Raw genomic sequence first — 57671 nt, 5'->3', positions numbered from 1 at the left:
TATGTTTTCTGAGCAGCTTCATTATAAATCTCCCCCACAGCTTTTGTTGCCTTATCCGTTCTAATACGTAACTTTCCAGATTGATCAAAGCCAGAGCCTGATACTTTATCAGCAAGAACCTTTCCTACTCCTGCAGCAGCACCTCCAATGACAGCTCCAATTATTACTTTTCCTATATTCTTAGAATTAAATGGATTCTCTCCCTCTAAAGCGAGAGATGTACTTGTAGCACCTCCTCCAGCTAGAGCACCTGAAAGAATTGTTCCTACCAGCCCCTTTCCAAAAGCAAATGAACCCAAGGCTCCGAACGCAGCACCTGCAACACCAACAACACCACCAATAGCCATTCCTTTTAGAATTCCTATCGCATCCTCTCCCGAGAAAGCAGATACCAAACCACCAACAGCAGCACCGATAAGGAATGCTGAAACAACAAATTCCCCGGTCGGATCAACAAGGAAGCCAGGACGATTAGATGCGTACGTATACTTATTAATAACAGATACAGGTAGTAACTGATTACCACTTACAGGATCGACTTGAAGAAATCGTCCCGCCAATGGATCATATGTTCTTTTCCTAAAATGATATAAATTACTTTCCTCATCAAACTCACGTCCCGTAAATGTAAAATGAGCTTTTAAGGGTAGTGAATCTATATCGACAATATCACCTTTACCATTTTTCCCTGAAACAACACCAAATGAAGTGTAATCATAAGACTGAACAGAGGTTCCATTGTTATCGACAATATCAACAACAGATCCTATGTGATCTTTAAAAAAGAAGTAACTTCCAACCACTGTCGAAGTATTGTTTTCTTTTCCAGCCTGTGAAATATCTACAGCTAAAACATCATCTGTCCTCATCATAGAATGTGTATATTTTGCTAATATTTCATTGTTTTCATTAAATATATGTACAATCTCATCACCATCAAAAGAAAATCGCCTTATTTTTGACTTATTATCTTTAAAATCATTTATAACTTTTTCAACCCTACGTCCGATGGCGTCGAAAGTATAAAATGCTTCTATTTCCTTGCTTATTCCTTGTTTAAAATACTGATAACCAATCAATTGATTCTCAGAATTGTAAATATATTGATGAGTATCGTTATTTTGTTTATCAATTTTACTTGAAAGATTTCCAGCATCATCGAAGTAATACAAATACTTCCAGTCTTCAGTCAGACGTTGCCCTGTTTGATCATAAGAGTAAGAGCCATTGTCATCCGAAATTCTATTACCTAAATTATCATATTCGAAGATTTCGAGTGGAACTCCACCACTAGAGACACCCACTAATTGATCATTGTTGTCGTAGCTGTAGTCTTCGACTGATGCAGGTGTTCTTTTTTGTGTAATGTTTCCGACTCCATCGACTTGATAAGTAAAGCTATTAATTATTCCTTGATTATTTTCATGGATAATTGATTTAACAGCATTATTATCAAAGTATGTATATGATGATGTACTTCCAGGCCTTGTAATCCTTGCCAGTCTATTTTTAGAATCGAAGTCAAAGTCAAAGACCTCACCCTTATGATTAACTAAACGACGGAGCCTATTTATTGAATCATATTCGTAAGTATTTACCTGATCTCCATCTCGGAACTCAGTACGGTTACCGCGAGAGTCATAAGAATACTCAAAGTCAAGACTTGGAAGATCTGTTCTTTCTCCAACCCCAAATGACCCAGCAATATTTACAACATCGCCAATTTCTAGATGTTCGTACTCAAAGTTTACCTGAGTCACATTATTACGTGCCATTGTTAGATTTCCACGGCTATCGTATGCGTACTCGTATAGATTATCAGGTAGAATCTTTTTAGTTAGCTCATTTGCACTGTTATATTGATATTGCTTAATAACACCATTAGGTAAAACCTCTTTAGTTACGTTATTATTTAAATCATATTCAAGTGAAGTTACTCTTCCAAGAGGGTCTACTTTTTCAATTAAGCGATCAAGCGTATCATAAGTAAAACTTGTAACTTTTCCATTTGGATCGAGAATATTAGCAAGCTGACCAGTTGCTGAATATGTATATGATGTTTTATCTCCATTACCATCAGTAACTGAAAGCAACCTATTAAATTCGTCATATTCTCTTAAAACATTTTGACCTTTAGCATTTGTTATAGAAGTAATATTACCTGAAGCATCTCTTACAAAGTCAGTAACGTTACCAAGTTCATCCGAACTGGCGAGAACATTTCCTACATCACTATAAAGATATTCAACAAAAGTTCCATCGGGATTTGTCTTCTTACTTACCAATCCCATAGAGTTGTATTCATATGAAACTGTTTGACCGATTTGATTCTTTTTAGAAACAAGTTGTCCCAGTTCATTATAGAAGTTTTCTTCTACAACATCTCCATTTTCTGTCTTCAGAAGAAGTTGACCAAAGTCATTATATGTATATTTTACTCGTACACCTGTAGCTGTATCATACTTCTCAATTAAATCATTAGAGAAGCCGGCATATACAAAGGAAACTTCAGTTCCATCAGGTCGTTTAACAGAGACTGGACGTCCTATAGAGTCTCTTTCGATTTCAGTAGTTTGTCCTTTTACATCTGTAATAGTGTTTACAAATCCAGTGAAGTCCTTTTTCATTGCAACTTCATTGCCTTTTGCATCAACTATGTAGTCAGCGATTGCAGGATCATCAAAGTCTTTTAACTCCGTCTCATCACTTCCATTACCTACAGTATTAGAAGTTCCAACCTCAACAGAAGTTTGTGCACCATTAGCACTTTCACTACTTACTAACTGATCGTAATCATCGAAGTAATAATTTGTGGCAAAGTTATTCTTATTAAAGCTTTGAATAATTTTTCCAGCTTCATCGTATACAAACTTTTCTTTTGTTTGATCTGGATATATAATTTCTGTGAGCTTGGAATCCTCATATACAAACTGAGTTTCTCTTTGTGCTTTATCCACAACTCTGTCTAATAGCCCATCGTAATAGTAGAAGTCATAAAGTTTAATATTATCTTTAATAACCTCAGTTAATAGCTCATCTTGATATTTATATTCTAGTGTTGTCCCGATTAAGCTTTGTGATAAGTACTCACGACCATTATTATCAAAGAACGTTTGAGTTCCATCACGCATAGTTAGCTTAATTTCACCATTATCCAATCTTTCAAGAGTAGTTCCATCATTATCTTTTGTAAAGAAAGCTAGGTTATTTACACCAGTATTTAGAATTACACGTCTAATACTCCTGTGTCCTTTATCAAAAATAAGAAGATTATTATTTTCATCTAGTGCGACTCTTTCAGGAGAGCATAGAGATGCAGATGTAGCAGGGACATTTTCTTTAATCGTAGCACGACATTCACCATCTCCTGCAACAACATAACTGTCTAAAGTTGTTAAATTAATCGCAAGAACACGATTATTTCCAGAGTCTGCAACATATAAGATATTCTTAGAATTATCAATTGCCATTCCCTTTGGAAATGTCAGTGCCATCTCTAGAGCATGGCCACTTAATGCAATTTTTCCTCCATCTTGTGTATTAAGACCTGCAATTTTTGTAATATATCCGGCTGAATCAACCTTACGAATATAACCATTTTCAGTAGATATATAAACATTACCTTGCTTATCAGCAACGATTCCATTTGGATGATACATACTTGCAGCTCTAGCAAGGCCACCATCTCCATTATCTAGAGTTTGTCTATTTCCTGCAAATATCTCAACTTGATTAGTCTCCATATTTACAGAACGAACAACATTATTTCCAGAATCGACGATTAGCAGAGAATTAAACGGAGTAGAAATAAAGTCAGTTATATTATTAAACTTTGAACTTAAGCGATCACCAGCAACATAACCAGAATTAATTCTTTGCCCACTACTTGCAGGAGGGGTTCCACACGATACTCCATTATATTTACTTAAATAAACATCATTCGAACATTCAAATCCAGTCGTTGCACAGGTATTGTTCTTATAAGAATTAGATGAAGATCGACCACTACTTACACCTACCATATTAGTAACATTTCCAACTATAACTTCTTTTGAAGAGTTGTCTATTTGAAACAATGCACCATTAATATCTGCCCCAACAAACTTACCTTCCTCATTTTTAAATACTTTAGAAAAAACATGATTTTGTACATAATCTACTCTGCGATTATTACATCTATATCTATTACATTTTTTCAGACCAAAAGAACCACAGCTATACTTTCCTTCATATCTAACAAAATTATATCCTAAAGTTCCTTCAAACCTCGGTGTTTGTACATTATCAGTAATCTCACCACTATTTGAGTCCAGCTCAACTATTTCTCCATTTGTTCTCGATATATACGAAGAAGAACCGTAAAAACTTGCACTAAAAATATCCTCTTCAGATGTATAGACAGTTTGTATCTGATTATTCGCATAGTATGATTTAACTTCACCACTTGGCGATTCAAGAGCGAGAACAGCAGACTTTGGATCTAAAATCTGACTATTAATACCAAGCTTCCATCCTTTACCAAACTCTGACGTTGACCTATTTTGTACAATTACGTTTCCTGAATACGCATATGGATATAATTCTTCAATTAATTTTGAATCTGGACTACTCATGGCTTGTTTAATTTCCCCAGACAATAAATATAATGCAGAACTTGTTGGCATTAAGTAATATGTACCAAGAGTCATTGTTTTCAATTGGATTTCATATTCAGAGAGGTATGGATGATAACCAGACTTTTGATCTTTTAAGTCTAATGCATAAGAAATTACAGAATTATTTGGTACTCCAGTAAATGGATATCTTTCACTTGTGTAATCGCCTACAGATGCCCATGCCCATACATTTTCAGGCTCAACCCACTGTTTCCCTTCAAAAGAAACATTAAATCCTTTTCCTTCAATTCTCTGTTTCCCAAGGCTCGTTCTCTCGATTTTCCTTTCTTGCTTATCGACACTAATGATGTTTGAAACAACTAACTTAGGATTTGCCCATGTACTATTGTAAACGAAACTAGGTGCGAAGTCCTTACCTGCTATCTTCATTGAAGGTATGCTCGCTGATAAAGATAAACCGTTCTTTCCAACAGTTGCTTCATTTACTGCATCATCAGAGAAGCTAGATAGCTTAGGAGCAATAGGTGCTACAAAAACTTCAGAGAAATGCGTGATTCCTCCATTCTCAACAGATTCAACAGTTTGGCCATCATCCGAAACTTGAGAAAGTCCATCAATTTCCCATATTCCCGTATCACTATTTTTAGAATAAACGATTAGCTGAGTTTTTGGTGGAAATTCATTATCATTTGGTAAAACTAGATTTGCAGGCTCTCTAAACTTTAGTCCAGATGGTTCAAGAGCATAAACAAACTCAGGCTTTACATATTCTGGAGGTCTAACATTTAAATGTTCAGAAGCAAGCTTACTGACACTTATTGTTCCTGTTTCAGTTCCGTCAGGAAATACTGTGTTACCAGAATCTACACTTAGAGCAAAGCCTTCTACATTTGGGTTAGTTACAGTAGTTGAAGTTGTTTCATCAACGACTGTCTCATTTCCATCAATTACGAGAGGTACCAATGTTATTGGCTTACTTAATACATTTAATTGATTACTTCCGAGTGAAAAAGCAACACTAGTCTTATTATATCTCTCCTCATAAGTCTCATCTTCATTTGCTACGTTAATACCCGACGCATCAAAAGAAACCTTTTGGTCTCCTGTTGCTGGATTCGAAATTGAAAAAATACCTGATGCATCAGTAATGGCACTCTGATTTGAATTAATAATAGTAACTGTTACTCCGGCCATTGGTTCGCCATGAATATTCTGAACCTTTCCTGAGAAAGTAGTATCAATATTATATCTTAGAGTTACATACTCAGTTCTATCATAGACATCATCAACACCTTTAAGTGTAACTTCTGAAGCAATAGGAAGTTCAATTTGAAAACGGCCTCTCTCATCTGAATTAATTGAATTAAAGCCGAAAAACCCTGTTGAAATCTCAAGACCTGGTTGAGAAGCCCACTCTGCCCCAGTAACGACAATTGTATATGGGTCATTTTCTTTTGGCTTAATTGATATAAGCTCAGCTCTTAAAACCTCTAAAATAATAACAGCATCAATTTCAACAACAGTTTCATTAGATGCATAATCAATAGCTGTAATTTTTAAATGAAAGTCACCTTCTCTTTCTGCTGTAAAAATATGACTTATATTTAAACGATTTGATGAAATATCAATTTCTTCGTCATTTAGAAGAACTCTATCTAGTTTCTCACTACTTTTAAAACTTACTGGAAAAGTAATTAAATCAATGATTGAGTTATGAATTGGTGAAATATCACTCAGTTCAGGAGCTATTGTGTCTAACTCAATAGCTGGATAACTAACTTCATTTACGTTACCTGCTCTATCCATTACACGAACGATAATATTATTCATTCCTTCAGTTAATGTTATGAATCCACTAAAAAGGCTATCTTCTACCGAGCTAACAAGTTGATTATTATTAAAAATATCAATTTGTGTCGGAGACTTATCTGTCACCATAACGTCTGATTGAAATAATGTTTCGTTAGTGATTAGCCTTTCAACATTATTTAAGGCAATTTCTGGAATTACAGTATCCCAAAAGAAAGTATATTCTAATGTATCAGTAGCATTACCAGCATGATCAAATGCAGTAGCTTTAAATAGGTATTCACCATCCGCTAACGAATTAAAGTCGATATTAATATCTAATACTCTGTCTTCGCCTACATTTTGATTAATACTTGGTAGAGCATGCTCTGTTAAAGACCCATCTACAACCTTAAACAGCTCAAACTTGGACTTTGAAGTATCAAGATCACCAAAATCATCACCGGCCTGTAAATTTATAGAAAAGTCTGAATTAAAGTAATTATTCTGTCCTTCATATGAAATATGAGACCATTTTGGAGAAATTAAATCCTCAGCTACAGGAATTGTATAATCTAGAGACCCGTATACAAATTCTTTTTCAGACTTTTTACCTTTTCCTTTAAAATCAAGATTTAGTTTTTTAAGAAGATCAAGTCTTAAGCTATTGGCCTCAGAAATACTTAGAGATGATATTTCTCTGTTGATTTCCAACTCATTTCCAAAAGACACTTCAATATATCCCGTATTAGAAATTTCAACACTTTTATGAGATAGAGACAAAGCATACTGATTTAGCCCATCATCTTCAAATGACTTATCATGCTTATCATTTTTCTCATCTATCTCAGGAAACCAAAAACTTTTCTCTGATAGGTTCTTAGATTTCGCTTCAACATTTACACTTCTACCTTCAATTGGTGATCCTAGTGGTACTCTAAGAGACATTTTATGCCCTGAGTAAAAACTAGAATAATAGAATGGAAAAGATATTTGATTATCGACTTGAAGTGGTACTTTTATCTGAGCTAAAACAGAAGTATCCTCTTCTACTAAACTATCAATATTTTTAGATACTCTTTCTAGTCTAGATTTAAGCTGCTCTAACCACTCAACTAAACGGTCTGTTAATACACGCCCTTCTAGTTTTGCTATTCTTTTTTCCACTAAAAGAATTCTCTTATTTAGCTTGGCTTGGAGTTTTTCATACTTCTTTATTCTTTTATCTTCTTTAGCAACTAAGATATGAAGAGTATTTTCTGTACCAGTGCTAAGCTCTGGCGTAGAAAAAGTCCATTTATATTCATGGCCATGCTTCGTCACCTGAAGATGGTCAGTCACTTCTGTCATTGCATCTGGAAAGTAAGCTCTTATAGAAACATTACCATCTAACGTTGCTCTACACTTTTCTTTATTATGAATAGAAGAATATTTAGAGACACAAATTGAACCTGAAAGTTCAGTTGTTGAGCCAGAATTATGCTTAACTTCACTAGGAGCCGGTGTATCGTACTTAATGACAACACCCTTTCTATTATACTTTGAACCAACAAATGCCAAAGAACTTAGTGAGATTGAAAATAATAAAATAAGCTTAGTGAATAAGTTTCTATTCATGATCATACGTCCTGCTATTATTTTAATTAATTAGTTGCTGAAGAGTTTGAATTAGCTAAGGCCAATAGTTCTTGATAATCTTCATCCGAAATTGCCCCATCAGCTTTTAAGTCATCTAACTCTGATTTAGATAAGCTATATGGGGTTTCTTTTAACGCTTCTTTAAATTGAGCGATTTCTTCTGACTTAGACTGTGAGAATGATTTATTAGTGCTAGAGACCTTTAAGCCATCTCCTGTTCCAGAGTTACAGCTTAATAGTATTAAAGAACAAAAAACTAAAACTATGAATGAATTCTTCATTTATCCCTCATCAAATATTTATATTTAATTGAGTATCGGGCACAACAAATTTTTCTGAAAAAGAAAATCCATATTTCTTTAAACAGGCAATAAAATCGATAACTTATGTGACAAAACTCAAGAAATTGCACTACTCCTACACACAAAGAGTACTCTAACAAAGGCATCCGAAGTTGTTTCTAAAGATATTCTTAAGAAAAAGAGGAGTTATTCAAAATAGAATTGTAAACATTGGATGAAATACACGAAATATTGGCAATTTTCTTAAAAATAAGCGTACCTAGTTAAAGGCACGCTCCGTTGTAGCATAGCTAACTTTTAACAACCTTTTAACAAGGAGGTAAGTTATCTAAGTTGTTCGAGCTATAGTTATCTGGGGCAGTCGTTAAATACTCACTCCCTCCGTTTGACTTAACTAGAACATCTACCTTGTTCCCACCTACATTAACGAAGTAAGAGTGAAGTCCTAAATTGATATCTGAGATTACCTCAGATGATTTCCTTGGTGACCAATCAGAACCCAAGTTACAAACACCAAGAATGTTATCGTTTGAGTCCTTTTTCACCTTCTTAATCTCTCTCGTAGCCATTTCTGCCTCCCTATTTGTGAGATTTGTTTCTAAAGTCAACCTTTTACATTTAGTAGACATATTTATCAATTTTATTTTCTAACATTGAAAAAAATATAGACGATAAGTTATTTATAAAACTTTGAGTGGTAATTTATGAGCTATAAAAACTTTAATGAATTAAATTTTTGTAAGAATCTTAAAAAAATAAGAAAGTCATCTGGATATACACAGGCACAGGTGGAAGAGAAGCTAGACTTAAGGCCAATGGCAATCTTCGATTTTGAAAGAGGAAGAATAAAACTTAATATTGAAACAGCAATACAGCTAGCAAATCTATATGACTGTACACTAGAAGAAATATACTCAATTGAAATAGAAAAAAACAATACAGAAACAAAGGAAACATCAGATTTACGTTTTCTACCAGTACTTCAAACAGGAATCTCAAATAAGAACTACTACATAATACATCATCACCTTATAACTGATCCAATAATCATGGCCGACCTTGGCCTTAATGAAGTACCTCTTAGAAAATCACCATTTGATAGAATTACAGACAAGCTAACAGAGAACCAAAAAAGAAAAGTTACAATCGAAGTATTAAAATACATGAGTTCTCTAATAAATATAGACAATAAAATAACAACTGAAGAGAAGATTATATTTAATGAATTAATGAGCTCCCTAAGCTTTCCTCTAACAGAACAAGAGAAAGCATCAATAAACAGAGCGAATAAGAAAACATATCTAGGAAAGACATCTCCAAAGTATTTCAAAACTGATGCAATAAAGCGATTTTTAGTATGGCTCCTAATAATTACTGCAAAATCTGATAATGACTTCGCAGAAGAAGAGGAAAGCTACATTAAAAAGATAGTACAACATATAGGTCTTAGACTTGATGACTTCGACTATATAAAGAAGAAAGTCATTAACCTTTAATTAAATATAATCAAATTACTATACTCAACAAAACACTTTAAACCTTGAATTTGCACTTAATCAGTTCTTAAAACTCTTGATTGTTGATGATTCTGATGTATATGCCTTAATGTAGCAGATGAGTCGAATGAAGCGATTTTCTACTCTTCTAAGAATACGTGATAAATTGGGTTACCTGAACTCACCTCTGTTTTAATTTCCAATATATTCAGTTTTATTTATACCTACAGACTTCTCAACTCGTATCCTAATAAGACTATATAACCTTAGAAATTAATTACCTAACTATCTAGCCATTTAATAACCCCGAAAATAAGAATGTTGTATATGAATATAACTAAACAATAGAACAAGTGGGACTTTGTCTTTCTTACACGTAATATACAGTCCAATTTAAGCTTTATTACTTTATCTGAATCTTGAACTTTATTCACTTCGATTAATGATTTAAATACAGTTGGGTCAGTATACCAATTCTCGAACCATTTATTTGGTTGCTCACTTCTTAATAAACTTATTAGCTTTCTTATATGCTTTATTGATTTCAAACGATACAATGCCATATAAAGAAAACTCCCCATCATTAAAAAGAAGTTAAACAAAAGAACATATTTTAAAACTTCATTCGACATTATTGAGCTCTGCTGGACTATTCATATTATCTATTATGCCGCTTCTTCCGCATAACCACTTCCCATATGCAAAGATTAAAAATAATTGGAGCAATTTTCCTTAATTTTCTTTATTAGTCTTCCATGAAAATTGGAATTATTGAGCATACTTGGTGAAATCAATAGTTTAACTATATGAATTTTCTCATTAAAATTAGCCCCGCTACAAGCGTGACCAAACCTCTCAACGCAGTACTCTGTTAAGTTGTGATCACTATAAGAAAATGTAGAAAAAGCAATGTTTCCCAATTCATCATTACCTAACCTTATAATTAGAAAATATTTTATAATAGTATTTTCTAAATGGTTGAGTAACTTGCTACTTCTTACATTTTTTGTATTAAGTATTAGTTTTATGTAGTTATCCCCACACATTTCTATTTCTGAATTCATACATAGGCCACAACTTATTAGACTATCATTTAAAATAACGAGTTCATATTTTTTATTAGAAAAAAAAATCCCATTTTAACTTCATTTTTCTCAAGGCTTACTCCAGGAGTAATTGCTAACAATAATAAACCAATAAGAAAAGCTACAGTAATCCCAAATAATAGAAGCCTATTAACTCTGAAGGTCATTTAATTTCCTAATCATCATCTCCCCTTTATAACTCAAGTTGTTGAATATTAAAAAGTATAAATGCTACTCTAATTCTTCAACATAAGATTTGAAGCGAATAAAGGCAAACAAATAAGTAGAATCCCTAATACTAGAAAATATAATGCATGTTCTGCCTTCTTTTTATCACTTTCACTCCATTTTTTTGGATTGGAAAATTGAGTATAAAAGATTTTCCCATTCTGCTTATTACTATTACTATTCACTAAATATAACTTTACAATACCGATAACTACTAATAAGGATCCCAATAAAACTAAAGGATACACCAATATCAAGTTAACGCTTAAATAAATAAATGCTGAAGATATCACTGTTGAAAAAATTCCATTAAATTATTCCAAAGTCCATCATATAAAACTTTTGTATTATTATCATGTGTCTTTGTTTCAGAAACATGTCCTCCAGCGAAAACTTCTGTAGGAGTACCAACACCCAAAGAAACTGATGCAACAGGAGTTCCCTCTCCAGACCCTCCTAAGCTTACACCACCGTCTGCTTTTAAAAATGGTCCACTAACTGAAGCTCCACCAGAGATTCCATTTAATTCTTTTATATTATCATTTCCTATAGTTGCCGTAACTTTCATACTAACACTGGCGCCACCTCCAACACCAAAGCTACTAGTTTTTGTTTCAAAAGTACCGACTTCCGTTCTAAGAAAGTTTTTTGAAATAGGGTTAAAGTCTACTGTACCAACTACACCATACTCTTTCCCTGCCATCCTTATTAAACCACCTGATCCTGATCCACCTAAAGACAAACCAGCCAAGCCATTAGGATCAACATTATTGACTGGATCATTCCCAACATAAGAATAAACATTCATCTCAAGTGGTCTCATACCTCTCTCATTCATCTCTTCTAAGTATAACATATCAGCAGATGCAAAACGTCCTACATTTTGAAGATAGTAACGATTTTTATAATAATATACATCGGATTCGTTATCATAATATTGATCAGTATATAGACTATTTAAATCACCACCTAGAGCTGTGCCACTTCGACTTTCTCCAAATGGGAAGTACTTTTGGTTAAATACTACGTTTCCAGTTGAGTCAGTTCTTAAAACTGTCGATTGTTGGTGATTTTGATGAATATGGCTAAATGTACCAGATGAATCGAATGAAGCGATTCTCTGTTCGCCTAAGAATACGTGATAAACAGGATTACCTGAGTTCACCTCTGTATATTTACCAATGTATTCAGTTTTATTGGTACCTACAGATTTCTCAACTCGCATATTTTCATGATCATAAATATAATTTGAAGTAGTTGTTCCATCTGAAAAAGAATTTAGTCGATTACTTTCATCAAAATTAAATGTCTTAGTCCCTATATTTGATAAATTCCCAAAGCCATCAAAGGTGTAACTAGCTGAATCATAATTTGTTAAAACTTGAGGTCTTGCTTGCTCGTATGAATAAGACTTGACCACACCATCCACTTCTTTTTGAAGGATATTTCCAATTTCATCATAAGTTAGGTCTCGCTTCTTCACACTATTTAAGAAATACTCTTCTAATCTGTTTAATGAGTCATAAAAGAATTGTTCGGACTCAGAGTATACAGTTTCATCAATTCCAATAATTTTAGAACTGCTATCATAAGAATAAGTGTAATTTAAAAGATCATTTGTATTGTTAGCAATAATCAATGATAGTAATCGATAACTTTTGTCAGCCGAGTTATAAACATACTCATCACTAATACCGTTAGATCGATCAACTAAAGTTGGCATATTAAATTCATTGTAACTCACATTAGAAACTAATGAAGATTGTGCGCTGCCATTTTTGACGTAATCAACACCTACAACATGGTTATTATTTGCATAATTATAAAAAACTTCAAGGGAGTTCGAATTGATTTGAGGGTAGACAATAGAATTTAGTCTTCCATTCACCTCGTGATCAAATGTAGTAGTATAGCTGCCACTTGAAGTAGTCTGAGTTTCAGAAGCTAAAGAGTCATAGATATTATAATTATAAGACTTACTTCCCTGTCCATAATTAACACTTGTAAGCTTTCCTATTCCATAACTTGAAGAGACTTCATCATAATTTAAGACGATATTTGAAGCAGTAGAACCTGTACCATAATCAACCAGCTCCTTTCTCCCAAGCTTATCGTAATCATATTGTATTTCTCGAAATGATCCAATTAGGTTTGAACATGTTGCACCAGTGAAATAGTCATACTCTTTTCTACTGATAATAAGATTATCATTATTATGAGCATATTTAACAACTCCGACAGTAGGGTCTTCCTTACAAGCTCGTCTGTTTTGAAAATCAAAGTAAAAGTTTGTAGAAGACAAATGAGGATCTACAATAGATGTAACATTATCCATAATATCATGCAAATAAGAGTTCTTATGACCTTGATCATTTTCAACTTCACTCACACGAGAGAACTCATCAATGAAAGTAATTAATTTATGTCTGTTCTCATCATATATCGTTTTCTTTCCTACTTCGTACTTATTTTCAATAAAAGAAGGATCTAGTGTAGTATGCTGCGGATTGAAACGAAATTCTTCGCGCATTAAGGGGTCATATTGAACTACTGTCTGGCCATTAGAGTTCGTAATATTTTGATTAAAACCATTAACGAATATTGGGTTATATATTTTATATTCCTGTCCATCAATATTAAATTCTTTTCTAACTTGTGTATATGTTGAAGAACTAACTCCTTCTGATATTTTAAAGATTTCTTTTCCTTGAGTATCAAGAAACACTTTTTCATCAAAGGTATCTGCTTCGCCACTAACTTGTCTTGCTTTAGTAATTATCGTTGATAAAGTTGTATTTGAGCCAAAGCTATATTCATAAGAAATAGTCGGTAATAAAGAGGAATCAGCTGGCCCTATCATTTTAACAGGCCTTAAATAACTATCATATTCCAGGGCATGAACTCTTAAATTTTCATCTGTGAAACTTATCATAGTTCCGGTATCAATATCATAGTTTGCTGAAACGAGGTGTCCTAGTGGATTTTGAATTGAAGTTAAATTAATGAAATTAGCATCATAGAAGTAAGAGGTTTTATTATTACGGCCATCATATGACTCTTTAATATTACCAGAGTTATAATAGGTGTAATGAGTTTTTTCTACATATGATGATCCATCATATCTTTCGATTGAAGAAACATTACCATCACTCGTATAACATAATGAAAGATCGTCATACAATACTCTTTGAGATGCGACAAGAGTGTCATTAGAGTCATAGAGTGATTCTTCACAAACCTTATTTAAAGAGAATAAGCCAGACTGATCTAAAGCATACTGCTGAGTTAACTTTCGATATATGCTATCACTACTTGAGTACTCTGACTTTACAGACTCTGTTAAGAATCCATTTTGAAATGTATATGAATAGGTTGTTTTATTAGAGCGAGTGTTATTGCCATATTCATCCCCTTCGACTTTTAATGTTTCTGTTAGATTGGCCCTTTTACTCTCATTACTAAAAGATTCATCTAATAAAAAAGAATTATAAGTATGATGTTCGGACTTTAGAAGATCACCTAAAATGTTTTCGGTATCAAATGTAAAAATTGACTTCTCAGTTAATAGGCCCTTCAAGTAATAATCTAAATCACCTTGATTATATATTTTCTTTTGTACGTATGTTGGTCTAGAGTTATCTCCTAAATTAATCTCGACAATCTCATTAAAGCCCCTAAACTCGTTAGATATTCCGTTATAGTACGGTGACTTATATTGAATATCCTTTTCGATTAAACGAGAAGGGTATCCAAATATTGTTGTCTTAATTTTAGTAACTGCTGCAAATGAGACACCTGTACTATTCTCCTTATTCACCACTTCAAAAGCTGTACTTGGTGTATATTGTATTTCAACTTGTTTTCCTTGATTATTATCAATTAACCTTAAAAGGTTATCCCCAGTTTTATAAAAAGATAGGTATCTGAAATCTCTCTCATAATTTGTCCAAACAACATCTGACACACCATCACCATTAATATCAAATATATCAATATGAATATCTTTATCTGAATAATTTATTAATTTATCAAAATATTTAAAAATTGGAGAAAAACTACCATTTGATCGTCCATAAACAATAGCAACACCAGCTTTATTTGCGACTAAGTAATCAACTATTCCATCACCATTAAAGTCTGCTATAAACTTATTCAAAGCACTGTTTTTTGAAATTTGCCAAATTTCTTTATTTGATTCATCAAATCTTATCGATTGTACTTGTCCAAAATCACCATTACCAAGACTTGGGAAATAGTAGACCCCTGTTGAATCAATTTTTCCAAGATCAACAAGGCCATCACCGTTAAAGTCACTAATTAAAGTAGACTTACTTGCTAAACTTAATGCCTTAGATGACAGCGAAGGATAAATAATTTTCTTATATGAACTTTCACCATCACTTAAAATTGAAATAAGTTTTTCTGGTAAACGGATTAGGAAATCCAAGTGTCCGTCTCCATTTAGATCGATAGTTCGAACTTCACTTGAACTATAATTATAATGTGGAAGAAGCGATAACTTAGAAAATTCATTTGAAAATGAAAAGCTACCATTCTTATCAACTCCACCTTTAAATACCTTTGGCGCTAATCCTGAAACGACAAAATCAACAACTCTATCTCCATCAATATCCATTAATTTAGTTTGTTTAGAGTCTAAGATATTTATAAAACTACTATCAACATAGTGGCCTTCGAAGCCATTTCCATAGTTATTAGTCCATACCTTCAGACCATTTCTAGATGTTTCAATATAGTCAACAAGGCCATCTCTATTTAAGTCAATTGTCAAAGTATTGCTCGATTTAAAATTTGGTATTATAGAGTCATTAAAAGAAAATGATTGAACTTCAGGTGCTATGCTATTTCCGTACGAAAATTCAACAGGTGGATTTATATCCTCTCCTACTGAATCATCGACCCCCTTTACTGTGATACGCTCTAAATAAGGAATTTTTGCATTATTAGAATCACTATATTCTAAAATATAGTGTTTAATTATACGACCAGAATTAGACTTCACATATATATCACTACATAGCTTATCTAATTGTTCATATACACCTGAACGATATGAACTTTTAAAAGAATCGCTCTCCTGATACTCAAAAGTAATCTGATATTTATATGTAGCACCATTGTAGCCATATCTTATTTCATCAAGATACTTATAATTCTCGCCACTGTAGTGATAAGTTATCAGATTTCCAGATCGATCTTTTTCTTCACTAATAAGCCACTTTGTCGTACCACTTGATGATGAATGACGAGATGTAGAATTTACTCCAAAAACATCTTCACTCAGGTCAGAGTAATATATATTCCATATATTGTTTTCATGATGATAACGATTACCATTTTGATTTATTTTAGGTGCATACCAATTATCAGAATTACCATCAAAGTTTACTTTTATTAAATCCCCTTCAGATGAATAGAAGCTGTCACCTTCTTGAAATGAAGGAACACCATTTCTCAAGTTTCTTGAAATGTTTTTAAGATTTAAGTTCCAACCTAACCCAAATTCACTTATCCCATTTGAAGAATTATATATAATTCTAATTTTAGGCGCATGATCATTGACACCCTTTGGTAATGAGAGTGAATACTGATAATTAAAATTACCTGTATTTGATGAGTCAACAACTTCACCAGTAAAGCCAGAAATTGTTCCTGGCCCCGAAGGTAAAGAGAGTGCCTCAGGGACTATTCCTGTTGAATAGTCCTCTAAAGCAAGTAAGTTAGTATTAAAAATTAGTAAACCAAAGAGAATAATCTGATTGCGCACTTATACACCTTACAAAGTTAACTTAAGAGACTTTGAGTAAAATCCCGGATAATCGAGTAACTGACCTTCTTTTCTATATGAAGAACGAATCTTGAAGTTTACGGACTCAAGTCCTGTGTATCCTTCAGTGTCAATGGTCTTTTGACATTCAAAGTATTCACCCATATCAGTACAATTATCTAAACTATGAATATCAGATATTCTATAGCCGTTATTATTGTTCTTAGATGTATAAATTTGAAAAGATTCAATATTATCAAAAGCGACGCTGTCTTTAGAAATACTCCATTTAATATCAGCAGTTTGATTAACATCATCATAACTAACTAATTCTAAAGTATCAGGAGCTGAAGCACAGTAGTTCACAGGCTCACTTTTTAATAATTCTGTAGAGTTAAACCAGAAGACTAGTTTTACACCTTGTAGAATTGGCTCGCTATCTCCCTCTGTGTACATCTGAAGCATTGGGTCAGTTAAGTCCATACGCCAAGTTGTTGCAAAGCTAGTTTTTCGAAATGATTGCCTTTCAAAGAAACGACTATTTCTAAGTTCTGTATAATCAGAATTTACATCAGTAAGAATGCGACTACTCCAAGCATTGATTCTTCTTTGCTGTGCAGGCATCCAATAGTCGGTCTCCCTTCCATCTAAGTCATAAAATTGATTCTCTGAGCCATGGACAAGTAGTGATTTAGTACTTCTAACATACGGATTTTTAAAAAAGAGATGTTCTCTTGCTGGATCAAGATCAAGTAAAATCCCGACTTTTTCGATCATTACTCTAGTTTGATCATTTAGGCCAAAACCTGAGCACATAACATCTTCTAATCTAATTCTTAACTGTGTTTTTCTTTCTTTAGGATTTAATGAAATAAGTTCTTGCATTTCATCATAGCTTAAATCGTAAACAACAAATCCTCGATTAGGATTTAACAAATCATTCTCAGCAGTAATATCTAGAATCTGATCCTGCATTCTTTCCATATTTTCGTGGTAATAATCACCCTCAAAGTAGTTTGCTTTACTTCCTATCGACCTATAGTCACTGAAGTATAAATAATTAAAAGCGTTAACAACTAGAATATAATATCTATCCAAACGTTCTAAATTTTTAGAACGTACCCAATTTAAACCTTCAAGCTCTTGCTCATAAAACCTTCTTGAGGCATCAAGCAATAAAGACATTGATTGACGACTTTTATTCATTCGTGAATATGTTGCAATAAGTTCTCGAGTATTGTTTACTTTCTCTTCCGTATATTTAGCTTGTTCTTTACAATGCGTTACCTTAACATCTGTCAACTCGTGCCCGTGTTCTTTTAGCTTAATATCTCTTTTTATAATATTAAGTTCTATTAAATACCCTATCTCAGCTAATAAAATTTGCTTCACTTCAGAAGGATACTCTGGAAACTTTTTTTCAAATAAGTCTGATGCTAAAGAATAGGGATTAGGAATGTATGCAATATTCTCTAAGATATTTGATAGTCCACAGTTTTCGCCAAAGTCATCACATTCTTGGTCCATCCAAGAATAATACTGATCTAAATAATTACTAAATTTTGTAGCTTTACTAATTTCAACATTTAGTTCTCCATTATTCAACGCGAGAGCTAAATCGGAATCATTTGACCTTAACCAGAGTTTTCCACCTTCAATATAATTATCAATTTCAAAAACTCCATCAGCACCAACTTCAAAAACTTCACAGTTTGATCCATTTGGAACTTCAGAACAGTAAGACCCTATTAATGTGCCTAAAGGAATATTAGGAACAATACTCGTACTAAGCTTAAAACCATACGTTCCACCAACTCCAGCACTACTGTTTAGTGATTCTGAAGAACCTTGGCTTGCACTTCCTCCTACGCTAAAAAAGCCAGTACCAAAACCAGCACTCACTCCTTTTCCTGTTGAATTCGAGACTCCTTTAGAAGCAGAGTTACTAAATGAAAAGGAATATCCATCAGGACCAGACTTTAATGTACCAGTATTAATTCTATCAACAATATGATTATCACTTACCTCAATATTTTGTAACAAAAGCTTTTGTTGCTCGGGTAAAGTATCTCCTAGAAGACCAGTAAATGTTCCAACAACTTTTCTTACGGCATTTTTTAAAAATTTACCTACAGACTTAAAGAACATTACATCAATATTGCCATTCACACTTTCGTATATATGATCAGCCTTAAAAAAAGAGGTTGCACTTCGATTGGCCCAAGAGCCAGATGCATTTATTCTAACCTTTTCTCCTTGAGCAAACTCGATACCTGTATCTTGCCATCCTAAATTTGCTTTAACACTAAATGTTTCAGTTCCTGCTGAATTCGAGTATTTGTAATCATAAATTTTATCAAAATTGGAGTCAATATTCTTAACTAATAGATTATACTGTTCTATTGCTTTTTTATACTCCTCAGTTTCAAACTGATCTTGTGCTTCATAAGAGTTTACACATGATAAATACTCCTGATACTGACTTTGCTCACTTAAAAGATAATTTTCTTCACGGATCACACTCTGATCGACTCCGACTACGTTTAAGTCTTCATTGATGTAAGCTGTTTTAAGGTCAATAACGTTCTTATTTAAGCTTCTTGCTAACTCGTCATATTTCCTTTGTTGAGAAATTAAGCCGTTCAATCTATTTATCAAGTGCTCTTTAAAGTCTAAATTTGTTGCGTACACATCTGCAACATTAGAAATACGGCCAAGATTAGCAGCACCACTTAATAAAAGTTCAGCTTTTGAGTATGCTTCTCTTTTATAGAATAAAAAATCCTTTCCTAGATTTAGATTCCCTACCCCCTCTGGACATTCTACTCCAGAGCAATATACATTTCTATACTCCTCAAGAGCCAAATCTCTAAAGTTAAGGTAATCTTCTACAATACGATTATTTAGACTAAGGCTATTTGTGAAATCAATTTCTTGATTTTTTAATACTTTTACAACATCGTTTTCAAGTGCCTTAGCTTTTTCTAAATACGCATCTCCAAGAGCAATTGATGTCTTTGCAAGCAGTTCATCAGTTGTATATGCTTGAGTACATAATACAAAAAAAGAAGATATCAGTAATAATTTAATTTTCATTTTTAATCGCCTTTAACTTCAATAGTCGTTGCTTAATTATTTTTAATTCATCTAATCTGTCTGATGAATAAAAATCCACACTATTTATTCTCACCAATTCTTTTTCTAAAAGAGCTATCTTTTCAATATTCACCATTTTAGAATCTTTATTACTTGAAAAAGAATCGTAGGATACAATACTCAAAAGAAGCCCAAAAAATAGAAGAATAAAAAAGTATTTTTTATACATCACTCCCCCAACTTCTTAAAAACAACTGGATTTCTTTCGCTAGTTTTAATGAAATTACATCATTATTTTGTATTAATAACTCAGTTGTATAATTCAGTGAATTAACTACCTTATCCTTTAAAACATGATTTAAGTTGGAATCAAATACATCTAGTCCTACAATTTCTGATAGATAACTATATAGATTCACTTTCAATAATTTCTTACCTGCCTCATCGAGAGACAAATATAAATTCAATATTGTTTTGATCATTTTCTGATCGAAAATCAGATCAGTTATCTCTGATGAAATGTCGTTATTTTCTGAAATTAACAAATTTTTAAAATATGTAACCTTACAATCTTGATCACATGAACTTGGATCTAAATCAATTTCATACTGGCTTGAATTCAAAAGAATCCCACCTCTTTCAGTAAAAACTTGCGACAAGAGCGCTCTTGTTAATTCAATAAATCTAGATTTCTTCACAACATCATTTGTTCCAAGGTTATAAACTTTAGTGTCTAACAAAGTGACAATAGAGTCTGAATATTGATAAAATTGAAATAGATTGAAGAAGTGTTCACTTAAATCAATATTTAAACCTGACTTAAGTAGACCATTTGTTTCATCTATGACACCTTCATTTAAGACTCGTAATGAATTAGCCTGCGAACTAGACATATTAGAAAATACATAACTAACCTTAGATATACGACCACAATTTTCATTTATTAAAATATCGATCTCACAAGGGCCACTATCCCCCCAATCAATTTCGGTTAATGCTGAAAATAGAGAGGGCCATTTACTTTTAAGACTATAATATGAGTTATAAACGTTTATCTCTTGCGTATAATCTAAAACATCTGCATTTGAAGAAAACCTATTTTCACTAAAGTATTTATTGAATAAGGTATAACCGACAGATTCATTTAATAGACTTGTAATTGTATTCGAAATAAAAGATAAACCACTCTCCAAACGCTCTACATTAATTGATTTACCCGGCTCAAGATAATAGGCGGTCTCAAGATTTCTTTTCATACCGTTTAACCAATATCGATTTTTAAACTGCTCAGAAGCTTTGAGATGCAACTCACTCTGAGTACTTGCAATGGCAGAAATAGAGAGCAAGGCTAAAAATAGACCACGATTAATTAAAGACATCGTTAACTCCTTTTGGCCCATAACTTACATTGTAAGTTATTACTTTTGCCTTTACATTTAGTGCTTGATAGTCACTTCCGAAAGGATCTACAATATGCTGAAATGTAACTACATTATTTCCATTAGCCATATTTACTGTCCCACAAGTGCCTGCTTTAATCTTCTGTAAGTTTAAATATATATTTTCAGTACTATATAATCCCTCTAAGTTATCTGAGATTTCTCCTGTACACTTTGTCTCAACACACTCAGTAATTAAACAATTTCTAATTGATGTGCCATTAAGTAGTATGTCAACACTACCTTCTGCAATACTGTTATTTTTCTTGAATTCTAAGCTATTAACCCTATCTTTATTTAACAACGTTATAACTGTGTTATTCGGCTTCTTAACAGAATACGCAAGTTCTACTAGTTGTGTTTCAAAATTAAGATTAAAATTAAGATTTAAACTATTATATTGATCAATATTTCTACTTACCTGAACTATATTTCGTGAACGTAAAAGTGCTTCACGAAATTTTAAATTTGAATCTGTTGTCGAATTATCTTCAACACACGACATGAGACATAATAGACATGGTAAGATATATAAAATCCTGTTCATTTGTCTCTCCTCTTATTCTGTATCATTTTGCAGAATGATTGAATATTGAACCGTGCCGCCCTTACTTTCCAATCCTTCACTAAGGAAAAAATTATGCTTCATTCCTTCAAGATTATTTTCTAAGCAACTAGTAATATCAACTTTTTCATTTAAACTGAAAGATCCCGATAATTCAGATTGAAGTAAGCGATCAACAGTTGAATCAGTATTCCAACAATCTGTTTCATTGCATTTAGAAATAACTATATGCTTTAACTTACACTTCTTTCCAATACAACTTGTATCGGTAGGCCCAATACTTGTCCCCTCAGTTGTACATTCAATATTATTTCCAATGTATAGATCTAAATCCCCAAACTCTATGACAGGCGGTGCAGGCAATATTTTGGACTTTACTAAAGACTGTTGAGCATTATTAATGACAGTAACAGCAGTTGTATTTAATGCTTCTGTTTTAATCGTTAAATATACTTTTTGCGCATCTAAAAGTGTTTCAAAATTTAGTCTGTCGCTATTATTTACATCAATTTGTGAGTTCGATGTATATACAGAAGCTGTCTTCTTTACCAATTTTACAAAATCTTCGTTTAGACTATTTGCAAATGAAGAAGTAATTAAAAATAAACAATAAATATATCTCATAAATATTCTCCTTAATTTGACCTTAGTTGTCTTTCTATCCACTTATTAAACAGTAGTTCATATTGTGGACCAGTCGCTGCCTCAAAGTATATTTCATTGTTTGGTAGCAAATCATATCTTTCAGCAACACCAGGTTTCTTTTTACACCAGGGATCTGTAGCCTCATCACAATAAGCACATCTATTTTCTGTATTTAAAAGATAAGATGTTGTAGTTTGGCCTGTATAATCATCAATTACGACATATGGTCTTTGAAGTTTAAAATTCATTCCTTGTGCAGGACAATTTACTCCCTGAAAATAAATTGCTTTCATACTTGGTGCAATATATTCAGGAAAAGCGTTAGGAGATGAAACAGTATTACTATCAATTAATATCATTCGATATCCCCCTATATGAGTAGTCACATTCCCTTCAGTCTCTACAACACCTAAGATTGTTTGAGCCAATATCCAATTAGAGTCATAAGGTGATTCAGGACCATTTGAATTGTAGCTAAGAATACAATTAAAGTTGCTACCATCTTTAATTAAGTATAAGTACATAGTAAATGAGCCTTGACGAACAGAACCATCAAAAGCCCCTGGCCCATTACTAATTGTACCGGAAGAACTATATTTACAGACTATTTCTGTACTGTTAACTAAGAAGTCGTTACCAATATAAATAGCTCCTTTACCAATTTTACTATAGACCATAGATGCGTCATTAAAAAAATCAGAACTCGGAGCACTGCTTATATGAGGGAATCTTTCGACGTTTCTTACTGGTTCTTCAGGAGTTGGATTTAATTCTTCTGCTAGACCGTCAATCTTAACAATTACTTTTTTAGTTGAAGTGTCATACGCAAGTTCACCATTTGACATAGTCGATAAAGTAAAATCACCCGTAAGATACGGTAATACAAGTCTAATCGCTCCTGATGAGTAACCCTGTTGTATTATCAATAAAAATAAAAATGTCCCTACGACATATGAAATGCGTTTTTTCATTTTCGCTCTCTCCTTAAGCAGATTGTTATGAGTAAAAAATAATTTAAATAAAGATTTCAAAGGCATAACTTGAAGTCAATTTCCAGAAAGTTAACTCCTTAAACCTTTATTCTAGACATGACACACCTTATCCCTGGAGAACAAAAAACATTTACACGGGCCAAGCAATTATTCTGAATCTCAATCTAAAGAAATCCTTAAGAAAAAGTAAAAACAACAAAAGGTTTAAAGTCAGAAGATGTTTGAAAATAGTCTTGGGGAAAATAAAAATTTAAGCTGAAAAAAAATCTTTTACTTATGAAGCTACCTATATAGTTGCATATAAAATTTAATATAATCATATTTCGTATCTCTTATATAAAATTAAGGTCATTAGTTATCCCCTTAATATTAATCCCAGACTTGCGAATATAAATCTGCATCGTCTTCAAATCCTTCCAGCCTCCCATGGACATAACCTTAATGGGCTCAATCCCTTTAGAGAGCATGATCGTGGCCCAAGATGCCCGAAGATCATGGAAGCGAATAAGAGGTAGATTTAATTCTTTTAAGAAGTCTTTTAATGGCTTTGCCTGAGTGCCTGTTTCCCAATCCCTAATCCTTGGAAGTACAAACTCCCCTTCTTTATTTTCGTAAAGTTCTTTGATGACAGGCATAAGGCTTGGAGCAATTTCAACGACTCTGTCGTCTCCCGACTTAGTAGTCTTAAGGCCATTAATTTTATTCCAAGAATGGGTGATATAGATAAGTCGATTTTGAAAATCGACGTTCTCCCACTTAAGAGCATATAGTTCACCGTTACGAAGTCCTGTGTAGCAAGCCACAGCCCAGACAGGAAACCATTCATGGTTTCTTTCTTTTGCTTCTCGTAGAAGAATCTTTATTTCTTCTTCCTTAAGCATTTTTTTGATTTTCTCGTTCTTTTTAAATTTAAGTCTAGGGCAAGGATCGCGATAAATGATGTCGTGCTCAACTGCGTACCTAAAGACGGCTCGTAGATACTTAAGCATACTTTTTCGATGGGCCTCAGAAAACTTTGCACAGTCATCTAAGATGAAATCTCTAATTTCAGAAGTACTAAATTCGTTAATTCTTTTCTTTCCCCAAATATGAAAGGTATTGGCCTTTATACATTGCTCGTAATTTTTGAGCGTGTTCTTAGCGATTCCACAATTGGCGTAGTAGTCTAAAAACTTCTCGACTAGATCAGGCCAAAGAGGATGAAGGTTCTCGTTAAACTTCTCCCCCATTTTGATAATTAATTCTTTGTATACCCTTTCCGCTTCATACTTAGTCTTAATTCCCTGACGCCTTATGCTTTTAGATTGCTTCGTTACAGGATGTCTTCTGTGGTACGTGACCACGTAATGTTTCTTTTCTCTGTCGTATTTAATTCCCATTGCGACCTCCACTTAACCTATGAAGGTATTCAAAAAAGCTTTAACAGCTCTTAGTTTAGATGGCTCAAGCCTTTTAATTATTTCGATACACTCGCCACGCATATTCTCAGGAAGAATAATATCGCCGTGGAGCATCTTCTCGAATTCTTCATAGCTGTAACCGTAAACATCAAGGTAGCTTGCAATGATTGGTTTGGTGAGATCTCGCCTTCCATTTTCAGAATGACTAACCGTAGACTCTGAGATTCCCATGATTCTGCCTACGGCCCTGACTGATAAATTTCGTGACTCTCTAAGATACTTAAGAAGTTTCCCTTCTCTCGTTTCGACCTTGAGATCGCATCTTCTGTTCTTTTTCTTTGTCTGTTTTTTCTCGTTTTTCTTGGCCGTCATAACTACTCCTTTTGTGTAAAAACGCCGTTTAAGTAGCCCAAACCGATACACTGAGTAGTTGTTTAAAATCAGAAACTTAACTGCATTTTTTAGGCATTTTTTGGCATTTTGCTACACTGTATAGTTCATCAAAAATGCTATAGCCAAAATGTTAGCCACAAATAGCCACATCAAGACAATTTGAGACAAGTTAAGACAGGTCAAAGTGTCTGATAAAAACGCAAGTTACTGTAATTAAGTAGCTGATTTTAATAATGTTTAAGGAAAGAGGGCTTCCACCACCGGAATCCGATGGTGGAGGTGGTGGGAATCGAACCCACGTCCGAAATGACGTCTTGATAGCGGCCTACGTGCGTAGTCTTCATTTATCGTCAGAAGACAAGACTGTCCGTGATACGTGACCTCGGCAAACCCCGGTGAGTGATTAACGAGATGCCCCGGCAGGCTCGAAACCTAGTTAACCAGCAGATTCAACTGGATTGCTACATTCTGTTTCTTGGCAGTAGCGCCTCACAAGACTAATCCTAATTAATTAGGCAGCCATTGGCATTGCATAATCGTCTGCAATTAACGGTGGACTCCTTTTTACCAGGACCGTGGAGACCAACCTGGACACGCCCGGATACCTGTCAACCATCCCGTCGAAACCAGGGCACCCCCATTAGATTTTGACTTGCGGATATTTGGAACAAATATACGTAAGCGGCAGTATAGCACAGCATTTCATATCTGAAAAGAAATCCATCGACAATCAACGCTATGCACATATCTTTATTTTTCATCTTCATTTTTTAGATTAACTAAAGAAGCACCAAAGTAGATCAGGTTCTTAATTAGAACTAGGGCACATACTAATAAAATCGCAGCAAGTAGCGGTTGAATAATTCCATGAATATAACCGAGCTCTAAATCGATATTCTTATATAGGTATAGATTGAGTAGCAAAATATAACCAAGTATTTCCACATTGTGAGAATTTAAAACCACTTTTTTAAATAGTTGGCCAAGTTCATTACAATTTTTTATATCATTTCTAACTGTAGGCTTCATAATTCTTACAGTGTTATAAATTACTCCTAGAATAATGAGTTCTATTGCAAAAACAGAAAACAGAGAAAGCAAAGCCTCAAGTAAAATAAATATCCATATGAGAACTGAACTGTCATGGGTTGAATACTCACTATAACTTTTTATCATAGAATATGCTGCTGCAATAAGTGGAATGAAAACCATTAATCTGTTCATTGTTTTATTTTTCATAATTGATTCCAAGTTTCCAAGCTGTAGCCTACCAGAGTTTCCGTGATGCATCCCCTTCATCGTATTACTCCTTAGTTGTCTTTGATCTATAATTAAATAAATCCACAAGTAACTGGGAAACAAAGAGATAAAGAAACCCACTAAAAATTGAAGCACTTACCGCCAAGGCCATTCCTAATTCAAAACTTGTACCTTTCAGAGCAAGACAATAAAAAGTTATACCTGCAACAGTAATCGCACCAGCAATATGTGAAACGCCAGCATAATATTCTAGTAAATCCAATAATGAACGAACTTGATTAAATTGAGTTATTTTTCCTACATTAACCCCACTCTCATGTCCTAATATTGAATTGTAAATGAGGCCAAATATTGAAACGATAATCATAAATGCAATGAGAAAGAATAAGATTGAAATGCTTATGCTAAACTTCCCCTGTAAATAATTAATTGAATAGAAATATCCTAGTACTGGTGAAAGTAAAAGGCATGGCCATAAATATAAGCTCGTTTTATTTGAAAATTTCATTCTCTATTTCCTAGTCTCTAAATTGAGGTCTTCCAAAATTTACTTGTAAGTCGTTAAAATAATCATCAAATTCTTCATAGAGTCTCCCTCGTAAATATTGAATTTAACGAAAGCTACTCCAATCTCATTTCAAAAACGAAATATTTCCAAAATGAAATAAGAAATTTTTAAAGAGAAAAGGCTCTAGTGATTAAGCACCGCCAAAATCACTTCAAGCGCCTCAACCTGATCACTGAGCCCCATGGTCTCAAAGCTTGGAAGATGAACGAAGCCGGCCTTGGCGCGCATCTTTTTTTCTTCAATTATGTGGCGAATGCCATAGAAGACGTGATTGCACACGAAGCGTCCGCAGTCGCGAGAGATGGCCACGGGAATTTGCGCAGCAAGAAGGGCGTCTTCAATCTCCCCTATGGGAAGAGTGGAATCGAGAGTTGCAGCTGCTCCCTCAAAGATCACTTCGTTTACGGGGCAATTGCCTTCGTTGTCTGCGATGCTTGCATCGTTTAGATTGTGAGCGAGGACTTCGAGGTTTACTTCCTGGGCCTTTTCATTAAGGCCAAAGCAGATGATATAGTCGGGATTTAAAAAGAAGGCCTCCTTCTTTAAGATGGCCAAGCTCTTTTCAAAAACTGTAGGTAGAATTAATTTGTGAACCTCAAGGTGCGAGAAGTTGGCCGTGGTCGCCTCCACCACTTCGCCGCTTGGATTAATAAGATTATTTCCAAAGGCATCAAAGCCTGTGATTAAAACTTTCTTTGCTCTCATATCATAAATCTCAGTATGCCACGTATTCTAACTTAAATCCCCACGCCTCTTCGTCAATATTTGTGCGTGGATAGATTGAGTTATTCTTTTCACTATACGAAGTCTCACAACGTCCCTCACTCACCTCATCCATCGTCAGGAAGTTTGTGCGAATGACACTTCCATCCTTTGTCGATATAGCAAGTTCAGCTGCGCCGTAATGAAAGACAATCTCCGAATCTTTATAATCAACCTCAAGAAGGTTTTGCGTCACATACTTCTTTCCAAGTACCTTCACATCGGTGCGATAAATCATGTACTGATCCATCACAAAGAAATTATCACCTGATAAGATCATTTTACGAAATGAATCTTCCTCCGTTGTATAAGCGCCACTGCACTTATAAAGCGTGTTGATTTCAAATTTTCCGCCAAGGTTTTTTAGCACGACTTTGCCTTCTCGATTTCGAGTCATGGTATGCCCGAGAAAGAGATAGGCCATGCAATCACCATCAGTAGAGATCGCTCCAGTATAACTTGTCGTTAGACCTCCAGGGTGGCGTGACTTTAGAAGATCAGCAGAAAGACTGCAATTATAAACCTCATCCTTCATTTGATAGTCTTGATAACACACATCCACCTGATGCTTTAGGGCCTTTAGGTAGTTAAGCTTCTGGCCAACACTTGTGCGAAATTGCGCCTGGCCTTCGGCGTCTTCGGGATAGAACGTCTTTTGAAGTTCGGCCTTGAGATCACTTTTATAATTGTCTGCGATGGCCTCAAGACTTGAGCAGTTATTTGCATAAGAGCTAAGACTTAAAAATGCGATTAGGATTAGTTTTTTCATGGGAAAATTTTAGCAAAAAAAAAGCCCCCTTGCGGAGGCTTTTTTTCTATTTTGCTCTTACATCGAATACTTTACTTTGTAGTAATTCGCCTTTGTAAGAAACATCGACTTTAAACTTAAGTTTGTCGTCTTTTGTCTTTTTCTTAAACTTGTAAGTTAATGCACCAGTTGCTGTTACACCGCGACCAGGAGCTGCAACCTTAGTTGATCCTTTCTTAAGTTCAACAAACTTATCCCCTTCTAGTACACTGATTGCAACATCGTAGCTTCCAGGAACAAAGTCACGTAGACCAGTTAGTTTTACTTTTACATCGTGGCTTCTAAACTTACAGTTAAATAGACCTAGCGTACACTTGCGATCCTTAACCTTGTCATCAAAATCAAGGGCAACTTGAACTTCTGGGTTAACCACAACGTTTGCATTGAATGTTGCAATTTCAGTGTAGCTTCCACTTAGCTCATCACCTGGGTAAGTTAACTCGATCTTCATTTCGATATCTGATCCTGGGCGAGCGTTATTTGCAACCTTAGCTTGGATAACATCAGTTAGTTCAATTTGTGCTTGTGCAGGTAGAACTCTTAGGTTTGCACGAGAGTTTACGATCTCAACATTTGAAGTCGCTGCTACGACTCTTGCACTGATTGCCCCACGGTTTGAAGCTAGCTTTCCGAAGTTTACTAGCCCAAGTCCGACAGAGAATTTTCCGTCTTGAGCTAGACCTTTTGCATCTTCAGTTTTTACACTTGTTTGTGCTGATTGATTTAGGCGAACAACAGCGTTACTAGCAAATAGCTTCTTTGCTTGTGACTTACCAAGAGCAAGCATTTCTTCTTTAGCTGCTTGGATATTCTCATCAAATCCAGCTTCCTGGCCATCAGCTGCACCATTTTTGAATGCAACCCCTTCACCTTCTAAGCGAGCTTCAGCAAAGGCAGTCTTGTAGGCCTTGTCGAAACCTTTTTGCGTTTCGGCCCCAAAGTTACCAGCGGCAGCTTCATCACGAGAACTCTCAAAGAAGTCCACGTAGCCTGCGAAGTAAGTATCTTTGTGACTAACATTAAATTCAGCTTTATAAGCGGCATCGTAAGAAGCACCACATGCCTTCTTGAACTCATTAACACCTTTGTAAACATCAAAGCAATTTTTGAAGTCTTCATCGATATCGATGCGAGTTGGCGCAGTGTACGCATACTGAGGAAGCGCTTTTGTTTTTGCACGATCATTTTCATAAGATTCGATCTCTCTTTGAGTTTTTGCGATCTCTTTATCAACTTTAGAGTTGAAAGCTGAGCTTAAAGACTCAGGAGACGCTGTGTATTCAGGAGCGGTAAAATCTAATGCTTCAAAAGCTGGTGAAACAAATTCTTGTGCCATTGAGAAGGCTTTCTCTAAGAAAAGGCTTCCGTTAACACTATTTGATAACATCACTCTATTTGTTGGTTTACTTGAGAAAGTCTCGCTCTTAACTTGCTCATATCCTTTTGGAAATTCTTGTGACTTTGCTAAGCTCTTAGCTTTTGCAACACCTGCTTCATATCCTTTTGCAAATCCTTCATCATAGCTTGCTTGAGAGTTAACACCGGCCTCATAACCTTTTGTTAGCCCGTCTTCTTTACCATCCATAAGGCCTGCAAGGTAGCCACGTAGCTCACCTAGCTTCTTCCCGTTGGCACTTCCAAAGAAGTTTGCATCTTCTTGGACATCAGCGCTTGCCTTGTACTCTCCTGCTGTTGCACCAGCGGCTTCCCCTTGAGAAGCTCCAAGAGCTTTTGCATCTCTTTCGTATTGAACGTAAAGGTTGCTACGGCTTTGGTATGCTTGGTATTTCTCATTTGTGATATCTTCAAGATCACTTGCAACAGTGTCTGCTCTTGCAAATTCTTCTTCTTTCACAAGCTTATCTTCTAATAGACGGCCTCTTTCACTTTCAAGATCTGCAATGCGATCTTCGTTACTTGCCATCTGTGATCTCTTCGATGCGATCACACTAGAGTTTTGCATGATTCGCTGAGATGAATCAGCGATGATATTTTGGTTAGCAACAAGTCTTTCACTTCTTGCCTGAGATTCTTCTTCAAGTTCAAGTCTTGTTACGTGAAGTGAATCAAGACGATCAACAAGTAGCTTGATATCTGATTCAACCACTGAAAGTCTTCTTTGGTATGAATCGCGCTCGGCCACAAGTGCCTTTTGTGTATTTCTAAGTGAGCCAACTTCACGACGTTGAGTCTCAAATTGATTCTTTTCGCGATTAAGCTCATTTCTAAACTTCTTAAGATCAGAGTCGATTAGAGCAACTCTTTGTGTCGCTTTTTGCTTTTGATCTCTTAGAGAAGCAATATCACCTTCAAGGCGTTTGATATCTGACTTCACCTGAGCAAGCTTAGCTTGTGCCTTATCAAGAGTAGACTTCGCTGTTGCTTGAGTAGTCTTAGCAGAGTTAAGTTCACTCTTAGCAGAAGCAAGTCTTTGCTTAAGTTTTTCAAGCTGAGGTGCCGCTTGTGCGATCTCGGCCTCAACGGCCTTGATATCTTGACGAAGATTTCTAACTTCACCTTTTTTCGTATTAACTTCAGACTCAAGGATAGCAATCTTATTGCTTCCACCATTGATTGTATTTTGCGCCTTTGCAATCTTCTTATTAAGTTGCTCAAGATCAGCAACAACTTTTGCTAGGCGTGTTTTCGTTTGTTGAATTTTATCTCTTAGGATTTTACGACGCTCTCTAAGATTCTTGATTTGGTTAGCATTACCACGGTCATTACGATCACCGGCCATTAAATCCTTAAGGGCCTGCTCTACTTGTACCATTTCAGCTTCTAGAACCGATCTCTTGTTATCAAGATTAGTCTTTTGAGAAGCAAGAGTTCCTCTTTCTGATTTAAGGCCATCAATTTGTGACTTAGCACTCTCTAATTCACTCTTTGCTTTTTCAAGCTCACTTGTCTTTGCCGACAGGGCCGTTTGAGCAGAGCTTAATTGAGACTGAAGATTACTTCTCTTTTGAACAAGAGGCTTAACAGCTTGTTCTTGCTTTGAGATTTTATTTTCGATTTGAGTAACTTTGGCCTGGGCCTCACTAACTTCTGTATTTGCAGCTTGAAGCTTTGTGCGAGCACTTGTTACTTGTGACTCAAAAGTTGAAACCTTTGACGTTGCTTGGGCAAGGTCTTGTTTCTTTGATTTCATTTCTTCTTGGATCTTTGGAAGCTTGATATTTAAGCGGTCACGCTCATCAATTGCTTTTGAGATATTTGATTCTAGGGATTTGATTTGATTTCTTGTTCGATCTAATTTCTTTTGAGCATTGCCCAGGCGATCATCATTTGTTCTAAGGCTAGAGAGAACTGAATCAAGGGCACGCCTTAGGTTGCGGGCCGTATTTCGAGGGCCAGCAAGCTCAGATTCTGTGCGATTGATATCGCTATTTACGTCACCGAGTGAATCAGCAAGTCTTTGAAGCTCTTGCTCAAGTCCTTGGTTTTCAAAACTTAACTCAGAGATTGTTGTCTCTAGGTTCATATTCTGTGCATTCAAGTCTGAAACAACAGCGATGGCCTCTTCGATTTCTCTCTTAGAGATCGAGATCTCACTTCCGTTGGCCTCAAGTCTGGCCGCTAGCTCATGGATAAGATCACTGATTTGAGTGGCAGACATTCTGGCCGCATCACTTTGGGATTTTGCTGAGTTGTAAGAGCTTAGGTAGGTGCGGTAATCAATCTCGTCTGGAAGTCCCGCATTTGCACTGGCCGCCATGGCCATAACTGACAATAAAACAACTTTTCTGCTTAGTGCATTTGATCTCATCATGATTCCCTCTCCTTTTGATCACTTTGATAAGAAGTGTTTTATAATTCCCTTTTGAGAATGTTGAGAGTGCTTCAAAAAGAAATTAATTTATTGAGGCGATTGTAAGTTTTTATCAGAAAATGACATTATGATTTGAAATATTTACAAGATTTAAAGGCCAAAAAGGCCCACCTATTTACTAAGTGGGCCCTTTTGACATTACTTCACTTTAACATTGAAAACTTTGGTATGCAGTACGCTCCCCTTATAGAGGACATCCATTTTGAATTTTAACTCTTTTCCACCGGCCTTCTCTTTAAACTTGTAAGTGAACTTACCTGATTCAATTTTCCCTTGGCCTGGAACTGGCATTTTTGCAGCTGTCTCGTTTAATTCAAGGTACTTACCGCCTTCTAGAACTTCTAGTTTTACATCAAACTCACCAGGAATATTGTCGCGAATCCCCTTAAGTTGGAACTTAATATCGTGCGATTTATACTTACAAACTAGCCAACACTTTCCATATTCAACAGTCTCATCAAAGGCAACTGCATATCTGATATCTGGATTAGGCAGAACAACTGATGTAAACGTCGTCACCTCTGTGTACTTATCCTTCAGGCTGTCACCTGGATAAGTAAGCTCAATATCCATCGTTACAATAGAGCCAGGTCTCGCATTATTGGCAATCTTTGCAAAGATAACGTCTTTTAGATCAATCTTTGTTTCAGCAGGAAGTTCTGCTAGATTCACCTTCTTGTCAAAGACTTCAACGTTATCACTTGTTGAGATAACCTTAGCAGAGATAACACCCTTCTCACTTGCCATCATTCCGAAGTTAACAAGGCCAAGCCCAACTCCAAAATTACTATCTTGAGCAAGTCCTCTAGGATCACCACTTGTTAAGATAGCTCCTCTTGATTTATCAACTCTGACAACGGCCTGCTCTTGGAACAAGGCCTCACCTTTCATTTTCCCTTCAATTGCCATTTGCTCACGAAGTTCTCCAAGATTTTCCTCTTCAGCTAGAAGTGCACCATCTTTCTTTCCATTTTCAAATGCAACTCTTTGACCTTCAACCATTGCATCACCAAATCCATAACGGTGACCACGATCAAGACCTTGCTTATGAGTCTCTGGATGATCATTTGTTCTCGCTTCTTCTCTAGCATCAACAAATAGTTGATCATACTCTTCAAAGTAAACCTTACGGTGTGAAGCTAAGAATTCTTGGTCATAAATTTCATGATAAGACTCTTCACAAATTGTTCTTAGTTCTTCGACTTCTTTGTAAACTTTTTGACAACGAAGCTTCGCCTTCCCTTCAGTAATCTCAGTCGGTGCTGTGTAAACATATTCTGCACTTCCCTTAATCTCTTCAGTATTGCTTATTAGGGCCTCAATTTCATTTTCAATACGAACAATCTCTTCTTCATATGTTTCTTTTGAATCACCTAGATCAAAAGGTACGTGATCTGAGTGGTCATCATTAGCAGTGCTATCTTCATCAAGACCTGCAAGATAAGGCATCTCAGAAGACCCCATAAAGAATTCTCTTTCTTGAACCTTATTTGTCAGAACCACATGATTACTTGGAAGAACAGACATCTTTAATTCTTTTGCTTCCGTAAAGGCCGCATGAAAATCTTCTTCCATAGCAACTTTCTTAGCGTTCTGTAGTCCGATTGCATAACCTTCATGATGGCCAAGATCATAATCTTCTTGAGAGTTCACACCTTGGTTATAACCATCAGTCTTCCCTTGTTCTAGACCTTCCCCTAGACCAATAAGGTAGCTATCAAGCTCACCAACATTTTGCCCATTCATGCCACCATACTTATTAGCATCGGCCAATGCATCAGCAGATGCTGTTTCTGAACCGATACTTGCACCATCAGTGATTGCATCAACTTGTCCGAGAACTTTTGATTCACTCACATATTCATTGTATAGGTTTTGACGAGTCTCATACTGAATACGAGCATCCTGAGTTGTTTGCTCTAACTCATTAGCTCTTGCTTCAGAAATAACGAGAGTGTCTTCTGTATTCGTTTTTCTAAGCGTAAGCTCAGCATTTTCTTTTTCAAGTTTTTCAACAAATTCTTGACCAGCTTTTAACTCAGCTTGATTTTCAACGATGGCAGCAGTATTCGTTCTAAGACGAGAACGAGTTGTCACGATTTCATCAACAAGCTCAGACTTTCTCTTCTCTTTAGTCGATACAATAACGTTTAACTCTTCATTTCTCTTATGTGCATCTTCAGACATTTTTTGAGTTTCAAAGATTTTGTCATTGATACCTGAAACCTTCTTCTGTTGTAGGTCACGTTTTGCTTCAAGAGTCGTGTGATTTCTTGCAAGCTTGCCAGAGTTCACTTCAGTTTCAACTAATAAATTTTGAGTCTTAAGATGGTCATCTTTTAATTCTTTAAGAGACACTTGAGCAACTCTTAGCTTATCTTTAGCAAGAAGCTCTTTCTTTCTAAGGGCGTCTCTCTCTTCATTTAGGACTTCAATCTCTCCATTCACAAGTCTAAGCTGATGCTTTACCTCTTCGTATTCTGTAATCGAGGCACCAAGATCATCTTGCGAGCGCTTTAGCTCAAGCTTTGCTTCTGCTAAAGAAGCTTCAAGCTGCTTAAATCTTGGAGCAGCTCTAATGATCCTCTCATCAACTGCAACAAGAAGAGACTCTTGATATCTAAGTTTCTTCTCAGCACTTTCATATTGCTTCTCAAGGTGCATTAATTTTAATCCACCATCTTTAAGCTTATATTCAACAACTGAGAGCTTTCTCTTAATAACATCATGCTCATCATCTAAAATCTTAATCTCACCTTCTACTTCAAGCTTCTTGGCTAAAAGATCCTTTCTTTGAGAGGCTTGATCATCTCCCAATTGTAGTAAGTCGATTTCGATTTTTTCTAATTCATGTTTTTTGATTGTTTGATCAGCGTCGATTCTTTCCATCTCAGCTTTATATGCACTTGATTCAACTTTTAATGAATCCATCACTTCTTGGTACTTAATTAGTGCAACATGTGATTTTGCATATTCTTTCTTTTCGACACTGATATTAGAAAGAATTGTATCTCTCTTTCTCAGTAAAGGACGAATTGAGCTTGTTTGCTCATTATATTCAATATTGATATCTTCAGCTCTTAGCTTTGCTGCACGAAAGATTTCTCTCTTTCTTACAATAAAAGTATCAAGCTTTTCCATTTCTAATTCTAAAGGTCTCACTTTTGGGGCCACTAGATCGAGCTTTTTCTTATTAGCAGATACTTTCTTTAAAACACTGCTATAATCTTTCGTTAGGCTCTTTACTTCAACTGCTTTATTTTCAGTTTGTTTGCTTAAGAGTGTCACTCTTGCCTTTAGAGAAATAAGCTTATCCTTATTCTCTTTGCTAAGAGCTGTATTGGCCTCTAGCTCGGCCAGTGTTTCTTTTAAAATTGATTGCTCAACTTCAACACTCTTCTTTAAAGATGTTAGCATGGCCTCATTATTATTAATGATAACTCTACCTTCACTAAGCTCTTTCTTAACAGAAGCTAAGATTTCTTCAACCTGCCCCTGCTCTCTAACTAATTCACTTAAGTTAACTTCAAGAATTTCACTCTCTCCGCTTAACTCATCGATCATAGCAGTAGCATCAGCAACGATCTTCTTCGTTAACTCAAGATCATGAGTGTTTACTTCAAGCATCTCTGTCATCTTTAAGATTTCAGATTTAAGCTCTTCAACTTTGAATTTTGCTGATTGACTTTGAGTTTTTGAATTATCATAAAGCTTTGAATACTTCTGATAATCGATCTCATCCGGTAATGTTGCATGTGAAGCAACGGCCATAAGTGATAAAATAACTAATTTTTTACTAATTCCGATTGAACTCATATTCTCCCCTTCTTCTTAAAGATCAAAAGACTAACTTAATGCACAAAAAAAAGCCCATTGGTATAACCAACAGTCTCATTTGCGTCTAAAATTTGTGAGGAGTATTAAAGCAACTTGAGATTTAATTTAAATTTTGAGGATTGAAAAAATGCCTGGCCGCAACTTAAGCAGAGACAGGAAAAGACGGCGGCCAGGCTTTTACACACAAGATAAGGACTTTTCAATAACCTCAAATAAACATTATTTTGACTGATTCACATTGTAAATAGCTCTTCTCAAACTTTACCTTTTCTTTACTTAAATACTTGGCAGATATTAGAAAATTTTCTTGTTTTGAAAAATGGACGTTTTAATAAAAGAAACACAATCAAGTATGGGTTTTTAATAAACCGAGCAAAATACTCTAGTGAAATCTCCTTTTCTGCCGGTATCTAAACACCTAAATTTATTATATACTTTAAAGGTATAGCTATTTTCCAGATTACAATAAAATCTCTACATAAATGGAAAGGGGGAACAAATGAAAAAGCTTTTTACACTATTACTTTTAGGTTCTGCACTAGTTATGACTTCATGTGGTTCATCATCAAAAACTGATGATTCATCTTCTGTAGAATCTGTTGATTACAACAATGCTTCACTTGAAGTAAATGGTGACTCAGACTCTGGTAAAGCAGGTAATCTAAGAACTGTTTATTTCGCATTCAACTCTTCAGGACTTAGCTCATCAACAAAGTCAACTCTTGAAGCAAACGCTGACTTCTTAAAAGAAAATACTTCTGTTGAAGTACAAGTAGAAGGTCACGCCGATGAAAGAGGTGGACGTGAGTACAACATGGCACTTGGTGAAAACCGTGCACGTGCAATTAAGAACTACCTAGTAGCTCTTGGTGTTGATGCTTCAAGAATCTCAACGACTTCTTACGGGAAAGAAAGACCAATTTCATTTGGTCACAATGAAGATTCTTGGTCACAAAACAGAAGAGGAAACTTCGTAATTATTGCAAAGTAATCTTTAAAAAATGAAAAAATTAAAAAATAAAATCACATTTTTAATTTTACTTCTATCTTTGGGTAGCTGCGGTCTTACGACCGTACGCCCGAAGTTAGAAATGACTTATGCACAGGTTGCTTTCCTTGCGGCCAAGGAAGCTGGCGGACAAACACTCGCCCCTAACCTCTACCGAAAGGCCGAATTCTACTACTTAAAAGCGAAATCAAGCTACAAGAGAAAATTCTTTAATAAAGCTAAGAAGTACGCCATTCTTTCTAAGCAATTCTCAGAAAAGGCCGAATTCAAGGCATATCGTAAGAAAACTCTCGATAGCATTTAATATATCTTATTCGGAGAATTTCTCATGAAGAAAACTTCCCTACTTACTACGATTACATTAACTACATTAATGGGTGCTTCTATGACGTCTTGTAAAACACAAGAACAAATTGAGCGCGAACAAAAAATCAATACCATGTCTGTGCAAATGCAACAGAATCAAAAACTAAACGCTGACTCTGTTTCAAAGATGCAGGAGCTGCAAGATAGTGTTCTCCAATTCCAAGGACAACTTGAAGAGTACACTAATGGAAAAGATCAAAAGCTTGAAACTGTTGATCAAAAACTTCTAAAACTTGAAGAACAAAACACTGCTCTTACTGACGAAGTAACAAAGCTTACTGCTAAGATTGAAGAACAAGATAAATTCATCAAAGAAGTGCTGGCACTGTTAAAAAAAAAAGAAAGTAAGCGAAAAGAATTAGCAAAAGCAAAGAATCGCTCACCTTATAATCAGGCCATGTTCCTTTATGGAAAAGGTAAATACAGTGAAGCTCGTCCAATCCTAGAAAAGCTTTTTAAAGAAGGTAAAATCAAAGGAAAAAGACGTGGGCGTATCATTCACAATCTGGGAATGATTTCTTATATCCAAAAGAGAAATGACGATGCTGTCACATACTTCTCGACTCTTTATACATCAATGCCAAGCTCTGCTTACAACGGTAACGGACTAGTCTATCTAGCAAGAACGTTTAAGAGACAAGGGCAAACAGAACAGGCCATTGTGACTCTTGAAGAGATGCTTAAGTCATTTCCAAAAAGTCGCCACGTCCCTACTGCTAAGAAGCTATTAGCTAGTTACAAAAAATAAGGTATGTAAATAATGAAACGAATTTTAGGACTCCTAGGCTTAACCTTTGCTCTTTCTTGCCAAAGTATTATTGACTTAGATCGTGATAGTGAAGAGATAAAGATTGAAGGACCGAAGTTTTCGATCCTCTTTTCTCACTCAATCTCTGGTGAAACTCATCCATGTGGCTGTCGCCAATTCCCTCTCGGAGGTCTTCCTCAAGTAGCGGGCTTTATGAGTGAATTTAAAAAGGATCATCAATACCTCTATATCGACACAGGTGATATGCTCTTTCCTTCATCTGTTGTCCCAGGACATATTGAAAAGTCTCAAAAATTTGCAGCGGTCTCGCTGGCAAAGGGATTAGATAAACTTGGTCTAAAGTATACAATCCCAGGTGATCAGGACTTAGCAGCAGGACTCGACTTCTACAAAGAAGTTCTTTCTCAAGTTAGTTTTAAAGTCCTCGTTTCAAACCTTGCTGATAAAAACTCACTACCCCACCAAGAGTTTGCTAAGATTACTTTTGGAAAGAGCACAATCTTTCTAACAGGAATCGTTGCCGGGGGAACCCTACAATCTGAATACAGAGACCTATTTGTTAACCCAGTTAAAAACTTTAAGGACACAATAGCGAAGCTTAAAGAAGCAGGCTTTGATGAAAAGAATCCTCTTCATAAACTTGTTCTTATGTCTCACGCTGGACTTGATTATGATAAGAAGTTTGCTGAAGCATATCCGGTTATTGACTGGATCATTGGCTCTCACTCACAAAGCTTCACTAATTACTCAATTGATGTTGGAACAACTCAAATCGTTCAAGTTCTTTCTAAGAATCACTACCTTGGTGAAGTCGCCTTCTCTGCAGGGCCTGAAAAGCTAGAAAAGGAATTTTCTTACCATGAGATGCGCGAGCAATTAGGAGAAAAGATCCCAAATAATCCATTCACAACTTTTATTAATAACCACAAGCAAGAGCTTGATAAGATTCGTGACCAGGAACAAAAGAGCCTAAGCTTTGCTGACACTGGAATCAAGAAGCTTTCAGATACTAAGAGTTGTCTTGAGTGTCACTCTGATCAAGGTGATCACTGGGCAAAGACTCCTCACGCGATTTCTTTTGGAACGCTTATGATTGCCAAGGAAGAGAATAAAACAAGCTGTATGCAGTGCCACTCTCTTGGAATGAATGAAGAAGGTGGTTATATCAACCACAACGATATTGTGCACTTTAAAGACTTAAAAACAAGTGATGCAAAATTTAAGGCCCACAAAGACAAGTACTGGCAGGATGTAACAAAGGCCTTTAGTGGTGTGACTTCTGTTCGTAAGCTTGATTCTAAGAAGATTAAATCAATTCGCGTTGCATGGGATAAGGCCAATGAGAAACACAATGTGGAGCATTCATTTGCCAATGTACAGTGTCTTAATTGTCACGCTATGGTTACAGATCACCCATTTGCTATTGAAGACGAGACTCAAAAGAAGGCCCATACAAAGGCCGCGATTAAGAATAAGTGTCTTGGTTGTCACACAAGTGACCAATCACCTGAGTGGTATAAGAAAGATCGCGATGGAATTTATTCTGGAGTAAATGACGAGTACTTCGATAAAATGTATCAAAAAATGACACACTAAAAATTTATAAGGGGGCCTCAGTTCTTACTGATAGTCCCCTTTTCTTAACTTTCTTTCCACATCTTTTTTCTGCTGATCAGATCTCTTATCATGAAGCTTCTTCCCTTTTACTAGGGCGATTTCAAGCTTAACACGTGAGCCTTTAAAATAGATGATAGTTGGAACAATCGTAAGCCTTTCGGCCTTTGCACGGTGAGCGATCTCAGCAATCTCTTTTTCATGTAAGAGTAGCTTTCTCTTTCTCGCCTCTTCGTGATTGAATTGATTTCCAAATTCATACTCAGGAATTTTGATATTATTGGCCCAAACTTCGCCGTTCTTATCAATTGTAATATGGGCCTCACCAATCGAGACCTTTCCCGCACGTAGAGACTTAACCTCAGTTCCCACTAAGGACATTCCTGCTTCGTAAAGTTCAAGTAATTGATAGTCGAACTTCGCTCTCTTATTTTTGGCTATTATTTTCTTTCCCATAATTTACTCATTTAAATACTTATATAAATTTTGAAGGTCCTCTAATTTTAGCGCTTCTGCTCTAACTGTCAAAGGCTGATTGATTTTGGCCAAGGCCTGTTCAATCTTATCCGCAGGAGCATAGGTCTTAAGAACCTTACCAAGCTGCTTTCTCTTAAATTGAAAGACTGCTCTTAAGAATTTCTCAAACTTCGTAAACTCAGAAAGAGGGATCACTGGACTCTCCAGGCGTTCAAAACTAATAACAGCTGAGTCAACCTTTGGCGGAGGAGTAAAGGCACCAGGAGGCGCTTTAACAAGCAGAGATGTCTTAAAATATGTTTGTGATAAGGCCATTAGTGAGCCCATGAAATTCTTCTTTGAAGCGAAGGCAAAGACCTTATCTGCCACTTCTTTTTGAAACATCAGCGTCATATACTTAATAGATGGAGTCTGTAAGAACTTAAGAAGTAGTGGAGTTGAAATATTATATGGCAGGTTTGAAACAAGCCATGTCCTATCCCCTAGCCCCTTTTCACCGATAAAGGCTTCAAAATCAAATGCTAAGGCATCTGTAAAATTAATATTTTCGGCCTTAACAATTGGCGCTAGATATTCAATCATGCGCTCATCTTTTTCAACCACATGAAGGTTTTCATTATGAGCAGCTAAATTCTTTGTCAGAATTCCCGGACCTGGCCCGACTTCAATAATATTGCCTGCAGACTCAGCAAAGTCGTCTGTAATTTTTGAAATAATATTTTGATTATTTAAAAAGTGCTGACCGAGATCTTTATTGGCCCAAGGTAGTTTTGTTTTTGACTCATCCATGATTAGGCCTTCCTATGTTCTTTCTTATTAATAAAACGTGATCTCGCATCGATACTTAGTGTGTCTGGATATTGAATACGACTATTATAATTTCTAAAAGCATAATTTGCGATCATGGCACCGTTATCAGTACAGAATTTAGGCTGCACAAAATGCACTTGCTTATACTTTTCTTTTAAAACTTGTCTCAGATAGCTATTACAAGCAACTCCACCACCAACAACAATTGGAAGGTTATTAAATCCTTTCTCTTTTGCGGCCTCAAGGGCGTAGCGAAGCTTAAGCTTAAGAGCTGAAACAATGGCGTGCTGGTAAGAAGCACAAATATCTTTGGTATCCTGATTGATATCTTCTGGTGACTTCACAAGATACTGAGGATTCTTATCAAGGAACGTTCTTAAAGACGTCTTCACCCCTGAAAAGCTAAGGTTACAATCTTTTGATCCCTTTAAACCAATTGGGAATTCAAAGCGATTGATATCACCTTCTTTGGCAAGGTCATCAATAATACGGCCAGCTGGATATCCAAGGCCCATAAGCTTTCCACCCTTGTCATAGGCTTCACCTGCGGCATCATCAATCGTCGAGCCAAGAACTTCAATCTCATCACTTGCTGTCACAAGTGTGTAGAGACTATGTCCCCCACTGACTAAAAGTCCTAAGTATGGATATGAGACTTTCTCTGTAAGATGAATTGCTTCAAGGTGAGCAAAGAGGTGGTTTACTGCAAAGAGGTCAACTTTCTTTAAAAGAGAAATTGTCTTAGCAGCATTAAGTCCCGTTAAAAGTGGCCCAAGAAGTCCTGGAAAAGTTGTCACGCCAACAAGATCGATATCTGAAAGCTTCACACCGGCCTTAGCAATTGTCTGCTTGATAAGAGGAGCTAGCTTTTCGAGGTGATTTCGCGAGGCAATCTCAGGAACAACTCCACCCCATTGGGCAAGCATCTGCTCTTGAGAAAATAGCTCAAAGGCCAACACTTCAGGAACCTCTCCTTGAGAAATCTTATCTGGATCTCCCTTGAGAACTGCAACTGATGTGTCATCACAACTTGTTTCAATACCTAAAATATATTTAGTGCCCACGAAATATTCCGATCTTACGAGTAAATAATAAGATGCACCCTATCATTATTTTAAGATTTTATCGACAATTTTGATGATTTTTTCAAAGTGATCGCGTCCGAAATTATCCGCTAAGTACTGATAAATAGTACGGCTTTCGTCGAGGTTGTAATTGCGAAGCTCAATCTGCTTAGCAAGTTCATGAGCAACAATAAAGACGGCCGTTAATGGCTTGATCTGATTGGCATAAAGTCCACGAGGAAATCCTGAACCATCCGGCCTTTCATGGTGATTGATTAGAATCTCATACATATTCTGATCAGTTAGCCCTTCTTTCTCAAGCATCTCACTCATTAAGCGCCCATGCCCTAGAACGACGTTCTTATCATAATCAGAAAGCTCGGCCTTAAGTAGTTCTTCTTGAGAAGAAATACGGGCCAGCGCCTCATCTTCAAGAAGAAGATCGTGAAAAACAGAGGTGCGGATAATGGTTTCAATATTATCCTTCTTTCCCCATGCTAGCTGCTTTAAGATCTCAACCCCAAAGAGGCTCGTCAGATAGCAGTGGTCATAGAGATAATTAGTCATACTCTCGCGCTCTTTTAAAAGAGTTTTAAGCTTAAGACTTCCCTGCGCAAGTTTTGAAATATTTGAAACATAGCTATCGACAACAGTCGATGTTCCAGTGCTAATTCCATAGCGGCCAACAAGACGCTTAAGAGTCATCATTGACTTCTGAGCAATATCTAAGTGTTCAGCTGGAGTGGAAGGATCATACTTTAAGAATGAAACCTCTCCTGCTTTATTCACATACTCATCAATATCGTCTTTGTTGATATAGAGGTAATTAATATCGCGATCCAGATAGCTTTCAATTTGAGAAATTGTAAATGTATCCCCGCGGTGAATAACCTTTACGAATTTTGAATCACTAAGTTTTACGTAAGTATCACAGATGGCCAGTGTTCCCCTAAGGAAGTATTCAGTATTGATCTTCTTATAAGCACTACTAGACTGAACAAAAGTCGAGATCCCACCAAGTTGTGTTAAGAGCTTTTCAAATTTAACAAATGAAAATGGCTTTGGCAGATGCTCTCTTTTCTTGTGATAAGTTACATCTCTTTCAAAATTTACAAATTCTGCTTCAGTATATGAAGTGATAATAAGAGATGGAATATTGCAATCGATAGCATCACAAAAAGAGAAGATATCCTCATCCCCTTCTCGGAAATAATCTGAAACGATTAGCTTGAAATCTTTAGATGACTGAAGCTTTGCCTTTAATTCCTTAAAATTAGAAACACGAACAACATTCACACCCTGGAAAGCATTCTCGATTCCCAAGACATAAATATCACTAAGTTCAAAATCTGGTTCGGCCACTAGTACGTTAAAACTCATAGAGGATATTTTAACACTTCCATGCTTAGAAACTAGAAGGAACTTTGTGCTTTAACGAACCCAGTATAAAACCATGGCGATATAGCAACTTAAAAAGACAGCACCAGCAATGCGGTAGAAGGACCTTTTTGCAAAACAAAGTGCAAGTAAGAATAGGGCCGCAAATATCAGAGCAGACATCTCAGGTATGAAATTTTCTGCAATTTTGATTTTGTAAAATGCTAAACTTCCTAGAACGAAGGCCGCATTGAAAATATTTGAACCGATAATATTTCCTGTGATGATATCCGAGTTCTTCCCCTTCTTGCTTGTCATGATGGCCGTAACAAGTTCAGGAAATGAAGTTCCAAAGGCAACAAAGATGGCCGAAATAACATAATTTGAAATTCCAAATTCTAGAGCGACAGCTGTTCCACTCTTAACAAGTAACTCTCCCCCACCATATAAAAGAGCGAACCCAGCAAAGAGATGAATGATTTCTTTTGGCCCAATTTTCTCTTCCTGACTTTGAGGCTGTTTCTGGTCTCCAAGGTGAGCACGTTCCTTTTTCATTGAAGCGAATGTGTCCCATAGATAGAAGGCCATAAAACCAATAAGTAGTGCACTTCCCCACCAGTAAACCTGGTCTTGTAAAAGAACAATTGCAAGAATGGCCGTAAGCGCTAGATGCAGTAGAAGTTGTTTCTTAATCTCTTGTCCAGAGATGAAAAGGCGCCCCATAAGTCCCGACACACCAAGAATCAGAAAGAGATTTGCAATATTTGAGCCCACGATATTTCCCAGAGCAATCCCCGGCTCACCGCGATAACTTGCCAGCTGAGAAACAAAGAACTCTGGAAGAGATGTTCCGAAACCAACAATGAGAAGGCCAATAACAAGTGGTGATAATCCAAGGGCCAATCCAATCTTTTCCGCGGACTCCAGAGCAAACTCCGCACCGTAGTAAAGCATAACAATAGCAAGAATTAATAACACAACTTGTAAAACCATATTTTATTTCCAATAATTAGCTTATGACTAATTCAAATAAGACATCTAATAAAAATCTCAACGACATTTTTTCTAAGTTTAACAAAAAGACATTCAAATATCTAAATATTTCGACATGCTTGATTGCAGATGCCTTTGTCGCTCTTTACCTTTATTTAGTTTATGCTAACCCGAAGACCTATCACGAAAGCTTTAAGATTGCTTATCAATCACTAAGACTTGTTGATCCAAGCATTGCAGATGGAATAAAGGATCCAAACTTTCAAAATCAGCTTATTCAGCTGATGATTCAAACTGTGATATCAATTATTTGTATCTACCTTGTCATTCACTTTATTATTTATATTTTTCGTATCTATAATAAGAAATTTGCTCACGGCTATATCAAATTCTACGCCTGGACAGGTGGGGTGCTCATGACAATCATAGCGCTCTTTAACCTTGGGACACCAAGGGTTGCCATGTTCTTAATTCCAGGGTTACTTCTACTCTTTAATGCACTGGGATTTAAGCACGAGAGTCAAATGAAGGAAGAATAAAATTTGTTAAGTGAGGAAGGGTCCAATCAGGCATGCTACGAGCTTGCCCCTTAGCTTTTTGTAGTCCACAAACTGCAAGCAAGAATGAATCGAAGGCCCTTACATTCTTTACAATAACTTCTAGGTCATTATCGTAAATAAAGATTCCTAACTTATTTTCAATCTTCTTCACAATATCAAGACGGGCCTCTACCCCAAGGTCAAGATCCGTTAAGTTGACGATATTCTTTTTAAGAATAATTCGACTCTTAAGCAGTTCAAGTAGAATAAGATTCACATGCCCTTCATAGAATTGGCACTCTTCTGGAAAGTGTCTCTTCATATAAGAGAAGCGTGAAAGCATCATAAGAGATGTATTTCCAAATGAATCGAAAGTTGTATTAAATAGTTCTAAGAGTTGATCGTGGTAAGAACACCAAATCCAAAAATCAAGTGAGCGATTCCAATAAGGAATAAAGCCTTTCTTAAGCCTTCTCTTAAAAGACTTTGAAAGCATAAAGTCATTTGATTCTTTTCCAAATGTGTCGCGATAAAAGTGAGTGAGATCCTCAAAATTTCTTTTGCGCTCATACTCTTTTGGATTCTCTTCTTCCATCTTGCGATCTAACTCTAGGATTGATGCAATATCTTCGCGAACCTTCTTCACATCCCCTACTGGACATTTTGCAACACCAGGACACTTAAGGTCACAATTGTGACAAGGAGGTTTTGAAAGTGGAAAGTCGATAATAACGTGTTCAAGATTATACTTATCAATCCACTGGTTGAGGATATCATCTCCGTCCTCAACATCTTCATCGCGAACTTCATCTTTTACATGAAGAATTGATTTAAGAAACCAGCGTCCGCTTCCCTCGTGGTGATCAAGAAGACAGAAGAAGAAATTATCTCTTCGCCCACCCTTCATTGAAAGTCCTGCAACACGATTGAAGCTTAAATTCATAATGGTTTCTCGACACTAAATTCTAACACTTGCATATCTTTTGCACGTGATAGTTCTTTTAAAACTTGGGCCTTGTGTTGAGGTCCATGTGCAAGTAAGAAGCATCCGCCTCCGCCAGCTCCACATACCTTCATTCCAATAACCAAATCTTTTTCACGTAATTTATTATAGATCTCACGCATATCATCTGTGACGATACCTGAGAAAAGTTTTTCTCTTTGAGCACCTTCTTGGCAAAGCATTCCAAGAAAGTCATCGTACTCACCATTTCGAATGGCGTTGTAAGCACTAAAAGTAAGATCACGAATTTTTCCAAGTCCTTCTCTTACACCATTTTGGTTATCAAAGAAGTCTTTATAGACTTGCCAATTATTAATGGCCGAAAGTCTAAGTTGTCCCGAATACACAAGTGTTAGATGTGACTCCACAAAACTTTTAAACTCTTCATTGTAGAGCTGCTCAACTTCAATACAACTATTTGTTGCCTTAAGAGCAAGCACCCCTCCATAAAGAGCAGGATAGTAATCTTGATATCCACATGGGCCCTTGTTTAAAATCTTGGCCTCAATATTTTGAACTGTATTAATCGCAGTTTGGCGATGAAATTCAACACCAGCGTAATCACATAGCGCCTTATAAACAGTTACTCCCATCGATGAAGAACCACCAAGGCCTGCACCTGGAGGAGAACCTGACTCCGTCGTTAAACGAATCCCACTTGTTAACTTAAAGTGATGAAGGATCTGAGCAAGAAAAGAGAGTGGCCCAAAAGTGTCACTATCAAAATCTTCATAAGTAAAATCAACGCTAGAGTGTCTTGTGACAGAATCGTAGTCAATTGAAACAAACTCAACGCCTTCAAATTCAATTGCTTCAACCATAACCTTGGCCTTTAGTGAGGTCGCAAGATTTAGAGTTATTGTATGTCTTAAGACCTGATTTAGAGGAACGATATCAAGTGTTCCACCAAGAAGGTCAACGCGAACTGAACCTTCGGCCTTGGCAATAATATTATCCATTATAAATTCCAATATACGGAAGCTCTCGGTAGCGGCCATCGTAATCAAGCCCGTAACCGATAACAAATTTATCTTCAATCTCAAAACCGAGATAATCGATTTCAACATTATGTTGTGTTTTAACTTTCTTATGGAGAAGAGTCGCTAATTTAATTGTCTTAGGTCCTCTCTCTTTTAACATCTTCGTTAGCTCACTAATTGTTAAACCAGTATCCACAATATCTTCCACAAGAATGACATTCTTGTCTTTGATATCTACTTTAATATCTTTGGTGATTGAGATCTTTCCAGTACTTTCAGTACCCTTGTAAGAGCTCGCTCCAATGAAGTCAAAATATACTGGAGAATTCATTTGGCGAATGAGGTCGGCCACGAAGATGAAAGCACCGTTTAAAACTCCGATGATGACAACTTCCTCTCCTTGAAAGTCTGAATCGATCTTAGCTGCTAATTCTTTAATTCTTTCATTAATCTTCTCTTCAGAGAAGTAAGTTTCGATTGCCATGAATTCTTCCTTAATTCCTATACAAATGAATTATTTAAAATTTCTCCAACGCCACCTGCGCCAGGAACAATATATTGTTTTCCAGTAAGGCCAACTTCTTCATCCCATAGAGTTCCTGGAATCGTCTTTAAGACGTGATCAGGAGATAGCCCACGATCTAAGCGCAGAGCATAGATCTCAACATCAGGATGGTCTTTTTGCATTCTCTTAATATACTCAGGTGTGACGATAAGATTAAGTGAAATATACTTAAGTGCACGTCCCTTAACTTTGTCTTTATAGTGTCCAATGGCAAATGACATTGAACCACCTGTGGCACCCATCGGATCAGGAAGGAGAACGATAGCGTTTTCTTGGCCACCGCCAATCTTTGATCCTGAAACATCAACACCTATCACCTGCTCATTCTCATCAACCTTACGTTGAACATAGAAGTGATCTTGGCGAATGAGTTCTGGGTTTAAAAAGTAATTTAGGTTTTCAAAACAGATATGACTTGGAAAAGTTCCTGCTCGTGCAAGGTCGACACAAAGAACAGGTTGCTCTCTCTTTATCACTTCTTGCTTAAAGATGGCCTTATCTGTAAGTCCGGCCATACGAGAGCGAACTTCTACAACTTCTTTAGGAAAAGAGTTTCCAAGTACAGACTCAAGTAGAATGAAATAGAGTTTATGAATTAAGTGATTTAGTTCTGGCTGAATGACACCTTCACTTGAAAAGCGCGCAAGTAAACTCTCAGCAAGAGGATTGGAGAGAATGAAAACATTCTCTCCATATTTATGTTCGATTTGACTTATTTTGTAATGATTCGAATTTTTAGATTGTGTTTTCATTGTTCAATTTCACCTCGCCATTAGAGTTTACCTCTTTTAGGCCTCCAAGTGAAATCGAAAATGCCTTAACATCTTCATCTTCTTCGTAGTAATCAAAGTGAGCTCGACAACGTGCTTCGTAAAGATCGGCTTCACCTACTAAGACAGTTTTTGAATTGTCAGTTGGTAATCTGTATGACTTCGAAGCAGGTGCTCCACAAACAGTACAGATTGCTTGAATCTTCATCACATCATCAGCAATACATAATAGCTCAGGCATTGGGCCAAATGGCTTTGATTTGAAATCCTGATCAAGACCAGCACAAATAACGCGAATTCCACGACGTGCTAACTTTGAAACAACTTTAATAATAGTTGCATCAAAGAATTGAACCTCATCAATTGCCACGATACGAGTTGAATCATATACCTTCTGTAAGATTTCAACAGCGTCTTTGACTGGTTCAGCTTCCACGTGTCTCTCTGAATGGCTTACGACATTCGTTTTGTGATAGCGATCATCAATAACAGGTTTGAAAATTTGAACTTTTTGACGAGCAATTTGTGCTCTAGTTACTCGACGGATAAGCTCTTCCGTTTTTCCAGAAAACATTGGGCCGCATACGACTTCAATGCCACCAGTTGCGTGTGCGTGACTTGCGTACATTGACTTAAACTCCTCTTAATGTCAGATATTTTTTTGTGTTGTGTCTCTAAATTCTATTATGACGGCCGGGCCAGTTTTAGGCCACTTACATCTTCTTTCAAAACTGGAAGGCAACGCGCTCAACGCGTAAAGACTAAATAAAGCTTATCATGAGCATAAGGTACATCATCATAAAGAGCATGAAGCCTACAATGAGTAAAATCGGAGACATAAGAATGAAGAAGCTCTGCACAAACGAGAAGCGAAGATTATAACGCAGACCAAAGTATAGGTAGATTGCCTGAGAAATAAATTTTAAAAAATCTCCAAAGATTGGAATAATTAAGAAGAAATTCCCAACTAACGCACCTGCAATCACGTCTTCTAACTCAATATCCTTTAGGTCTTTATCAAAGAGACTGGCAAAGATTGTGATAATTAAACGCCAAAACTTAACAAATACCCAAGCTGAAAGTGGGAAGAAGACGACTTTAAATAGCGTCGAAAATAGAAAAAGTTTTTGCTGAAACTCACTCGATGAAAAAACAGCTGGCAAGAATCCATCTTCTGCCATTTTCCCTGCGAGGTTAATTCCAATATGAATTTGTGCTAGTGAGTAGAGGCCATAGATAAAAACAAATGGCCAAGAAGCTAGGGCGAAGTCAGCGAATTTTAAATTAATTCCGCGCTCACTCTCCTCTTTTACGATCTCAAAAAGTCTCGCTTCTTTGATACGCTCAATCTCTAACCTATGCTCAGCAATATTTGAGTTCACAAGTTTAGGATAAAGAAGATATTTAATGTATTGAATATATATTTCTAGCACGTCTTTATTTTAATCGAGTTCCTAATAAATTGAAACTAGGCAATGACCTACTTTTTCAGTTCAGTAAAGAAGAACTCTTTTGGTGTTTGTAAAACTTCACGAAATTTCTCGTATGGAATACTTGAGCGATCTCGATTCTTATCCTTTGCATCTGCTGGGAAGGCCGTCTCAAAGCGAGCAATAAGCCACGTCGTCTTTGTGCCATCTTTAACGGCCAAATAAAATGACTGATTTAATTCAATCTTTTTGCCCACCATGAAGCTAACAATTTTTCCATTGGCAAAATTAAATGTGATAGTCTCTGCCCCATCAAATTTTAATAAGGCCTCGTTAATATCTTCACTATCGAGGATGCGATCAACCTTTAGCTTCTGAAGCTCATCGTAGAAAAGATTAAGATTCTCTTCAATTGCATTTTCTACTTCAATTATATTTCCCGCAACGCTGATTGAATTAATCTTTCCGTAAGTTGAAAAACTTAGAATACTTCTTTTCTGATTTATCAGGGCCACTTCTTTTTGCTCATCTTTTTCAACTAAGAAGTAAGCAGCAAAGATAGAAAGAACTAATATGATAAAGAGATAACGATTTTTCATTAAGCTGAAAACTTCCTTCTCTGGAAAAGAACCAGAGCAATCACAAGGTATGCTAGAGGAAGAACAACAATCGAAAAGTAGAAGATCACTTTCTTTTCAATATCTGAAACGAGAAGTGGAATCTCTTTAAATACCACCGAGTGAAGTGATGTTAATTGTCCTTGACCAGATAACCAGTGATATAGGTTTGAAATATACTTAAAGTTACTTTGGTAGCTAAAGAATTTATTTGAAATGAAGGCCGAATTCCCAATGGCCACCATTGCAGGAACACCATCTCTTGTAAGGGCCGCGGCCATATCAATTGGCCCTTCGATATCTTCACTATCTTTTTTCACATCCCCTGCAATCACCGAGATCATCTTCTTCTCGGCCCAGCTCTGTGGTGTGGATGTCGCTAGCGCGTGGTAACTTCCCTGCTCTTCTTGAGAAAGAGTTGATGAAATTGATGAAACAAGTGGAAAGAAAACTCTCTCTTTAAAGTCAGAGTTAATATTTAAAGAATCAAAGCGAGAAATTATTGGTGCTGTTCCCTTTGATGACTCAAGCCCATTTACAGGGTCCATCACAATATCATTAGCGATATTAAGACCGTTTGTAGAAAAGAACTTCTTAAGATTTGGAAGTTTTTCTCCGTGAAAATTAGGCATGATCGCAGCGAAGATACGGCCACCATCAAAGTAATAACTTTCTAATTTTGAAATCTCTTCTTTTGAAAAATCATTTGTTGGCTCAAGTATTGTGAAGACATCACAAGATTTTGGGATCTCATTTGCTTTTAGAAGATCAACAATATTTAAGCGATAAGCAGATTGCTTTAATACATGTAGAAGCCCAGTGAAGCCATTATCTGAGCTATCTTGAAATTTCGCATTATAATTAAAACAAATTGCAGGATCTTTTTCTCTTTCAAGACGAATTAGGCCATTGGTAATTCCTAGTTCTAGAATACGAGTCACCACAACTTTCTTAAGTTCTGCACCATCTTGCTTGGCCAAGACAATTGAAGGCGAAACAGTCACTCCATACTGAGCAATCATATCTGGCCTTAACTCTGGATCATAGAACTTTGTCACAAGAGAAGGATTTTGATTCTTATAAAGCTCAAGAAGAGAAAGGATCGCGTTCTTTGAGTCTTTATTAGAAAAGACCACCATCTCTACTTTATCATCAATCTTTTTAACTGTTTTAACAGTCAGCTCAGAAAGAGTATTTAATTGTCTTTTACTTAAGTCCCAAATTGGCCCACGTTTAAAGACAATAAGATTTAAAACGGCAAGGATACAAAATAGTAAGAAGAATGCCGTAAAGTTAGAAAGAAGATTCTTTCCAAAAGTACTTTTTACAAAGTTTCTAACTTCTTCAAGGTGAAAGTAGAAAGTTAGAACAGTTAGGCAAAGAGCGATAATAAATGTCGCACCTACTAAGAAGATATGCTCAGGGATAATGAGAAATAAGAAACAAGCGATTAGATAGAAAATTGCACATAAGCTTAGGGAAATCTTTTTCATTTTCTAACCCCCAAATTACGAATGCCAATGAAGCTAAAGAAGCCGATAAAAGAAAAGATATAAACTAAGTCAAAGCTTGAGACTGCTCCCCTAGCAAAGTAGAAGATATGTGAGCTAAAACTAAAGTATCTCATCATGGCCTGAATCATTTCATTATCAATAACATTCGAGCTTGCATAAATAATTAAGAAAGAAAAAAGTGCACCAAATGAAATAACAATGGATGCAATATAAGAGCGACTTAATAAAGAAGCGTTAAGCCCAACAATTAAGTAACAAAGCCCTAGTCCATAAATTCCCAGCATATTCGTAAATAAAATGGCAAAGTCGTTAAAGCCTTTTGGCGCTAAGAAAAGAGGAAGTATAAAAATAGGTAAAGTAATAAAGACGAGCTTCGTTGCAGCTGCCAAGTACTTGGCAAAGAAGATTGAATCATCTGTTAAATTTGAAAGCTTTAGAAGCCCAAAGGTATTTTCTCTCTTCTCTTTAACAAAGGCCCCCATCGTTAGCATTGGAGCAAAGAAGAGTAGAATAAAATTTAGGGCCGAAAAAGTCGGAGCGATCACAAAGTCCACAATTGTCTTATTTGTTAACTGTGGTGCCATTTGAAGATTATTATAGAAAATTGCAGACATAATAAAATTTGAAATGGCCGCAAAGATATAAATAATCGGAGAAGAGAAGCTTTCGCTAATTTCTTTCTTATATATAAGTTTAATACCTTTAAAGAGAGGAAGTTTCTTATTCATGCGTCTCCTCCTTCTTTGCCGTTAGCTTCTTAAAGATATCCTCAAGCCCAACCTTGATATTTTGTTGCGATAAAATAGCTAAGTCATTTTGAGCAAAGTACTTTGAAAGTGTAATTCTTAAGTCACTATCTTGTGTTTGCCCACTAAACTCGTAAACGCCATCCTTATTAATAAAACTTATTCCCATCTCTTTTAGGCCCTGAAGCTTTGCTTCATCCACTGATTCAAACTCAACTTCAACTCTTTGAGAAACTTCAAGCTTCTTCTCAATATCTTTAATTGGCCCATGAGCGACGATAACCCCTTCATGTAAAATTGCGATATCATCACAAATCGAAGCAAGATCACTTAGCTGGTGAGAAGAAATAAAAATTGTATGATCTTTAGAAAGATCCTTAATCACATCTTTAATTTGAATGATGGCATGAGGGTCAAGGCCAACTAACGGCTCATCTAGAACAAGAAGCTTTGGGTTGTGGCAAATTGCAGCAGCAATCCCTACTTTTTGTTTATACCCCTTTGATAGATTTTCAATTCTTTGGTGCGCGACTTCCTTAAGCCCACACTTGTCGATAACTTCTTCAATTGAATAAGTCTTATCTGCAATCTGATAAATCTCTTGGACGAATTTTAGAAATGGCCTCACACACATATGGCGATATAAAGCAGGCTCTTCAGGTAGGTAGCCGATCGTTAGCTCGCTATCTTTAATAAGACTGCCAGCTGTATACTCCTGCTCTTCAAGGATGATTTTCATAAGAGTCGACTTACCTGCACCATTTGGCCCAAGAAATCCTAAGACTCCTTTGCGACCGATTGTGAGATTCACCCCTTTGAGAACATCTTTACCAGGAAATGTTTTTCTAATGTCCGACAACTCTACAAGGTTATTGTCACTCATTCCATAAGTCCTTAAATTAAAAATCCTTCTTTAAAATCCTAACAAAAAATGAAACAATAAGAAAAGTCTTAAAATTTAATCATTTACCTAACTCTGCCGACTAGGATAAATATGACCAGAAATGTAGATCGCTTTAAGAAGCTTATTGAAAAAGCTAATAATATTGTTATTACAACTCACATCTTTCCAGATGCCGATGGTATTGGAAGTGAGATTGCCCTGTGTATGGCCTTAAGAAAATTAGGCAAGAATGCAATTTGTATTAACGAAGAAAAGTTATTCGATCGCTATCGCTATCTAGATCCAGATGGTGTGATTACAAATTACAATGATTCAAAAGACTACTTTGATAAAATTGATCTATTTATCGTAACAGATACTAACGCTCTTCCAAGAATTGGAAAGAACGTTCAAGAGCTTGTTTTAAAATCAAGTGAACTTCTATTTATTGACCACCACCCTTGCCCTAAAGAGATCGCGGCCATTCACTGCGTGGACTCAACAAAGGCAGCAACAGGAGAATTGGTTGGCGAATTAATCGAGGCCCTTGGTGTAAAATTTGATAAGAAGATGGCCTTGGCCCTTTATACTTCAATCATTATCGACACAAGCTCATTCCGTTACCCTACAGTAACTGGAAATACTCACCGAATTGTTGCCAAGCTTATGGATACGGGAATCTCCCCTCCGCAAGCCTTCAATCAAATCAACGGTGTTAAACAAGTTGAGTATATGAAGCTCATTGGAAAGGTTCTTTCATCTTGTCAGATGAGTCCAAACGGCAAGGTCGCTTGGATTTCTTTAACAGAAGAAGAAATTGAAAGCTTTGGTTGTGAAACTGAAGACACTCATGGCTTTATCAATCACCTTCTTATTCTTGAAGGAATCGAAGTTGCTTGTATGTTTAGAGAAGTTGGCGACAAGGTTAAGATTTCATTTCGCTCAGTTAACCAGACAGTTGATGTTGGCGTGATTGCACAGGCCCTTGGTGGTGGTGGGCATAATCACTCTGCAGCGACAATCATTGATGGAAACCTTGCTAAGGTTATTCCTGAAGTCATTGAAAAAATTGAATTAATGATTGAGTAGAAACGACTCTTTATTGATTAAGAATCTTTGCTAGAACATCTCTTTCTTTATCAGAAAAATTAAATGCTCCTGCAGTTAGCACACCCTTAAGCTTTTCTTGAGTTGCTGGATCCTTTGGATCATTCTTTGCGATATCGCCAAATGGCTCACCTTCTGGAGTAATCTTTACTTCGGCCTTTGTTGCCTCTTTGATAACTTCTGCTTTCTCTTGAGCAGGAACAGGTGCAGCTGCAGGTGGCTTTGGAGCCGCTTGTGCCTGCTTACTCGCCTTGTGTTCAGCGATAGCAGCTTTCATTTTTTCTTCTTTTTCTCTTTTGTGATTTTCGATCTTAGCCTTTATTTCGCCTCTACTTAGCTCAGAAGGCCTTTCACGACGAACAATCTTTTGTCCGCTAGTTGATCTAGGAGCTACAGAACCCGAAGAAACCTCGCTGCGACTAACTCTCTTTGTTGCAGGATTTGAATTCGTTCGTAAATTTGTTCTGTCACTTAATAATCTCACCCTTCTATTTTAACCTTTTCCCCTAGCAGATGTTAGGTGGAAAATTTCGTGGGATCCCCCCTCCTCGCACAAGGTTTCGACCAGTTACCTAGGCGGTGGCCATTTTCTACGGCAGTTTTCAAAGTAAAATTCTCAAGTAGTCATCCGGCCGTCACCCCTCAAAAAAAGTCATGGACCCCTCCGCTAACCTACTAAAATCATTCAAAGAATTTTCAAAAAATTTACATTTTTTTCAAAAAAAGTTAATTCGCCCCAACATCACCTTGTTTAAATTCTTGATTTCTTCATAATGCATTTATCGAAATTGAAGAGAGAACGATTTGTGGTCTTTGTCGTACGTCAGTGGAGTTCAATTAGTTGTAAAAGAGCACAAGCCTTCAAAGAGACTTCTATTAAAAGGAAAATTAATAATCAATAGAAAGTCATTTGAGGTAATTATGAAAAATTCTGTAGTATTTAAGCAATCGAAACTTTTAATCACTTCTGCACTTATGACTCTGTCGCTACTTGCGACGTCATGTGGTTCAGGGGACAGTTCAAAGAACATGGACATTCCAGGTGTTGATGGGCCAACAGTTGTTCTTCTAGGTGATGATATCTTAGTTGATATCGTTCTAGAAAACATTTCTGTAGAAGGTGGTGCTCGTTACAACATCCCTAACTACAACAACTCTTATGTTGAGGTTTCACCAGACCTTCAATCTAACGGTACATTACTTGCTTTCTCTGTATCGCTAGATGATATTTTTGGAGATAAAGTTGATCGTTTAGATCCACTTACTCTGCCAGGTGGACGTGCCATTCCAGGTGTTTCTGGTGGTGCCCTTCCAGCAGTTGCTTTCTCAGTACCAAGTATTAAGAACATCGCTTTTTACGTAGGTCCACAAATCTTTGGTATTTGGGTTCCAGTTAAAAACCTTAATATGGCAGGTGCAATGCTTACAACTCGTTTCTACACAGATAGTAAGAGAGTTGGTAACCTTTCACTTGTTGGTGAAGATGCAAATGGTGAAAACGGTGGTTTCTTCCTAGCGCTTACAGTTTCAAGCTCACAAGAAAGATCACTAGAGAGACTTGCTGATAGATACTAATTAGTAGTCCAAAAAATTCTGTAATATCTGACCAAAACATTCTATACAGGAAAAATGCCCCTAGGAATCTAGGGGCTTTTTTTTTCTTCAAAAAAAATTAAGAACCCCTTCATATCTGTCGATAGATGAACATACGAGAGAATTTTTTCCTATAAACTAGTGAGGTATGGATATGGAAATCACATTAAGAAAAAGACTACTGACAGTCGTAGCTCTACTAAGCTTCTCTTTCTTCTCTGTTTCATGTGGAGAAGGAAATGTTGACATCCCAGGTGTTGATGGACCAAATGTTAATCTTCTAGAAGATAATGTTGTTGTTTCAATGGTACTTGAAGATGTTTCAATTATGGCAGGTGCTACTTACAAAGTACCTAAGTACAAGAAGTCATTTATCGGACTTAACCCTAACTTAGAAGGTGCAGGTTCAGTTCTAACTTTTACAGTTTCACTTGATGATATCTTCTCATCAGATGTAAACAGACTAGACCCTAAGACTCTTCCTGGTGGACGTATGATCCCAGGTGTAGCAGCTGGTGCTCTACCAGCAGTAGCTTTCACTGTTGAAAAAGTTAAGAATATGGCATTTTACGTAGGTCCAAAAGTTTTTGGTATTTGGGTACCACTACAAAACTTTAACCTTTACGGATTTGCATGGACAAAATCATTCAAAGCTGGTGACAAGAGAGTTGGAAACATCTCACTATTTGGTCAAGATGAGAATGGTGAAAATGCAGGTTTCTTCCTAGCTCTATCTGTTAAATCAGCATACGAGAAGAGACTTAAAAAACTTTCTAGAAAGTATTAAGCATCCGCAAAATTGACTGGCATAGGCCAGTCTATTGTTTGCGGTGCTAGCTCCCCTGCTCTTTAGCTAGACAATAAGAGCGAGAGCGAGGGTTCAAGCCCGAGCGGTTCGACTCAGGAG

43 protein-coding genes and 1 other RNA gene (1 of these 44 running past the window's edge) are annotated in these 57671 nt (G+C 36.2%); 9 read left to right on the top strand and 35 right to left on the bottom strand.

The features are described 5' to 3' along the window. The 3 genes from ABMA72_RS13125 to ABMA72_RS13115 form a co-directional block, all read right to left on the bottom strand. A protein-coding gene (locus ABMA72_RS13125) for an RHS repeat-associated core domain-containing protein (RefSeq protein ID WP_392858994.1) crosses the window boundary here: on the bottom strand, positions 1-8021 show its 5' portion. 94 nt of this gene lie to the left of the window's left edge; the window shows 8021 of its 8115 coding nt (coding positions 1-8021); it begins with the start codon at positions 8019-8021; its stop codon lies beyond the left edge, outside the window. Between the two features lie 26 nt (positions 8022-8047). After that, positions 8048-8323 carry a hypothetical protein gene (locus ABMA72_RS13120; protein ID WP_392858992.1) on the bottom strand — a complete coding sequence of 92 codons (276 nt, stop codon included), beginning with the start codon at positions 8321-8323 and terminating at the stop codon, positions 8048-8050. Between the two features lie 329 nt (positions 8324-8652). After that, positions 8653-8913, bottom strand: coding sequence for a DUF3892 domain-containing protein (locus ABMA72_RS13115; RefSeq protein WP_392858989.1), 261 nt, complete (start codon positions 8911-8913; stop codon positions 8653-8655). A 135-nt stretch (positions 8914-9048) separates the two neighbouring features. Between ABMA72_RS13115 and ABMA72_RS13110 the strand changes: the two genes are divergently transcribed. After that, positions 9049-9840, top strand: a complete 792-nt coding sequence (locus ABMA72_RS13110) for a helix-turn-helix domain-containing protein (RefSeq protein ID WP_392858988.1) — start codon at positions 9049-9051, stop codon at positions 9838-9840. A 1602-nt stretch (positions 9841-11442) separates the two neighbouring features. Here the strand turns inward: ABMA72_RS13110 and ABMA72_RS13105 are convergent. The 16 genes from ABMA72_RS13105 to ABMA72_RS13030 form a co-directional block, all read right to left on the bottom strand. Then, on the bottom strand, positions 11443-16941 hold the full coding sequence (locus ABMA72_RS13105; RefSeq protein WP_392858987.1) for an FG-GAP-like repeat-containing protein: 5499 nt from the start codon (positions 16939-16941) through the stop codon (positions 11443-11445). Positions 16942-16950: 9 nt separating this feature from the next. Next, positions 16951-20037: a hypothetical protein gene (locus ABMA72_RS13100; RefSeq protein WP_392858985.1), complete on the bottom strand. Its 3087-nt coding sequence runs from the start codon at positions 20035-20037 to the stop codon at positions 16951-16953. Then, positions 20027-20266, bottom strand: coding sequence for a hypothetical protein (locus tag ABMA72_RS13095; protein WP_392858983.1), 240 nt, complete (start codon positions 20264-20266; stop codon positions 20027-20029). Before ABMA72_RS13095 ends, ABMA72_RS13100 begins: the two co-directional genes overlap by 11 nt. After that, the gene (locus ABMA72_RS13090) at positions 20259-21416 is read right to left on the bottom strand and encodes a hypothetical protein (RefSeq protein WP_392858982.1); all 1158 of its coding nucleotides are present in this window, start codon (positions 21414-21416) and stop codon (positions 20259-20261) included. The genes ABMA72_RS13095 and ABMA72_RS13090 overlap by 8 nt, the downstream gene beginning before the upstream one ends. Continuing rightward, positions 21403-22023: a hypothetical protein gene (locus ABMA72_RS13085; RefSeq protein WP_392858980.1), complete on the bottom strand. Its 621-nt coding sequence runs from the start codon at positions 22021-22023 to the stop codon at positions 21403-21405. Before ABMA72_RS13085 ends, ABMA72_RS13090 begins: the two co-directional genes overlap by 14 nt. Positions 22024-22035: 12 nt before the next feature. Beyond that, entirely contained in the window at positions 22036-22665 is a 630-nt protein-coding gene (locus ABMA72_RS13080; protein ID WP_392858978.1) for a hypothetical protein, read from the bottom strand. Between the two features lie 11 nt (positions 22666-22676). Further along, the gene (locus tag ABMA72_RS13075; protein WP_392858975.1) at positions 22677-23657 is read right to left on the bottom strand and encodes a hypothetical protein; all 981 of its coding nucleotides are present in this window, start codon (positions 23655-23657) and stop codon (positions 22677-22679) included. Positions 23658-24010: 353 nt separating this feature from the next. Next, entirely contained in the window at positions 24011-25057 is a 1047-nt protein-coding gene (locus ABMA72_RS13070; RefSeq protein ID WP_392858972.1) for a tyrosine-type recombinase/integrase, read from the bottom strand. A gap of 12 nt (positions 25058-25069) precedes the next feature. After that, positions 25070-25450, bottom strand: a complete 381-nt coding sequence (locus tag ABMA72_RS13065) for a helix-turn-helix domain-containing protein (RefSeq protein ID WP_392858970.1) — start codon at positions 25448-25450, stop codon at positions 25070-25072. Positions 25451-25742: 292 nt separating this feature from the next. After that, positions 25743-26110, bottom strand: a transfer-messenger RNA (tmRNA) gene (gene ssrA / locus ABMA72_RS13060). Between the two features lie 111 nt (positions 26111-26221). After that, the gene (locus ABMA72_RS13055; RefSeq protein ID WP_393057429.1) at positions 26222-26770 is read right to left on the bottom strand and encodes a hypothetical protein; all 549 of its coding nucleotides are present in this window, start codon (positions 26768-26770) and stop codon (positions 26222-26224) included. A gap of 4 nt (positions 26771-26774) precedes the next feature. Then, entirely contained in the window at positions 26775-27239 is a 465-nt protein-coding gene (locus tag ABMA72_RS13050; protein WP_393057427.1) for a hypothetical protein, read from the bottom strand. Positions 27240-27422: 183 nt separating this feature from the next. Continuing rightward, positions 27423-28004 (bottom strand): pyroglutamyl-peptidase I, encoded by a 582-nt coding sequence (locus tag ABMA72_RS13045; protein ID WP_393057425.1) that lies wholly within the window; start codon positions 28002-28004, stop codon positions 27423-27425. 10 nt (positions 28005-28014) lie between these two features. After that, positions 28015-28830, bottom strand: a complete 816-nt coding sequence (locus tag ABMA72_RS13040) for a hypothetical protein (RefSeq protein WP_393057423.1) — start codon at positions 28828-28830, stop codon at positions 28015-28017. A gap of 46 nt (positions 28831-28876) precedes the next feature. Next, positions 28877-32641: a hypothetical protein gene (locus ABMA72_RS13035; protein ID WP_393057421.1), complete on the bottom strand. Its 3765-nt coding sequence runs from the start codon at positions 32639-32641 to the stop codon at positions 28877-28879. 198 nt (positions 32642-32839) lie between these two features. Continuing rightward, positions 32840-36517 (bottom strand): hypothetical protein, encoded by a 3678-nt coding sequence (locus ABMA72_RS13030; RefSeq protein WP_393057419.1) that lies wholly within the window; start codon positions 36515-36517, stop codon positions 32840-32842. Positions 36518-37037: 520 nt separating this feature from the next. Here ABMA72_RS13030 and pal point away from each other — a divergent pair. Genes pal through ABMA72_RS13010 form a run of 4 tightly spaced genes read left to right on the top strand, consistent with a single transcriptional unit; the run spans position 37038 to position 40278 of the window. Then, positions 37038-37529 (top strand): peptidoglycan-associated lipoprotein Pal, encoded by a 492-nt coding sequence (gene pal, locus ABMA72_RS13025; protein WP_392858951.1) that lies wholly within the window; start codon positions 37038-37040, stop codon positions 37527-37529. Positions 37530-37539: 10 nt separating this feature from the next. Further along, complete coding sequence (locus ABMA72_RS13020) at positions 37540-37851, top strand: DUF4398 domain-containing protein (RefSeq protein WP_040314832.1); 312 nt, start codon at positions 37540-37542, stop codon at positions 37849-37851. A 24-nt stretch (positions 37852-37875) separates the two neighbouring features. Continuing rightward, positions 37876-38661: a tetratricopeptide repeat protein gene (locus tag ABMA72_RS13015; protein WP_392858949.1), complete on the top strand. Its 786-nt coding sequence runs from the start codon at positions 37876-37878 to the stop codon at positions 38659-38661. Between the two features lie 12 nt (positions 38662-38673). After that, positions 38674-40278: a multiheme c-type cytochrome gene (locus ABMA72_RS13010; protein WP_392858947.1), complete on the top strand. Its 1605-nt coding sequence runs from the start codon at positions 38674-38676 to the stop codon at positions 40276-40278. A 24-nt stretch (positions 40279-40302) separates the two neighbouring features. On the opposite strand, the gene smpB is transcribed toward ABMA72_RS13010, so the two are convergent. Genes smpB through ABMA72_RS12985 form a run of 5 tightly spaced genes read right to left on the bottom strand, consistent with a single transcriptional unit; the run spans position 40303 to position 45017 of the window. Then, complete coding sequence (gene smpB, locus ABMA72_RS13005) at positions 40303-40752, bottom strand: SsrA-binding protein SmpB (RefSeq protein WP_393057417.1); 450 nt, start codon at positions 40750-40752, stop codon at positions 40303-40305. Between the two features lie 3 nt (positions 40753-40755). Continuing rightward, on the bottom strand, positions 40756-41562 hold the full coding sequence (rsmA, locus tag ABMA72_RS13000) for a 16S rRNA (adenine(1518)-N(6)/adenine(1519)-N(6))-dimethyltransferase RsmA (protein WP_392858942.1): 807 nt from the start codon (positions 41560-41562) through the stop codon (positions 40756-40758). A 2-nt stretch (positions 41563-41564) separates the two neighbouring features. Beyond that, positions 41565-42647 carry a tRNA (adenosine(37)-N6)-threonylcarbamoyltransferase complex transferase subunit TsaD gene (gene tsaD, locus ABMA72_RS12995; protein ID WP_393057415.1) on the bottom strand — a complete coding sequence of 361 codons (1083 nt, stop codon included), beginning with the start codon at positions 42645-42647 and terminating at the stop codon, positions 41565-41567. A 45-nt stretch (positions 42648-42692) separates the two neighbouring features. Next, positions 42693-44027, bottom strand: a complete 1335-nt coding sequence (locus ABMA72_RS12990) for an HD domain-containing phosphohydrolase (RefSeq protein ID WP_393057413.1) — start codon at positions 44025-44027, stop codon at positions 42693-42695. Positions 44028-44078: 51 nt separating this feature from the next. Then, positions 44079-45017 (bottom strand): calcium/sodium antiporter, encoded by a 939-nt coding sequence (locus ABMA72_RS12985; RefSeq protein WP_392858935.1) that lies wholly within the window; start codon positions 45015-45017, stop codon positions 44079-44081. A gap of 23 nt (positions 45018-45040) precedes the next feature. On the opposite strand from ABMA72_RS12985, the gene ABMA72_RS12980 reads away from it, so the two are divergent. Continuing rightward, positions 45041-45556 (top strand): hypothetical protein, encoded by a 516-nt coding sequence (locus ABMA72_RS12980; protein ID WP_392858931.1) that lies wholly within the window; start codon positions 45041-45043, stop codon positions 45554-45556. On the opposite strand, the gene ABMA72_RS12975 is transcribed toward ABMA72_RS12980, so the two are convergent. From ABMA72_RS12975 to ABMA72_RS12930, 10 genes are all read right to left on the bottom strand, one after another. Further along, entirely contained in the window at positions 45525-46499 is a 975-nt protein-coding gene (locus ABMA72_RS12975) for a hypothetical protein (RefSeq protein WP_392858928.1), read from the bottom strand. The two genes, ABMA72_RS12980 and ABMA72_RS12975, sit on opposite strands and share 32 nt — an antisense overlap. After that, positions 46496-47518, bottom strand: coding sequence for a hypothetical protein (locus ABMA72_RS12970; protein WP_393057411.1), 1023 nt, complete (start codon positions 47516-47518; stop codon positions 46496-46498). The genes ABMA72_RS12975 and ABMA72_RS12970 overlap by 4 nt, the downstream gene beginning before the upstream one ends. After that, entirely contained in the window at positions 47511-48023 is a 513-nt protein-coding gene (hpt, locus tag ABMA72_RS12965; protein ID WP_392858923.1) for a hypoxanthine phosphoribosyltransferase, read from the bottom strand. The genes ABMA72_RS12970 and hpt overlap by 8 nt, the downstream gene beginning before the upstream one ends. Positions 48024-48040: 17 nt before the next feature. After that, positions 48041-48856, bottom strand: a complete 816-nt coding sequence (locus ABMA72_RS12960) for a uracil phosphoribosyltransferase (protein WP_392858922.1) — start codon at positions 48854-48856, stop codon at positions 48041-48043. Then, positions 48840-49502, bottom strand: a complete 663-nt coding sequence (locus tag ABMA72_RS12955) for a thymidine kinase (RefSeq protein WP_392858919.1) — start codon at positions 49500-49502, stop codon at positions 48840-48842. Before ABMA72_RS12955 ends, ABMA72_RS12960 begins: the two co-directional genes overlap by 17 nt. A 133-nt stretch (positions 49503-49635) precedes the next feature. Beyond that, positions 49636-50307 (bottom strand): hypothetical protein, encoded by a 672-nt coding sequence (locus ABMA72_RS12950; protein ID WP_392858918.1) that lies wholly within the window; start codon positions 50305-50307, stop codon positions 49636-49638. A gap of 47 nt (positions 50308-50354) precedes the next feature. Beyond that, positions 50355-50903 carry a hypothetical protein gene (locus tag ABMA72_RS12945; protein WP_392858916.1) on the bottom strand — a complete coding sequence of 183 codons (549 nt, stop codon included), beginning with the start codon at positions 50901-50903 and terminating at the stop codon, positions 50355-50357. Further along, complete coding sequence (locus ABMA72_RS12940) at positions 50903-52414, bottom strand: Gldg family protein (protein WP_392858913.1); 1512 nt, start codon at positions 52412-52414, stop codon at positions 50903-50905. The genes ABMA72_RS12945 and ABMA72_RS12940 overlap by 1 nt, the downstream gene beginning before the upstream one ends. Beyond that, a complete protein-coding gene (locus ABMA72_RS12935) occupies positions 52411-53163 on the bottom strand; it encodes an ABC transporter permease (protein WP_392858912.1) in 753 nt (250 codons plus the stop codon). The genes ABMA72_RS12940 and ABMA72_RS12935 overlap by 4 nt, the downstream gene beginning before the upstream one ends. Next, the gene (locus ABMA72_RS12930; RefSeq protein WP_392858909.1) at positions 53156-54064 is read right to left on the bottom strand and encodes an ABC transporter ATP-binding protein; all 909 of its coding nucleotides are present in this window, start codon (positions 54062-54064) and stop codon (positions 53156-53158) included. The genes ABMA72_RS12935 and ABMA72_RS12930 overlap by 8 nt, the downstream gene beginning before the upstream one ends. A 111-nt stretch (positions 54065-54175) precedes the next feature. Between ABMA72_RS12930 and ABMA72_RS12925 the strand changes: the two genes are divergently transcribed. Continuing rightward, complete coding sequence (locus tag ABMA72_RS12925; RefSeq protein WP_392858908.1) at positions 54176-55153, top strand: bifunctional oligoribonuclease/PAP phosphatase NrnA; 978 nt, start codon at positions 54176-54178, stop codon at positions 55151-55153. A 10-nt stretch (positions 55154-55163) separates the two neighbouring features. On the opposite strand, the gene ABMA72_RS12920 is transcribed toward ABMA72_RS12925, so the two are convergent. Then, entirely contained in the window at positions 55164-55655 is a 492-nt protein-coding gene (locus ABMA72_RS12920) for a hypothetical protein (RefSeq protein WP_393057409.1), read from the bottom strand. A gap of 437 nt (positions 55656-56092) precedes the next feature. Between ABMA72_RS12920 and ABMA72_RS12915 the strand changes: the two genes are divergently transcribed. Beyond that, positions 56093-56746 carry a hypothetical protein gene (locus ABMA72_RS12915; protein ID WP_393057407.1) on the top strand — a complete coding sequence of 218 codons (654 nt, stop codon included), beginning with the start codon at positions 56093-56095 and terminating at the stop codon, positions 56744-56746. A 172-nt stretch (positions 56747-56918) separates the two neighbouring features. Next, on the top strand, positions 56919-57551 hold the full coding sequence (locus tag ABMA72_RS12910) for a hypothetical protein (protein WP_392858900.1): 633 nt from the start codon (positions 56919-56921) through the stop codon (positions 57549-57551). Positions 57552-57671: the final 120 nt, after the last annotated feature.

It is taken from the genome of Halobacteriovorax sp. CON-3 (assembly GCF_043196995.1).
Lineage (GTDB): Bacteria > Bdellovibrionota > Bacteriovoracia > Bacteriovoracales > Bacteriovoracaceae > Halobacteriovorax_A.
This window is presented reverse-complemented; position numbering and strand designations above follow the sequence as displayed.

Excerpts from the sequence above, each read along its gene's own strand:
- ABMA72_RS13120 (WP_392858992.1), bottom strand. The coding sequence starts at position 8,323 with ATGAAGAATTCATTCATAGTTTTAGTTTTTTGTTCTTTAATACTATTA.
- ABMA72_RS13115 (WP_392858989.1), bottom strand. The coding sequence starts at position 8,913 with ATGGCTACGAGAGAGATTAAGAAGGTGAAAAAGGACTCAAACGATAAC.
- ABMA72_RS13110 (WP_392858988.1), top strand. The coding sequence starts at position 9,049 with ATGAGCTATAAAAACTTTAATGAATTAAATTTTTGTAAGAATCTTAAA.
- ABMA72_RS13100 (WP_392858985.1), bottom strand. The coding sequence starts at position 20,037 with ATGAAAATTAAATTATTACTGATATCTTCTTTTTTTGTATTATGTACT.
- ABMA72_RS13095 (WP_392858983.1), bottom strand. The coding sequence starts at position 20,266 with ATGTATAAAAAATACTTTTTTATTCTTCTATTTTTTGGGCTTCTTTTG.
- ABMA72_RS13090 (WP_392858982.1), bottom strand. The coding sequence starts at position 21,416 with ATGTCTTTAATTAATCGTGGTCTATTTTTAGCCTTGCTCTCTATTTCT.
- ABMA72_RS13085 (WP_392858980.1), bottom strand. The coding sequence starts at position 22,023 with ATGAACAGGATTTTATATATCTTACCATGTCTATTATGTCTCATGTCG.
- ABMA72_RS13080 (WP_392858978.1), bottom strand. The coding sequence starts at position 22,665 with ATGAGATATATTTATTGTTTATTTTTAATTACTTCTTCATTTGCAAAT.
- ABMA72_RS13075 (WP_392858975.1), bottom strand. The coding sequence starts at position 23,657 with ATGAAAAAACGCATTTCATATGTCGTAGGGACATTTTTATTTTTATTG.
- ABMA72_RS13070 (WP_392858972.1), bottom strand. The coding sequence starts at position 25,057 with ATGGGAATTAAATACGACAGAGAAAAGAAACATTACGTGGTCACGTAC.
- ABMA72_RS13065 (WP_392858970.1), bottom strand. The coding sequence starts at position 25,450 with ATGACGGCCAAGAAAAACGAGAAAAAACAGACAAAGAAAAAGAACAGA.
- ABMA72_RS13055 (WP_393057429.1), bottom strand. The coding sequence starts at position 26,770 with ATGAAGGGGATGCATCACGGAAACTCTGGTAGGCTACAGCTTGGAAAC.
- ABMA72_RS13050 (WP_393057427.1), bottom strand. The coding sequence starts at position 27,239 with ATGAAATTTTCAAATAAAACGAGCTTATATTTATGGCCATGCCTTTTA.
- ABMA72_RS13045 (WP_393057425.1), bottom strand. The coding sequence starts at position 28,004 with ATGAGAGCAAAGAAAGTTTTAATCACAGGCTTTGATGCCTTTGGAAAT.
- ABMA72_RS13040 (WP_393057423.1), bottom strand. The coding sequence starts at position 28,830 with ATGAAAAAACTAATCCTAATCGCATTTTTAAGTCTTAGCTCTTATGCA.
- ABMA72_RS13035 (WP_393057421.1), bottom strand. The coding sequence starts at position 32,641 with ATGATGAGATCAAATGCACTAAGCAGAAAAGTTGTTTTATTGTCAGTT.
- ABMA72_RS13030 (WP_393057419.1), bottom strand. The coding sequence starts at position 36,517 with ATGAGTTCAATCGGAATTAGTAAAAAATTAGTTATTTTATCACTTATG.
- pal (WP_392858951.1), top strand. The coding sequence starts at position 37,038 with ATGAAAAAGCTTTTTACACTATTACTTTTAGGTTCTGCACTAGTTATG.
- ABMA72_RS13020 (WP_040314832.1), top strand. The coding sequence starts at position 37,540 with ATGAAAAAATTAAAAAATAAAATCACATTTTTAATTTTACTTCTATCT.
- ABMA72_RS13015 (WP_392858949.1), top strand. The coding sequence starts at position 37,876 with ATGAAGAAAACTTCCCTACTTACTACGATTACATTAACTACATTAATG.
- ABMA72_RS13010 (WP_392858947.1), top strand. The coding sequence starts at position 38,674 with ATGAAACGAATTTTAGGACTCCTAGGCTTAACCTTTGCTCTTTCTTGC.
- smpB (WP_393057417.1), bottom strand. The coding sequence starts at position 40,752 with ATGGGAAAGAAAATAATAGCCAAAAATAAGAGAGCGAAGTTCGACTAT.
- rsmA (WP_392858942.1), bottom strand. The coding sequence starts at position 41,562 with ATGGATGAGTCAAAAACAAAACTACCTTGGGCCAATAAAGATCTCGGT.
- ABMA72_RS12990 (WP_393057413.1), bottom strand. The coding sequence starts at position 44,027 with ATGAGTTTTAACGTACTAGTGGCCGAACCAGATTTTGAACTTAGTGAT.
- ABMA72_RS12985 (WP_392858935.1), bottom strand. The coding sequence starts at position 45,017 with ATGGTTTTACAAGTTGTGTTATTAATTCTTGCTATTGTTATGCTTTAC.
- ABMA72_RS12980 (WP_392858931.1), top strand. The coding sequence starts at position 45,041 with ATGACTAATTCAAATAAGACATCTAATAAAAATCTCAACGACATTTTT.
- ABMA72_RS12975 (WP_392858928.1), bottom strand. The coding sequence starts at position 46,499 with ATGAATTTAAGCTTCAATCGTGTTGCAGGACTTTCAATGAAGGGTGGG.
- ABMA72_RS12970 (WP_393057411.1), bottom strand. The coding sequence starts at position 47,518 with ATGGATAATATTATTGCCAAGGCCGAAGGTTCAGTTCGCGTTGACCTT.
- hpt (WP_392858923.1), bottom strand. The coding sequence starts at position 48,023 with ATGGCAATCGAAACTTACTTCTCTGAAGAGAAGATTAATGAAAGAATT.
- ABMA72_RS12960 (WP_392858922.1), bottom strand. The coding sequence starts at position 48,856 with ATGAAAACACAATCTAAAAATTCGAATCATTACAAAATAAGTCAAATC.
- ABMA72_RS12955 (WP_392858919.1), bottom strand. The coding sequence starts at position 49,502 with ATGTACGCAAGTCACGCACACGCAACTGGTGGCATTGAAGTCGTATGC.
- ABMA72_RS12945 (WP_392858916.1), bottom strand. The coding sequence starts at position 50,903 with ATGAAAAATCGTTATCTCTTTATCATATTAGTTCTTTCTATCTTTGCT.
- ABMA72_RS12940 (WP_392858913.1), bottom strand. The coding sequence starts at position 52,414 with ATGAAAAAGATTTCCCTAAGCTTATGTGCAATTTTCTATCTAATCGCT.
- ABMA72_RS12935 (WP_392858912.1), bottom strand. The coding sequence starts at position 53,163 with ATGAATAAGAAACTTCCTCTCTTTAAAGGTATTAAACTTATATATAAG.
- ABMA72_RS12930 (WP_392858909.1), bottom strand. The coding sequence starts at position 54,064 with ATGAGTGACAATAACCTTGTAGAGTTGTCGGACATTAGAAAAACATTT.
- ABMA72_RS12925 (WP_392858908.1), top strand. The coding sequence starts at position 54,176 with ATGACCAGAAATGTAGATCGCTTTAAGAAGCTTATTGAAAAAGCTAAT.
- ABMA72_RS12915 (WP_393057407.1), top strand. The coding sequence starts at position 56,093 with ATGAAAAATTCTGTAGTATTTAAGCAATCGAAACTTTTAATCACTTCT.
- ABMA72_RS12910 (WP_392858900.1), top strand. The coding sequence starts at position 56,919 with ATGGAAATCACATTAAGAAAAAGACTACTGACAGTCGTAGCTCTACTA.